The sequence below is a fragment of the Glutamicibacter ardleyensis genome, from assembly GCF_014644555.1.
Lineage (GTDB): Bacteria > Actinomycetota > Actinomycetes > Actinomycetales > Micrococcaceae > Glutamicibacter > Glutamicibacter bergerei.
The window spans coordinates 952321-1004628 of sequence record NZ_BMKX01000001.1; the positions used below are offsets into that span (position 1 = coordinate 952321).

The following is a 52308-nucleotide window of genomic DNA, read 5'->3' on the forward strand; positions in this document are numbered from 1 at the left end:
GACTATTTTGACTTGCTCGACGGCAGACCGCGCTATGAAGGAGTCAGCGCGGTGCTCGCCTCCAGAAATATTGTGCTGCCTTACGGAGACCCGGAGGATCACGCCGGAACCGATTCGGTCTGTGCTCTGGGTAATCTGAAAAATTCGGTGTTCACCACCGTGCTGGAACGAGATGGCATCGCCCCATATCCGGGCTCCAGCGAGTACCTGCAGCAAGCCTTGGACGTCGGCTTAGACGTAGCCGTGGTCTCCTCCTCGCGTAATGCTCATGCGGTACTCCAAGCCGCCGGGCTTTCGACGCACTTCACTACCGTCATGGGCGGGCGCGAGGCTGAAGCGCGCCAGCTTCCCGGCAAGCCTAACCCGGACACCTTCGTGGCCACCGCCAAAGACCTTGGCTGGCGCCCCGAAGAGTGCGTGGTGATCGAAGATGCCAGCAGCGGGGTAAAAGCCGCCCGGGCTGGGGGTTTCATGGTGGTCGGTGTGGCCCGCGAGGATAATGCAGATCAGCTCCTGGCCGCCGGCGCCGACTTTGTCGTAGAGGATCTGAGCGAACTGGTGTCCTCCTCGGCGATTCGAGCCTGGAATTTTGATCCCTGGTCCATCACGCGGGACAGCGAACGTGACCATACGGGAGCTCAAGATACCGTTTTCTCCCTTGGCAATGGGTTCCTTGGAACCCGTTCCGCGCAGGTGGGACTCGGTGAACAGGTGGCTGGCACCTTCATCAACGGGCTGCATGAAACCTGGCAGATCCGCCACGCCGAAAGCGCTTTTGGGCTGGCCGAAACCGGGCAGACGATGATTAGCGCCCCGGATTTTCGCACCTTGCGTGTGTTCATCAACGATGAGGCCCTCGAGGTGGGCCGTACCGAGATGCTGCGCGATGACCTGCGCCTCGATTTCCGTGAAGGTACCCTGATATCCCAGACCCTCTGGCGCACCGCAGAAGGCCATCGGGTGGCGGTGACCGCTCGAACCATGATTTCCTTCAGCGATCGCCACTTGGCGCTGCAGGACCTGCACGTGCGCCTGCTCGATGCCCCGGGGCATGTGTTGGTTCAATCCTCGGTGATCGGCTATCGCTCCGAACCTGAAGTTTCTTCCCCGGCCGAGATGGATTCAGGCAAGGATCCGCGCAAATCCGATGAAGCTTCCGAGAATCCCTTGCACCCCGCGGGGCATATCGCCAGCGGCGCCCGACTCGGGCTAGCCTACAACGTGGCAGGTTCCAAGATGTCGGTTTCGGCGGTTATGGAACATCTGGTGGACACCACCGGCGGTGCTACCGCCCAAGTGCATACGGAGCGTTCGGCACAACCGGACCGGGCCGACGAGGTATCCAGCGCAAACCTCGAGGCGGGTCAAGGGCTGCGTGTGGCAAAGTTCGCGGTTTACCACTCCTCACGCCGCCACCCGGCCCAGGAAATGCTGCTGCGTTCCACCCGTGCCCTGGATCGTCTAGTGCCTCGAGGCATCGATGAGCATTTCCGCACCCAGCGCGCCTTTATGAAGTCCTACTGGCAGCGCAGCGACGTGCTGGTGGACAGCGATGACCCGAGTCTGCAGCGCAAGATCCGCTGGAATCTCTTCCAGCTGGCTCAGGCCTCGGCGCGTGCCGACGGCATGGGCATCAGCGCCAAGGGGGTCAGCGGCAACGGATATTCCGGGCACTACTTTTGGGACACCGAAATCTACGTGCTGCCGTTTTTGACCTATACCAATCAGCAGTGGGCGCGTAATACCCTCCGGGCCCGCATTTCAATGATCCCGGCAGCCACCAGACGCGCGCGCATCATGAACGAAGAGGGCATGCTCTTCCCGTGGCGCACCATCAACGGCGAGGAAGCCAGCGCCTACTATCCGGCGGGCACCGCGCAGTATCATATCAACGCCGACGTAGTGTATTCGCTGGACCGCTATCTCAACGCTGCCTGCGATGACGAATTCCTCGAGGCGGGTGCGGCGGAAATTCTGGTGGGCACCGCTCGCATGTGGGCCTCCTTGGGATTCTGGCGTGGTTCCGGAGCACAACGCAGCTTTCACATTCACGGGGTGACCGGCCCGGATGAGTACACCGCGGTGGTCAACGACAACACCTACACGAACGTGATGGCACGCTTTAACCTGCGCCGCTCGGCCCAGCTGCTGCGCGAGCTGGCCTCCCGGAACCCGAAGTTCTATGCCCTGCTGGCCGAAAAGCTCGCACTTGAATCCGCGGAGATCGACACCTGGCAGCTGGCGGCCGATCGGATCCACATCCCCTATTCGGATACGGTGGGGATCCACCTGCAGGACGACCATTTCCTGAATCGCGAGGTCTGGGATCTGGAGGCCAGCGGGCCAGAAAAGCGTCCGTTGCTGCTGCACTACCACCCGTTGGTGATCTACCGCTTCCAGGTCATCAAGCAGGCCGACACGGTACTCGCCCTGTGGCTTCGCTCCAGCGACTTCACCGCCGAACAGAAATTGGCAGACTTCAACTACTACGATCCGTTGACCACCGGGGACTCGACGCTTTCGGCGACGGTCCAAGCGATTCTCGCAGCCGAGGTTGGCTACCGCGAGCTTGCGTTCAACTACTTCGAACATGCGCTGAATGTGGATCTGGAGAACCTTCACGGCAATACTGCCGACGGAGTGCATGTGGCCTCTACCGGCGGAGTGTGGGCCGCGCTGGTCAACGGCTTCGCAGGACTGCGCGACGACGACCAGTGTTTGCGCTTCGATCCGCGGCTGCCGCAGAGCTTTCGATCCATGCGGTTCAAGCTGGCCTTCAACGGTTCGGTGATCGGGGTGCGCCTCGATGCTACGGGTATCGAATTTAACCTCGCAGGGCAAGGACCACAAAGCGTCTGGGTGCGTGGGGAAGAGATTGTGCTGGAGCCTGAGCAGCGCCAGCGGGTATCGCTTGCCGATCAAGGACCGCAGCTTTCCGGGCGTCCCAGCTTAGAACACGTGCTCTCGTTGCAGCTTGACGCCGGGGCCGAGGTGCCTAATAACCCCTGGAAATAAAAAATTGGCGGACCGTTTGGTCCGCCAATTTTTTTATGAACTTTTTACAGGGTCATTTCCTCGAGCTGGCGTCCCTTGGTTTCGCGCACCATGAAGATCACGAAGATCAGCGAAAGCAAGGCGAAGAACGCGTAGATACCGTAGGCCAGCGCCAGACCGGTCTCGGCCAGCGAGGGGAAGGTGGTGGAAACGGCAAAGTTGGCGATCCACTGAGCGGAGGCAGCCACACCGAGGGCCAGCGCGCGAATGGAATTCGGGAAGATCTCACCAAGCAGTACCCACACCGCAGGACCCCAGGTCGCGCCGAAGCCAACCACAAACAGGTTCGCGGAGACCAGCGCCACGATGCCCCAGTTGCCCGGCAGGGATACGGCGCCGTCGATGGTGACCGATTGGGCGAAGGAAACTGCCATCATGCCCAGAGACAGGGTCATGATGGTGGAACCGATCATCAGCAGCAGCTTGCGTCCCAGTACGTCAATCAGCAGCACCGCAACGATCGTGGCGACCACGTTGGTGATCGAGGTAATCAGCGAGATGGTGAACGAGTCGGATTCGGCGAAGCCGACAGACTTCCACAGGGTGGTGGAGTAGTAGAAGATCACGTTGATGCCGACAAATTGCTGGAACACGGAGAGCAGGATGCCTACCCAGACCAGTGGGTGGAAACCGAAACGGCCGAGCAGGTCCTTGAACACCTGACGGCGTTCAACGTGCACGGTGTTGCGGATTTCCTCGATTTTGGCTTCGGTGGCAGCCCCGGGAACCATGCCCATATCGCGGGTCAGCACGGTAGCGGCCTCAACGTAGCGTCCGCGTTCGACAAGGTAGCGCGGGGATTCTGGCAGGCGCAGGGCTAGTACCCCGTAAATGATTGCCGGGATTGCCAAGGACAGGTACATCCAGCGCCACGCGGCCAGGCCGAACCATCCGATAGCGTCCGCCGATCCCATGACGAATACCAGCAGTGCGCTGACCAGGAAGGCCACAAAGATGCCCAATACGATGGCCATCTGCTGCATGGATCCTAAGCGTCCGCGGTGCTGTGCCGGGGAGACCTCGGCAATGTAGGCCGGGGCGATCACCGAGGCGAAGCCGACGCCGATGCCGCCGACGATGCGCCAGATGATCAGGTCAACCTCGCTGAAGCACAGTCCGCAGCCCAGTGCGGAAACCAGGAGCATCGCCGAGGCGAGCACCATGGTGCGAACGCGGCCGACGCGTTCGGAGACCATGCCGGCGATCCACGCACCGATGGCCGCGCCGAGCAGGGCGCAGGACACGGTGAAACCAATGGTCACGGCGTTGAGCCCAAACTCGTGTTCGACAGCGTCCACGGTGCCGTTAACAATTGAAGAGTCATAGCCGAAAACAAAGCCGCCAAGGGCGGCGCCGAGGGCTATGAAAATGAGTCGCGCGGAGATCTTTCCGTCAGATGTAGTCGCAGTCACAAGGATTCATGCTATCGCCATTAGGGTCCGTCGCAAATACCCTTTGGGGCTTTTTCATCACAGTTGGCCGCCGTGGAATGCGACGCTCGTCATAAATAGGAAAGAATCCTTACAATTTGATTTTGGGCTCCGCGGAATCGACGCAAACCAACCCCGGGTTCATGCGAAATTCTGAAGCGCCAGCAGTGATCCGTGACGGGTTGAAGATTAAACAAAAACCGGCACTATGAACATCGTCACAATGCCGGTCCGTTGATCGGTTCAAAAGCTACGCATCAACCTGTGTCAGGTCGGTTCCGCGAAGTTTTGCCACGGTAGTCATCAGATGGAAAACGACCAGGGTAGCGATAGTACCCAGCGCGATACCGCCCATCTGGAACTGGCCAAAGACTAAGTCTTGGGTCACTGCGATCGCAATGATCAGGCCGGTGCCGGCGGTCATCAAGTTGATCGGGTTACCAAAATCAACCTTCGCCTCGATCCACAAGCGGGCACCAACGATACCGATCATGCCGTACAGCACGATCCCCAGTCCGCCGATGACTCCCACCGGAACGGTATTGATCAGTGCGCCGAACTTCGGCAAGAAGGCCAACGCCATGGCCGCAATTGCGGCCACCCAATAAGCGGCGGTGGAATATACCCGCGAGGCAGCCATGACGCCGATGTTTTCCGCATAGGTAGTCGTCGCGGAACCGCCACCAACGCCTGCCACCACGGTGCCGATGCCGTCGGCCATCAAGGCGCGGCCGTTAAACTTCGATAAATCCTTGCCGGTCATCAGACCCACCGTGCGCACGTGACCGATGTTCTCCGCAATCAATACGAAGACCGCCGGTAGGAACATCAGTGCCACATTAAAGTCGAAACTCGGAGTGTGGAATGCGGGCAGGCCCAGCCAAGCTGCCTGACCTACCGGGGTGAAATCCACCTGGCCCTGAACCAACGCAATTAAGTACCCGATAACCAGGCCCACCAAAATAGACAAGCGGCCCAGCAAACCTTTAAACGCAACGGTGGACAGCACCACCGCGAGCACCGTCAAGAAGGTAGTGGCGGGGAAATCGCGCATCGGCGCGAGGGTAGCGCTAGCCAGGTTCAGGCCGATCAGCGCGACGATGGTACCCATGACCACCGGGGGCATGAGCGCATGAATCCAGCGAGTACCGGTCTTGGCCACGATCAACCCGACGATAAACAGCGCTGCGCCGGTCATCACGATGCCGCCCAGCGCCGCAGAGAAATCGTCACCGACGGTAGAGGCAGTCACCGGGGCAATGAGCGCAAAAGAGGAACCCAAATAGCTGGGCACCTTATTCTTGGTCATCAGCAAGAAGATGATGGTCGCGACACCGGTAAACAGCAAGGTCGTAGTGACCGGGAAACCGGTCAATGTTGGTACCAAAATGCTAGCGCCAAACATCGCCAGAATGTGCTGGACTCCGATGGAAATGGTCTGCGGCCAATGCAGCCGCTCATCCGGGGCAACAACCTCACCTTCGGTGATGGTCTTCCCGTTGCCGTGAATGCTCCACTTCATGCGTTCCTCCAGAATTCGTAGCCCCGCGTTTAGGCCGTAGAGAAGTCTACGCCCTGGGCATGGGACTGCGCGAAGAATGACAGCTCATGTTCGGCCGAACGCCTGAACGCATCCCACATTCTGCTCCGGGTGGTCGGGTCGGCAAGCTGCCAGGCTTCGGTCACCATGTTGATCGCCTGCGCGGTGGCCTCATCAAATTCGACCGAACTATAGGTGGATAGCCAGCTCTCATAACGGTGACCAGGATGGTTTGCGGCGCTCAGCCGGTTGCCGATGTCCTGATAGATCCAATAACACGGCAGGATCGCGGCGATCAGTTCCGCATAGTTTCCCGCGCAGGAGCTCAGATGGTTGACGTAGTTCAGCGTGGTGTCGCTCGGTTCGGGAGATAAATTACGCAATTCACTGCGGTGCAGCTGCAATTCACCTTCCAAGATCCCCTGCGCGCCCTTAGCCCAGAACCGTTGTGCCTCGATTTGCGGGGCCAGCGTGCTGGCTTGCGTGAGCACCTGCGCGTAACGCTGCAGATAGAGGGCATCTTGGGCCAGATAATATTCGAATCTCTCGCGTTCCAAGGTTCCCGCGGAGAGCTCGATAATAAACTGCAGCTCATCGATGCCTGCACGTAGCTGACCAATGTCTCGCCACCACTGGGCCATCGGGTCGCTGGACACTGGCGGCAGCAACGCGGCGAAGTGATTCACCGGGCCGTGTCCACTGCCCACCTTGAGCTCATCGGCCGCGGCAATCGCCGTATGAAGGTAGTTTTTGGCTGCTCCCAGTGCGGCGGCCCAGTCGCCGAGCAGCGCATACTGTGTGGCCAGTGCGCTAGATAGCGTACAACCGGTACCGTGGGTGTTTTTTGTGGACAGCCGTTGACTATCAAAACTGGCGATCAACCCCTCGGGGCCAACCAGTGCATCGGGGCACCTGTCGCTGGGAAGATGCCCGCCTTTGGCCACCACCAGCACCGAGTATTTAGCAGCCAGACGTCCAGACTGTGCCACCAATTCTTCCCAGTTGCTGACCTGTTCCTCGCCGAGCAACGCGGCAAGTTCCGCGGTATTCGGGGTGAGCACATCTGCCCGGGTTAACAACGCGTCCAAGGCCGAATCAGTCTCCAGCAGCCGGTCCCCGCTCGTGGCGATCATTACCGGATCCAATACCACCGGAGCACTGAGCGTTTCTAACCAGGCAGCAACCGCCGCGACAATCTGCGAATTTGCCAGCATCCCGATCTTGACCGCATCGATGTGTACGTCCTGGGATACCGAGGTGAGTTGTTTAGCCACGAACTGCGCATCGATGGGCAGCACTGCGTCCACGCCGTGGGTATTTTGCGCGGTGAGTGCGGTAATCACACACATGCCGTATCCGCCATTGGCTCCGATGGTCTTCAGATCTGCTTGGATCCCCGCGCCCCCGGATGGGTCGGATCCGGCGATGGAAAGAATGTTTGGACTCATTTGGCTGCCTCCCAAATGCTGAGCAGTTCGGCGCTCGCCGAATGCGGATCCTCGGCGGAGCAGATGGCGCGCACTACGGCCATACCGGCTGCCGCGCCGGTTCGTAATGCTGGCGCATCGGCTGCGGTGAGCGAGCCGATTGCCACGCAGGGCAGTGTGGTCAGTGCTGCGGCTCGGGCAAAACCAGCTAAACCTAATGGGGTCGGATGGTCTTTTTTCGTGGGAGTAGCGCGAATCGCGCCGACCCCCAAATAATCTAGGTACTGCGCCTGGTCATTGGCGTGAGCAAGCTGTTCATCGGTGGAGGCACTCAGACCGATGATTCCCTCACCAATGATCTTCCGGGCGTAGGAAACCGGAATATCCTTCTGGCCGATGTGAATTCCTGTGACCGCGGCGCCGGCGGCGCGAGCTGCCAAAAACACGTCGATCCGATCGTTGACCAGTAATTCTGCCTTGCCGGCGGTGAGCCGTGCTGCGGCACAAGTCAGTTCGAAAAATTCGCGAGCACTTTCATCTTTGGCGCGCAACTGCACCCATTGAACGCCAGCGGCTACCGCTGACTCAATAACTTCTAGGGTGCTGCGTGGCTGGCAGCTTTGGGTGTTGGCCACGAGGTAAATTCCGAGATCACGCATGGTTTGCCTCCTGAAGGCGCAGATTGAGCAGTTCTTCCGGGGCGAATAATGAGAGTTCGTCGAGGAAAGCCGAGGCAAAACTTCCCGGACCGCGGCTGAGCGCCAACGCATTCTCGGCGGCCAGGCCATACATGCCGTGAGCTGCAATAGTTGCCTCAAACGGGTCATCGGTGATCGCCAGCATGCCGGCACACACCGCGCCCAGCGCGCACCCACCCCCGGTTATCCCGGTCAGGCCGATGCCATTGCTATGCACCAAGGTGGTGCGCGTGGCATCAATAATCGCGTCGGCTGCCCCAGAAATTGCCACCACGCTCCCGTAATTCTGGGCCAGTTCGCGTCCTGCGGAGATCGCTGCGGATACGGTGTCCTGCGCGTCTACTCCGCGCCCGGTGGACTGATACCCAGCCAGTGCGAGGATTTCTGAGGCATTGCCGCGGATTAGCGTGGGGTGTTGGGCAAGGATCTTTCGGGCGAATTCGGTGCGCACCGGCAAGGCGCCCACTGCCACAGGATCCAATACCCAAGGTGTTCCCGCTTTGGTCGCACCGCGCACCGCTTCGTCCATTGCGCGTAGTTGTTCGGTGCTCGGCGTGCCTAGATTCACCAATACCGCGGACGCTACGGCTGCGAAAGGACCGGCCTCTCCCGGAAGGTTTGTCATCGCCGGGGCCGCACCGGAAGCTAGTAGTACATTGGCGGTGAAATTTGTGACCACAGTGTTGGTCAGGCAAAACACCAAGGGTGATTGTTGCCGATACTTTTGGGCAACGGTCACTAGAGTCATGCGACATCCCTCCGCTAGTTTGAACTAGTTCAGGTTCGACGGGTCTCATCTCAGTCGGTGAATCCGACACCCCGTGTCACTGGGTCGAGCGTACTCAGGTTAGTGCTCGAACATCAAGTTCATCCCCGCGTCCGGCGTTGCACGAGCGCTTTGACCGTCAGTTCGTCGATGCCTTGTTCGCGGGCTAAGCGCCACACTTTATCCACCGCTTCAATCAGCTCATTGCTAATCTCTTCCGTAGCGGGCACGGAGTTAACCACGGTTCCGGCACGCCGGCGGGAGGTCACCAGCCCGGCAGCTTCAAGTTCTTTATAGGCACGTGCCACGGTCCCCGAAGCTACCCCTAAATCGGTTGCCAACGCGCGCACGGTGGGTAACTTACTGCCCGTAGGTAACTCGCCGAGCGAAATGAGGGAAGAAATTTGCGTGCGGATCTGCGCATAAGGTGGCAATGCAGCATTCAGATCCACAAAAATATGTTGGCTCATACCAGCTGACGTACCTTCGCCGCTGGCCGAGCCAGGAAGATGACCGCCGGGCAACAAAACACGATTACCGCAGCGGCCCACAGGTACGGGGCTGGCGCATAGCCCCAGCCCGGCATCATTATGATGGCAGCGGTCACGGTGCGCAGCGCTCGAAATTCCAGCACCCGACGGTACCAAATTTCTTGCTCAGCACTGACCTGCCAGGGTAGGGACACCCGTCGAGCCCACCAGATGTAGCCGGCGGTCAGCACAAGGACCGCGAGGACCATGAGCAGTGCAAAAGTCGGACCGACTTTGACCAGCCCCCAGAAATATTTTAATGGGGGGTTGATCAGTAGATAGCCACTGACGATGATCAAAATCCCGGCAAGTATATATACATAGCGTGGAAGGTTCCGGATATTTCGTGCCTGGTGGTGAACGGATTTGGAGCTGTGGTGCACATATCCCAAGTACCCGGCGTTTAACGCGAGGTACAGGGCGACAAAGCCGGCCAGTAGCAGCATCACCTGTGGGGCATCCTCCCCGGGGCGTGTGTCGAAGCTAATTTCGGCCTGCCTGGACCATGGCATCAGGGCCATCCCCACCAGGCTGAGTGCGGTGGTGATGAAGCCTAGGGAGAAGAGATTTTCGCGCATGCGCGAAAATGCGCTGCTCGGCACGGTGTCCGCATTCTTAACAAAGTTTGCGGGAGGTGCCCACGCGGCCACAAGAATGAAAATGAGCAACATCGCAAAATTTCCGACGTTCTGCCATATCCGATAATCATCTGCCTCGGGGTACAGGTTGAGTAACCAGGAAGACTTGTACTGCAGTGCCGCCACGCCCACGGTGGCGAAGCCAAGGATTGCGGTGCGTAAGAGTCGATTCAGCCAGACCGCACGGATTACCTGATTGTCGTGGGGAGTCAGCGATCCCAATGGTTTGCGGAACAGAATCAAGGCCGTGGCGATAAGCAGCGCAAGACCTAACGAAGCCAGGCTCAGAGAATATAACGGAATGAGTGTTGCGGCCTCAGCCAACCCTTCCTGCGCGCTTTGCAGAGTCCCGCCGCCGCCCGTGGAATCGAAGGTCTCCACGGCAAATTGTGCCGGATATCCTGCGACATCACGGATGAAGAATAGTGCGGTTGCGGAGCCAAAAAATACTAGCACTGCAATCAGGCTCAGCGCCCGGGGCAACGGGGTGAACACCGAGCGAGGTTCCAATGAGGCGGCACGCACGGCGGTGACCGACTTCGGCCACGAATAAAGTCCCAGCAGGTAGATCAGCAGTAACCAGAGGCCCGGGTTGATGGCGTCAATAACCTCCGCGACACCAATGTCCGTTCCTGTGACGGTATTTTTGAGATCTCCGGCCGAGCCAGAAGTGCAGACGAAGAAAGCGATCAGCGCGCACCAGAAGGAATGCGAGCGTGCTCGGGTGAGCGCCGGGCGATTGTCTTGCTGGGCTACTAAGCGTAGCCACAGGTAGATCAAGGCGGCACCGATTGCGATTCCGAATGTGGCGGAGGAGAGCTGATCCATAATTTCCTTCGTTGGCTGAAAACTAATGTAGCAACTACTTGATACAAACGGAAGGTCTTGGCAGCTAATGAAGTAGCATCAACCCATGGGTCTCTTCACCTCTAATCCTTTGCCCGATCCCGTCAGCGACTCTGCGCCACCGGTCGATGAACATCCCTTGCGTATTGCAGCGGTCTTAGAACATCTGCGTCATTCCGCGGACACACGCATCACTCACCCGCGGCGTTTTCGCGCCGGGCAGCTACGCGCCCTAGAAAAAATGCTGGCAGAACGTACCGGGGAGTTCGTTGATGCGCTAAATCAGGATCTGGGGAAGGGGGCCACGGAAGCAAAGTTCAGCGAGATTGACGTGGTCCGAGCGGAAATTGACCATGCCCAGAAGCACCTCGCAGAGTGGATGGACTCCACTAGCGTGAAGGTGCCACTCGCACTGCAACCGGCCATCGCAAAGGTCGAGCCGCGCCCGTTAGGCGTAGTACTAATTATTGGGCCGTGGAACTATCCACTGCAGTTGATGCTCGCCCCGTTAGTTGCTGCCATCGCCGCTGGTAACGCCGCGCTACTGAAACCCTCCGAGCTCGCCCCGGTTACCTCCGGGGTGTTGGCCAAACTCCTACCGATGTATCTGGATTCCCGGGTTTATGCGGTAGTCGAGGGCGGTGTGGATACCGCCACGGAGCTCCTTGCAGCGCGCTGGGATCACATTTTTTACACCGGCGGAGAAAAGGTCGCCCGCATCGTGGCGCAGGCCGCGGCGACACATCTGACCCCCACCACGCTGGAGCTAGGTGGCAAGAGCCCAGCCGTGGTTGATAACCACCTCTTGCCAACCGCCAAGCGTCTGGCCTATGCGAAGTTCATGAATGCAGGCCAAACCTGTGTCGCTCCGGACTACGTGCTGTCCTTCGCAGATACCGATGCACTGATTAACCGTCTGGGCCAGGCAATCACCAGTTTTTACGGCAAGGATCCAATCAACCATCAGGATTTTGGGCGCATCATCAGCCGCAACCACTTTGACCGACTTGTGAGCATGCTCGACTCGGGCGATGTTTCCCACGGTGGTGACTACGACGAGCAAACGCTGCGCATCGCACCGACCATCATGCGCAACGTTGATCTGGACTCGCCGTTGATGACAGAAGAAATCTTCGGTCCCATTCTGCCGGTCATCGAGGTGTCCTCATTTGATGAGGCGCTCGAATTTATCGCCGCGCGCCCTTCCCCGTTGGCTGCCTATCTGATGAGTGAGTCCCCGCGGCTGCAGTCAATCTTTTCCGATCGGGTGCGCGCGGGCGCCATCGTGCACAATGCGCCACTGGCTCAAATGGTTATTCCGTCATTGCCCTTTGGTGGGGTGGGCGCTAGCGGAATGGGCTCGTATCACGGCAAGTTTGGCTTCGATCGTCTTTCGCAAATTCGTTCTGAACTGAGCAAAACGACGGTCATTGACACTCTGAGCGCAATATATCCTCCATATACCTGGGCTAAGCGAAAGATTATCGATCGCTTACTGTAGCGCGGTTCATAGCTGTTGAGTCGTCCGAGGTGGAATGCTTGTTAAGGCCCAAAAACCTTAATTCAGGAGCATTCGCATGACCAAGCCCGCAGCCCCCACCGATGGCTTAAAGCGCGGTCTCAAAGCCCGCCATATGCAGATGATCGCCATTGGCGGGTCTATCGGCACCGGGCTCTTTGTAGCCTCCGGTGGCACTATCGCTCAAGCTGGACCCGGCGGATCGCTGCTGGCCTATGCGCTCATCGGCGCGATGGTGTTGCTCTTGATGCAATCACTGGGTGAAATGAGCGCACGGCTTCCGGTCTCCGGTTCCTTCCAGACCTACGCCTCGGTCTTCGTCAACCGCCACTTTGGCTTCGCGATCGGCTGGAACTACTGGTTCAACTGGGCCATTACCGTAGCCGCGGAGCTGGTGGCGGCAGGCATCATCATGTCTTACTGGCTGCCAGATGTTCCGGGATGGATCTGGGCGGGTGTCTTCTTGCTGCTACTCACCGGGCTGAACGCGCTGTCCACCAAGGCCTTCGGCGAAAGTGAATACTGGCTCGCGATGATCAAGGTCATCACCGTCATCGTCTTTCTGGCCTGCGGTATCGCGATGATCTTGGGCATTATGGGTGATAGCACCCCGGGCTTCAGCAACTGGTCAAACGGAGACGCGCCCTTCGTGGGCGGCTGGCTTTCGGTGGTATCGGTGTTCATGATCGCCGGCTTCTCCTTCCAGGGCACCGAGCTAGTTGGTGTGGCCGCAGGTGAAGCGGAGAATCCGCAGCGCGATATTCCCAAGGCCATCAAGGCGATCTTCTGGCGCATCATGCTCTTCTACGTGGGCGCAATCTTCATTATTGGCACGCTGCTTCCATACGCCGATCCGAGCCTGCTTTCCAGCGGGGAAGCTGACATTGCCAGCTCTCCGTTCACTATGGTCTTCGAGCGGGCGGGTATCGCCTTTGCTGCCGCGTTGATGAACGCGGTGATCCTGTCTGCGATTCTCTCGGCGGGCAACTCTGGGCTATATGCCTCAGCTCGCATGCTTTACTCGATGGCCCTTGATGGCAAGGCCCCGAAGATCTTTGCTCGCCTAAACCGTCGTGGTGTTCCGGTCCCCGCGATGTTATTGACTGCTTCGGTAGGACTTTTCGGGTTCCTCACCGCAATTATTGGCCAGGGCTCTGCCTATACTTGGTTGCTCAATGTCTCCGGACTCTCCGGGTTTATCGCCTGGGTGGGTATTGCGGTAAGTCATTACAAGTTCCGCAAGGCATACATAGCCAGTGGTCAGGACCTGGCAAAACTGCCCTATAAGGCACCACTATTCCCGTTGGGGCCTATCCTTGCTTTTGTCATCTTGATCGTGGTGATCGCCGGACAGAACTACGAGGCAGTCGTTCAAGGCCGCGTGCTAGAGGTGCTCTCCAGCTACATCGGTCTACCGCTCTTCCTGCTACTCTGGGCGGGCCACTGGTGGGTGACCCGCAAACAACCAGAGGTTAAGATCGATCCGTGGACCCTGCGCTAAGCGCAGCATTTACGATGACCTGCGCCTCGCGCAAAACCTGCGCGAGGTGCTCTGCAGAACGCGTGGACTCCGCATAAATCTTGTAGATATCTTCGGTTCCCGAGGGGCGTGCGGCAAACCAAGCGTGCTCGCTGGAGACCTTCAGCCCGCCGATGGCAAAACCCGAGGCCTCGGTGCGCTTTGTGGTGATCTGGTCCCCGGCGAGTTCGGTTGCCGTGACAGCTTGCGGGTTTAGCTTGCCCAGAACCGATTTCTGTTCACGGTTAGCCGGCGCGTCAAACCGGTCGTAGAAGCTTGCGCCATGCTCGGCTACTAGCTCGGCATGGCGCTGGCTTGGGCTTTGGCCCGTGACCGCACGAATCTCGCTGGCCAGGAGCGCCAACATGAGCCCGTCCTTGTCAGTGCTGAATGCCTGACCGGTGAAATCCAAGAAGCTGGCTCCAGCGGATTCCTCTCCGCAGAACGCCACCTTGCCTGAGGCCAGCGGTTCGACGAAGTATTTGAAACCTACTGGCACCTCGCGCAGTACACGGCTGTGTGCGGCAACTACCTTGTCGATCAGCACCGAGGAGACCAGCGTCTTGCCGATTTGTGCATCTGCGGGCCACTGAGGGCGGTGGGTCAGTAGGTAATCGATCGCTACCGCCAAAAAGTGGTTCGGGTTCATCAGCCCGGCATCCGGGGTGACAATACCGTGGCGGTCGGCATCCGCATCATTGCCCGTGGAGATGTCGAATTTGTCGCGGTTGGCTACCAGCGAAGCCATCGCATGTGCCGAGGAACAGTCCATCCGGATCTTGCCATCTTTATCTAAGGTCATGAATCCAAAGCGCGGATCCACCTGTTCGTTGACCACGGTCAAGTTCAACCCGTAGCGCCGGCCAATCTCGGCCCAGTAATGTACCGAGGCGCCACCTAGCGGATCGGCGCCAATCGAAATACCAGAATCGGCAATCGCTTTAAAGTCGATCACCGTAGCCAAATCGGTGATGTACAGTTCACGGAAATCAAAATCTTGGGCATGAGCGGTTCCGCGAAGAATTTCCCCGGTGACCATGAGTTCATTGGCGCGCGCTGCGATTGGTGCGGTGATTTCGGATTCTGCTGGACCGCCGTGTGGTGGGTTGTATTTGATACCACCGTCCGCAGGAGGGTTGTGCGAAGGCGTGATAATCAGCCCATCGGCTTGGTCTCCACCACCCGCATTGTGCACCAAGATGGCGTGGCTGACCGCAGGAGTTGGCGTCAGGCCTGAGTCGGCAAACACCGCTACATCATTGCCGGATAAGACCTCTAGGACGGTCCGGTAGGCCGGCTCGGATAGCGCATGGCTGTCCTTGCCCACGTACATTGGCCCGGTGATTCCCGCACCCTTGCGGTAATCCACCACGGCTTGGGTAATGGCCGCGATATGAAGTTCGTTGAAGGTTCCGTTCAGCGAGCTGCCGCGGTGACCGGAGGTGCCGAAAATAACTGCCTGGTCTGGGTTGTCGGCCGCTGGGCGGATCGATGAGTAAGATTCAAGGACAGCATCTAGGTCGATGAGATCTGCTTCGCGGGCAGGTGTCCCGGCGCGTTCGTGGGCCATGTTCTCTCTTATCTTTGTGCTTCTGCCCGGGTTCATAGAATAATCAAAAGTGATGACTTACTACCCGAGCAATCCGTATCAGCAGCCACGTCAGCCAGTAGGGCTTTCGACGGCGTCGCTTGTGCTGGGCATCTTATCGATGCTCGGCCTATGTCTACTTATCTTAGTTCCCTTGGCCGGTGTTATTACCGGCCATATGGGGTATCGGCGCGAACCGACCGTCCGGGGGCTGAGTCTGGCGGGCTTGATTACCTCGTGGGTAGGGCTAGCTATTGGTGTCCTGTTCTATGCGTTTATCATCTGGGCCATCTGGTTTTCGGTTGGATATGCTGAAAACTTCGACTATTCCGGGCTCAACGATTTCGCGTAATCGTGTAGTTTTTCCTGACATTTGGGACTAGCATAACGATTATCGTTAATAACGACTATCGTTAGGTTTGTGATGTCTGGCTTCTCCTTTGGAATAAGCGCCGTGCTTGTCATCGTGGTTTTGGCTTTAGTGCTTTACGCAGTCTTTGGCTCCGGACGAGTGCAGGCCGTCGTAGACTTCACGCGTCGCATCGCGATCGTTGCACTTGTGAGCGTTGGTTTCGCCATCATTGCTCAGGTGGTGTCGGCGCTGTCGGATCCGCAGGTGCAACTCGAAGTTCCTGTCGAGCCTTACTGGCCGGAATATCCGCACGTCACCGACGTCTCTCCAGATCATGGCGGGAATGTCACCGCGCAGATCAACGAGGTACTGATTACCAGCGGTTCGCTCAGCGCCGGAACCAGAGTTCTGCTCGCAACCGGTGCACTCTGCGAAGGTCTGGCGGTATGCGCGGTGATTCTCTCGGTGATCTTGTTATGCAACAAGTTGCGCGTAGGCAAACCCTTCACCGCGAGCCTGCGTAAAACCGCACGGGTCGTAGCGACAATACTTGGTTTCGGCACCACGTTGGGACAGATCCTCAATGGATTCGGCGCCAGCTTCGCCGGCGAGGAGTCGTTACATATCGATAGTTTTGTCAGCACCGCACAGAGTTTCGAGGCATCCTCTCCGTGGCCCGAACCCACCTTCGCGATTTACTTCGAATTTAATTCGCTGTTCATCGCCTTGGGGATCTTTGTGGTCGCCGAGCTGGTGACCGCCGGGCTGCGACTAACCGAGCAAAACAATCGACTCACGGCCGATACCGAGGGACTGGTCTAGCGATGGAGCACGTACATTGCAGGCTTGGGGATTTGTTGGCCGAACGTGACATGACCCTAGTGCACCTAAGCGAACTTGTTGATGTCTCGGTGGTCAATCTTTCGATCTTGAAAAATGACCGCGCAAAGGCAATCCGCTTTTCCACGTTGGTAGCCATATGCCAGGCGCTTGATTGCGAAATCGGCGAGCTACTAGTACTTAAATAAAAAAACAGGCCCCACCCGAGGGTGAAGCCTGCCTTTGAAGCTTTGAGCCCTTAGAGCACGGAGCCCATGAGCTTCTTCAAAGCCGGGGTAGCTGCAATCATTGCCAGACCCAGCACGATGGCGGTACCGCCCATCGCGATGAAGTAAGGGATTTCATTGCCTGCAACGTAGTAACCGGCCAACACGCCAGACAGCGTGGTGCCCAGCGATACGGACAGGAAGAACAGTGCGATCATCTGCGTACCGAAAGCCGCCGGAGCCAGCTTGGTGGCCACCGCCTGGCCGATCGGGGAAAGTAGCAACTCGGCGATGGTGCACAGCAACAAGATGCCAACTAGCGCCAACAGCGGTGTCATTTCCAGCGATTCGAGCGGAATGAAGCACAAGAATGCCGCACCCACGACTACCAAAGCCAAGCCGAACTTCACCGAGGTGCGCGGCTGGCGGTTGCCCAACTTGGTCCACAATCCTGCGAAAACACTGGCCAACAAGATAATGAAGACCGGGTTAATCGACTGGACCCAGCTGGCAGGCATTTCCCAGCCACCGAGGTGACGATCCAAACGGGTGTCGGAGTAGGCCGCGATGAAGGTGAACTGTTGCTGGAACAATGCCCAGAAGGCTGCCGAGCCGATGTAGAACGGGATAAAAGCCCAGACATGCTTCCGCTCGGTGGCATCAATTTTCTTGCTGCGCAAGATCAATACGAAGTACACCACCGAGGCGGCGATGACTACGTAGGCGATGGTGCTTGCAAGGTTTGCCGGGGTGACGATCTTCAGCGCGAAGACCAATACGATCAGAACCACGATGGCTGCGAAGATCCCGATGTAGCGTTTGCGTTCGCCGACAGGCAGTGGGTTTGCTATTAGTCCCGCGGTCTCCGGAAGATTTTTGCGACCCTTGGAGTAGATCAACAGGCCAATGGCCATACCTACGGCAGCGGCGCCGAAGCCCACATGGAAGCCGAACTGCTTGTGCAACAGGCCGGTCAGTAGCGGGCCGAGTAGACCGCCAACGTTCACGCCCATGTAGAACAGTGAGAAGCCCGCGTCAATGCGTGAGTCTTCCTTGGAGTACAGCGAACCGACCAAGGCCACTGCGTTGGCTTTCAGGCCACCGGAGCCGATGGCCACCAGGATCAGACCAATGGTGAGTCCAACGTAGCCCGGCAATAATGCCAGCGCGACGTGGCCGGCCATGATGCCGATCGCGGAGAAGAAGAGTACTCGTTCGGAACCGAAGAGTCGGTCCGAGAGCCAAGCGCCCAAAATGGTGGACAGGTATACGGCGCCGCCGTAGGCGCCGACCAGTGACAGTGCTAAGCCCTGATCCATCCCGAGGCCACCGGCGGTGACTTCGTAGTACATGTAATAGGCCAGTAGGGCCTGCATGCCGTAGAAGGAGAAACGCTCCCACATCTCGACACTAAAGAGGTTTGCGAGCGCGCGCGGGTGACCGAAGAAGGTTTTATCCGTGCCCGTGGTGCTCGAAGTAACAGTAGACATACGTTACATTTTTCGCGCTTTTAGGAGCAAGTGCCTACTTTAGCGATCTATTTCACATGTTTCATATACCGCTGGTATCGGCTAAATTCCCGGTTCACTTGCCCAATTGTTTGGCCAACGCCAAAAGCAGCCCCTCATCGGCACGTGGCGAAATGAGTTGCACGCTCATCGGCATCCCGGAGCTGGAATTGCTGATTGGAACGGTGATGGCGGCTACCGAAGAAACGTTCACCATCGAGGTGTAGGGGGTGTACTGACACTGTCGCATGTAATCGGTATCCGCATCCGAGTCAGTAAAGTAGCCGACCTCAGGTGGCGTCGAGGCCATTGCCGGAGTGAGGATCACGTCATGAGCGGACCATTGTCGCACAAAGTCTGCCGAAATTTGTTTGAGCCTAGCGGCCGCCTGCAGGCTGACCTCCATGCTGCGCGCTGCGGAGCGTTGCCGGAAATCCCTTGCCAAGTCACCGAGCAGCCCCTCGTCTTCGAGCTGAATATGGCGCAGCCCATTGCTCCACACCCGGAGAAAGGACTCGGGGTAGTCGCTGGCGTAGCGCAGATCCGCTGGCTCCACCCGGTGGCGCTCAGACAATAGCTGCTTGGCGCGCTCAAAAGCCTGCAGCGCAGCGGGCTGCAAGGAAATCGAATAGGCGCTTTCGAAAGGAGAATGCGTGCTGTAACCGATCCGCAACCCCTTGAGCCGCTCCGGATAGCTGCCACGCAGCAGTGGTAGGTAATGGTCGGAGCCGCGCATCGCGTCGAGCAACATCGCGGCGTCCAAGGAATCGTGGGCCAGCGGGCCGGAAACCGTCAATTTCGGCGCACCAAAGCTATCTAGGTAACCATCAACCACATCACTGGGGATCCGACCCAGGGAGGGCTTGAGTCCCACCAGGCCACAAGACGCGGCAGGTATGCGCACCGAACCGCCCCCATCGGATCCTGGCCCAACGGGAATCATCCCCGCGGCGATCGCCGCCGCCTGTCCACCCGAGGAACCCCCCGAGGTCAATCGTGGGTCAAGCGGGTTGCGCGACGGTGGGGCGACAAGGTTCTCTGAATAACTGCTCAAACCAAATTCCGGAACCTGCGTTTTGCCGGTAATCACCACACCTTCGGACCGTAAGCGTGCCACCAGCGGATGATCTGCTCGCGCCACATGATGCTTCATTGCCGCGGTCCCATAGGTGGTGGGCATGCCGGTGACCTCATTGAGGTCCTTGAATGCCGTGGGAAGACCATGTAAGCGCCCGATCTGCCCGCGCACCTGCCGCTCGTCTGCCGCAGCCGCGGCATCCATCGCATCGGGGGATACGTACACAAAGGCGCCCAGCGAGCTCAGCTCGTCGATGCGACGCAGATAGTGTTCGGTGACCTCGCGGCTAGAACGTTCTCCACTGGCCAGCTCATCACGCAATTTCAGGGCGCTTCTTGTCTTCATGTCGGCTTTCGAGGCGGGGAATGGATAGTCTTATAAGCAAACACCCAACCAGAGAGGAAAGCCAACCATGAGCAACTTTGAGACTGTTCAGGTCACCGACGTACCTAAGGACGCATTGATTCTTGACGTCCGTGAGGACTTCGAATGGGAAGCGGGCCGCGCGACCGGAGCCAAGCACATCGTGCTCGGTGAACTGCCTACCCGTGTCGAGGAACTGGACCCCGACGTTGATACCTACGTTATCTGCCGCACCGGTGGCCGTTCGGCACAGGCTGCCGCGTGGTTGACCGGCCTAGGCTATACCGCGTTTAATATCGCCGGTGGTTCCGATGCCTGGCTGGAAGCCAAGCTTCCGATGGATGCCGACAACGGTGCGGAACCTACCGTTCGATGAAATATGCCTATCTAGGCCCGGCGGGCACCTTCACCGAGGCGGCTTTGCTGCAGGTCCCCGGAGCCGGGGATTGTGAGCGAATTGCTGCCAGCAGCGTTAATAGCGCACTGGAGATGGTCCGCTTAGGACAGGCAGATGCCGCGATGGTCCCGATCGAAAACTCGGTAGAGGGCGGAGTCTCGGCCACATTGGATGCCATTGCTGCCGGGGAATCGTTACAGATTGTCGCCGAAGTGCTGGTCCCGATTAGTTTTGTGTTGGCGGTGCGCGAGGGAATTACTTCACTCGAACAGATCCGGGAGATTTCCACTCACGGACACGCTTGGGCACAGTGCCGGCATTGGGCGGAAACCAACATACCCGCTGCCAGCTTCACCCCGGCCTCATCCACTGCTTCCGGTGCGTTGGGTCTATTGGACCCAGAGACCCACCACGACGCCGCGATTTGCTCACCCTTGGTGGCGAAGGAGAAAAACCTCAAGGTGTTGGTGCGCGAGGTGGAAGATCACGCCGGGGCGGTAACTCGCTTTATCCTTGTCACCCGGCCCGGAGCCATTCCGGCGCCAAGCGGTGTGGATAAGTCAACGCTGATCCTGCCGTTGTCCGAGGACCGGCCCGGAGCGTTGATGGAATTTCTGGAGCAGTTCACCGCTCGTGCGGTGAACCTTTCACGGATTGAGTCACGCCCTACCGGCGCGGGGCTCGGGCACTACTTCTTCTCCGTAGACGTTGAAGGTCATATTGCTGAAGAACGTGTCTCCGCGGCGCTCGCCGGATTACACAGATTGTGCCCGGAACTGCGCTTCTTGGGATCTTACCCGGCGGCGCAGGGCACCCGCCCGTTCATCGATACGCACAATTCAGATAGTGCGTTTGTCGAATCCCGGGCGTGGGTGCAGTCGCTCAAATCGCGCCTCTAAGGGGTGCGAATACGCAACGCCGAAGGGCTGATGGTAACTTTCAGCTCGTTGACCTGACCTGTTGGGTCGCCGTCGATCTGTGTATTCATAGGTTCCGCGCAGCGCAATGAGACCTCGGTGGTTTGGTAGAAACTCATCACCGGGATCTTGTTGCGCGAGCGGAAAGCGGTCTTCAACAAGATCCAACCCCAGCCGGCCGCCGACCGCGGGGAGAGCACTACCGCATCGAGAATTCCGTCGTCGATCTTCGCGTCCGGGACAAAGTCCACGCCCTGCAACTTGCCACAGTTGGCGAAAAGCACGGAGCGAACCTTACGAGTCTGCCAGGCCTCATCGTCGGAAAGCTTAAATTCGACCTTTTTGCGTTGTCCGGGAAGCTGGCGCAACCCGGCCTCCGAATATGCCAACCAGCCCACCTTGGATTTCAACTCTTCATCGGTATCGTCAAAGAGGTCCGCGTCGGTGCCGACGCCGGCGATCACCAGGAACGCATGATCCGCCTTCGTGCCATCGAGCAGGTTCAGTTTCATATGGCCCACATCAATGCGTCGCACCATGCCCCGCACGGCGACTAACGCGGCGGTGTGCAAGTCATCAAGCGGCACCTCAATATTGCGCGCCAGCAGGTTGCCGGTGCCTAAGGGAAGCAGTCCCAGGGTGCAATCGGTGCCTTCGAGCACTTCTCCGACGGCGCGAATCGTGCCGTCGCCACCGGCCGCGATAATTGTGTCGCATCCGGCATCGATCGCCTTTTGAGCAGCTTCTTGGCCCGCGTTATCGGGGGTGGTTTCAAAAACCAGTGGCTCTTCCAGCCCCGCTTCTGCGCATACGTGTTTGACCGCGTCACGTGCCTTGTCGGCACCTGACTTGGACGGATTAATGACTAGTCCGACCTTCTTAGACTCGGATTGCTCCTTGATCGAAGGCTCTTTGCTGATCGGTTTGCTCGTGTGCGAAAGCTTACGCACGGAGTACCCAGTAACGCCCGCAAGCACTGCCGCGGCGCCGGCTACAGAAATTAAGATCACGCGGTTTGTCTGCATAGTGCTCTCATCGTACTCAAGATTGCTACGCTTAAGATGTGATCGACCTGAAAATGCTCACCGATAATCCGGAAATGTACCGCGCCTCGCAACGCGCGCGCGGTGCCGACGAAGCGCTAATCGACCAGCTTATTGAGGCTGATTCGGCGCGTCGCGAGACCATAAGCACCTACGAGCGCCTGCGCGCGGAGCAGAATGCCTTCTCCAAGAAGGTTGGCGCCGCTAAGGGCGAGGAACGTGCAGCACTGCTGGCGGAGGTCAAGGAACTGGCGGCTTCCGTGAAGGCTGCCCAAGCAGCTTCCGACGAAGCGGCTGCTAAGTGCACCTCGTTGCAGCGCTCCATCCCGAACCTGATCGCCGATGGCATCCCGTCCGGCGGTGAAGACGACTTCGCGCTGGTGAAGACCGTCGGCACCCCGCGCGACTTTGCCGCCGAGGGTTTTGAACCGCTGGACCACCTGCAGATCGCCGAGAAACTCGGCGCGATCGACATGGAACGCGGCGCAAAGGTCTCCGGTTCACGCTTTTACTTCCTCAAGGGCATCGGTGCCCGCCTGGAAATAGCGATGATGAACATGGCGCTGGATCTTGCGGTCGAGCGTGGCTTCATTCCGATGATCACTCCGACATTGGTCCGACCAGAAACTATGCAGGGCACCGGTTTCGACGTTGAACACGACGACGAGATCTACAAGCTGGAGCGCGACGACCTTTACCTGGTCGGCACCTCCGAGGTGGCGTTGGCCGGTTACCACGCCAACGAGATCATGGACCTAACTGATGGCCCGATCCGCTATGCCGGGTGGTCCTCCTGCTACCGCCGTGAGGCTGGCTCCGCGGGTAAGGATACTCGGGGCATTATTCGCGTGCACCAGTTCAACAAGCTCGAAATGTTCATCTACACCACGGTCGAAGAGGCCGCCGGAGAACACGAACGCTTGCTGGCTATGGAAGAAGAAATGCTTGGACGCATGGAACTTCCTTACCGGGTCATCGATACCGCCGCGGGTGACCTCGGCATGAGTGCCGCACGCAAGTTCGACTGCGAGGCTTGGGTGCCAACACAGGAAACCTTCCGCGAACTGACCTCGACCTCGAACTGCACGACCTTCCAGTCGCGTCGACTTAACATTCGTGAACGTGAAGTTGTTGACGGCAAGCCGGGCAAAACGCGCGCGGTAGCTACCTTGAACGGAACGCTTGCCACCACCCGCTGGATCGTTGCGATTCTGGAAAACCACCAGAACGCGGACGGCACGGTCAACGTGCCCAAGGCGCTGCAGCCTTATCTTGGTGGACTCAAAATCATGAAGTAAAGCGAACGTCGACCGGCCCCACAAGGGCCGGTCGATTTTCTTTTAACCAGCCGTTCACCTGCCGTTGTGCTGTGGCTCATCGTAATATTTACGTAGCAGTGGTTCACTGGAACTATGACAATTTTGACTAAGACCGGCAACGACGACCGGCTAGATGACGAAAAGTTGATGATTTGCCTAGATGTTGACGGGACGATCGTCAATCATCAGGGACTGATGAGTGCACGTGTGCGTGAAGTTGCCCGCGCGGTAGTGAAGGCCGGGCATGAGGTAGTGATTTCTACTGGCCGCTCGCTCGGTGCGGCTGTGCCGCTGATGACCGAACTAGGTATCGACCACGGTTATGTGGTGGCAAGTAACGGTGGCGTGCTGGCCCGAATGCGCGGCGAAGATATTGAGATTTTGCATCGTGAAGTTTTTGATCCCTCGTTGGCCCTAGCTGCCTTGATGCGTCAGCTTCCTAATGCTAAATATGCAGTGGAAAATGAACGCGGCGAGTTCCTCTCCAGTGATGTATTTACCGATGCGAGCTTTGGTGCCACCTCCAAGGTTGTCGAATTTGACGAGTTACTGCGTAGCAAGGCGGTGCGTGTGGTGGTCTTCTCCACCGATGCCACCGCCGAAGACTTTGGTCAAGCAGTGCATGGGCTGGGGCTTTCTGGGGTGACCTACTCAGTGGGTTGGACCGCATGGTTGGATATTGCTGCCGAAGGTATTACCAAGGCCAGCGGACTGGAGCGTTTGCGCACCGAATTAGAGTTCGAATCGGCGCAGACCCTTGCCGTGGGTGATGGACGAAACGATATTGAGATGTTGCAGTGGGCCGGGCGTGGTGTCGCCATGGGCCAAGCTCCCGAAGAGGTCAAGGTTGTTGCTGATGAGGTGACTGCTTCGGTGGATGAGGACGGTCTGGCGATCGTCCTAGAAGGACTCTTGCAGGGCTAACTAGGGCCCTGGGCTGTTTGAATCTTGCTGGGTATGCAGTCTGCGCTTCACGCCGCGTATCCATTGTGAATCACAGATCAACTGCGGAAATGGTTGATGTGCGTATCCCGTTGCCGGTGGTGCGGTGGAGCGATAGGTCATCGACGAGCCGGGGTTCACACGCATAGTGTGAGGTCCTTTGAGCGCCACGATTTCAATCCAACCCGGACTTTCCTTGGCCTTATTGCACGATGAACATCGACCATCTGCATTGTCTACATCTGTGGGTCCGCCCAAATGATGCTGCAATACGTGGTCAATTTCTGTGATCTTGCCATCGCAAAATGGGGTACGGCAATGCCGGTCGCGAATTTTTACGAAGCGGCGAAGCTTTTCCGGGAAGATGCGAGCCTTGGAGTCCATGGCGACTAATTCTTTATCGCCGGGTGCCGTATAGAGCCGAATCAGATCGGGTAGCGTCTCCAGCCGATCCAAGTGTTCGTCGGCCTGACCAGCTTCCATTTGGGCGAAACTTAGCTCGTTTGCGATAGGGGTTCCGGCTATGAGCTCCCGCGCGTACTGCGGCGGAACGTATCCATAACCTTCCATATAAGCTGGTTCCCGGTCGCCGAGGAATAGCGTTTTGTCGGTCATGATCAGGCCAACATGCAACTGTATCGGTAGTTTTTCCGGACGACCTGCGAGTAGGTAAGTGCATAGAAGGTCCGCTTTGATCTGGTCCCTAGTGCGGGGATCTCCCAGTTGCTTCAAGCGGTAAGATTCCTGCTGCAGGTGCATCTGTAACGCTGTGCCGGAGACAACGGGCAGGCTACCGTTGATGAGAACGCAGTCTTTGCCCCTTTTGAGGTGAACGTAGCGCTTGGAATCTTGCTGTTTCATTTGTAGACATTGCTCATCGGAGGCGAAGTCTAAGGTGAAACGCTTTACGGTTTCGCCAATCTGCTTTGGCCCCTGAGATTCGAACATCTCCGGGTTGTCCCGGAAAATAGCATCGAATTCGGCGCGACGTTCGGCTTTGACTTTTTGCAGTGGCGTGAGGATCGCCAATATTTGCTGCTCGGTGAATTCACCTTGTGCAAACTGCTGTTGGAGGTAAGGAGTGTCTTCAGCCAAGATTCGACAGTTGACCAAGTAGTTTCGAAATCCGTTGGGTGCCTGATGCCGGGCTAAAGCCACGGCGCTTGCTGCGCCGCGGGTGAGGTCGTTGCAGGAGGTTCCAAGGTACTCGTTCTCGCGCACGATTTCTTTTTCGGCCTGATAGCTTTCCGCTGCTTGTTTGCTACGAAGGCGAGCGATTTCCTTTTCGTAGTTCGCAATTTTCTGGAAATGTTTTGCGGCCGCACGCTGCGCGTTGCTTTGAGTTGGCTCGCGTCGCGTTGAAGTTACCAGGTCATCTGCGACCTGGTAAAACTCTGCTTGGGGCGGGCGATGTCTTGGCGCCATTGCTTCGGACATACCTCTATTATACGCCTCTTGTTCGAAAATGTCTTCGAATCCTTGAGGCTTTAAGGCTGGTCGGCTAGCTCCAGCAGTCGTGCGATTCCGCCACGGGCGTCGATCTCATCGTGATATCCGGAGCGTACGATGGCGGCCGAGACCGCTTGGGGAGTGACGTCTAGAACCTGCGCAATGGCCTTCTGCTGGCCGCGCACCCCGGGGGTCAGCAGATCCACTACGGCCCATTCGGCGGCGCTACGCGTGCGCACGGACTGGCCGAGCAGGCGCAGTAAGCCTTCGAGCTCAAGATCGAGGTCTGGATCCCCGCAGGACACGGAGATGGGTACGCGCTCTCCGCGGTGTGTAGCCGCTTCTAAGGCACCCAGAGCACGGCGTTGCGCCCTGCCCTCGACCAGGTCTGCCTGCGCCGGTACGGGCTCGTAGAGCGTGCCTACGCCGAGCCCGATGTGGCAGAAGTTGAGCCTGGCGCACCGCATGATCGCATCGATGGCGCCGTGAGCATCGTGCGGGACTCCGAGCAGTAACTGACCGCTGAGTGCCATAAATGGCGCGTGGGTGTGCACCTGATCTAGCTGGTCCCACAAAAGTTCGGCGGCCGCCTGCACGTCGGTGACGGAGCGCGGCTTCGGGCTGAGCGCGAGGACAAACATGGTTTAAGTATTGCCCGAGGTGCCCGTTTTGTCTTGCAATCTCGCAACATACCGTGTTCTCTTTCGCGCACAAGGCATCGGGCATATATTGAGAACTGTCTGCTGAAAGGGAACTGTATGGAAACCGCACGCAAGGTTCTGACCGGACTTGATACCGAACTTGAGTGGATTCATGAAACGTATCGGGAGCTACATCAATATCCGGAACTCAGTCTGCAAGAGACCCGGACCGGCGCGCTGGTGGCCGGCAAGCTCGAAGAATTTGGCTACCAGGTGCAACGTTTAGGCGGCACTGGGGTGGTTGGTGTGCTGGGCAATGGCCCCGGGCGCACGGTACTGGCTCGTGCGGATATGGACGGGCTGCCGGTGCGCGAGGCCACCGGACTGGACTACAGCTCTCAAAATGACGGGGTGATGCACGCCTGCGGGCATGACGTACATGTGGCTGCGTTGCTCGGCGCGGCAAAACTGATGGCCGATCATCGCGGCGAGTGGTCCGGAACATATATAACGCTCTTTCAGCCAGCCGAAGAAACAGCGCAGGGTTCGGCGGCGATGGTTGCCGACGGCCTGGCCGCGAAGATCCCCGCACCCGACGTGGCTTTTGCGCAGCATGTGATGCAGCTACCGGCCGGAGAGCTGCAAACGGTCACCGGCCCGGTACTTTCGGCCGGAGACTCGATCCGCATTACCGTCCATGGTGCCGGCTCCCACGGGTCGACGCCGCACTTGTCGGTGGATCCGGTGGTGCTGGCGGCCTCGATCGTGATTCGCTTGCAGGCGGTGGTCTCCCGCGAGGTAGCTCCGGGCCAGTTCGCGGTGCTGACCATCGGTTCGCTTCAGGTGGGTACGAAGTCCAATATCATCGCCGACCGGGCCACGCTGCTGCTGAACTTGCGCACCTATGACAACGCGGTACGCAATACGCTGATTGACGCGGTTGAAAGGATCGTGCGTGGTGAATGTGCGGCCGCCGGATCGCCGAAGGAGCCCGAATTTGAATACTACGACCAGTTCCCGCTGACCACCAACGATCACGCGGTGACCGCACGGGTGAGTCAGGCGTTTGAAAAGTACTTCGGGCAGGTGGGCGCCGCCAGCAGGCAAAGCGCCTCGGAAGATTTCAGCAGAATCCCGAATGCCTTGGGGATTCCGTATACCTTCTGGCTGTTAGGCGGCGGGACGACGGTGGGAAACCACTCGCCGTTGTTCGCCCCGGTACTTGAACCGACCCTGTCCCGCGGTGTGCAGGCGATGGTGCTCGCCGCGCTGAGCGAGCTGTCAGTTAACTCGCTCTAGCTTGCTTGGGGCCAACTTGATGATGGTGAAACGGAAGAAGTACTGCGTGGAAGGGCCGATCAGCAGCGCATAAGCCACGGTGCCCAGGCCCACCGGACCGCCGAGCAGCCAGCCGATGCCCAACACCAGCAGTTCGATACTGGTGCGCACCAACCGGATGCTCAGCCCGGTGCGCAGGTGCAACCCGGTCATCAGCCCGTCGCGCGGGCCGGCGCCGAAGTGGCTACCGATGTACATGGCGCCGCCCAGACCATTGATCAAGATCGCGGCGATGAGGCACAGGATTTGCCAACCTAGCCCGGAAAACTCGGGCAGCACCAGCAGGAAAACGTCCAGCGCCGCACCAATGACAAAGACGTTGGCGATGGTGCCGACCCCGGGCCACTGCTTCATCGGGATCCAGGTCAGCAACATGATCACCCCGACGATGATCACGATGCTGCCCAAGGACAGTGGCACGTGGTGGCTGATGCCCAGGTGGAACACGTTCCACGGGTCAACACCTAGATTCGCCCGCACCATCAACGCCATCGCCAACGCAAAGAGCAGTAGCCCGGTAAACAAACTAGCTAAACGCAGTGGGACTCGGCCGGCGGCAAATTGCTGGCGCGGGGAAAGGTTGGTCAGGCTCATGGGTTAACCGTAACTAGCGACGGGGCCCGTGGTGAAAACAAATGTCCTGAAGATACTTGGTTAGCGAAGCCGCCAGCTGGGCCACGGTCAGTTCGCTGGACACCGGGGGGCTGGCATCGGTCTCCGCGCCAACTAGTGCGCGCTGTTTCTCCGGGCGCACCGCGGGAACATGGATGAACTGCGCGGGGATGGACAAGCCGTAGGCATAGTAGGCGATGCGGTTGCAGACGAACCTTCCGGCATCCTCACTGACCGTTAGCTCGCTGGGTACCACCACGGTGGCCTCGCGCCGGGCCGGGCCATCGGGTTCGATGCGCTCGCCGACCGGTTGCGCCCCGTCGTTGTCGGCGATACGCGCGTGAATTTGATTCACCGCAAAGCGCTCCAAATTAATCTGGGTGCGCCCCCCGGCCTCGCCGAGCAGCACCAGCACATCGGGGACGTGCACGGCGATCAGCTCATCCAAAACCCAGGCGCTGCGGCCAAAAGAGACCGGCAGCATCCCGGTCAGGATCTGGTGTTCACCCAAGGACTGCGGCAGCAGCTCCAGCGTCTGCGCGCTGGCATTAATGGTGTCGGCACCGAAGGGCTCAAAACCGGTGACCAGAATGCGCATCACTGCCCGGCGTCCGCATAGGAACACCAGCGTTCGCGCACCTCGGCGGGCAGTTCATCCCACCGCGGAGCGTCGGGCATCAGCAAGCCGTGCAGGTTTTTCAGCCGGCTTTCATACAATGCCTTGCCGGCGAGCTCGCGTTCAGTGTCCACGGCATTGAGTATCGCCTAGAGACCGCCGTAGTGCAATCTTCGGTGCGCAACATTAGCCCTTACGGACCAGCGCCCGACCTTTGGCCTTGCCAGCCAGCGCGGAAGTGACATGTTCCAGGGGCCCCTGAGCGAGTCCCGAAATGTTTCGCCACAAGACCGCCAGCAACAGTGAACCCAAGATCTGCAGCCAGAAGGAGGCCATCGGATGTTCGACGCCCACCCCGGTGGCTAGGAACAGCAGATGCAGGGTGTAGATGCTCAGCGTCATCGAACCCACGATAGCCAGTGGCCGCAGCAGCCAGGGCACACGTTGGCCGATCAGCAAGGCGATCGACAGTACCAGCAGGGCCACGCCGAGGGTGTTCAGAAGTTCGAAGACCAGATCCGAATGCGGGGAAAGGGTCACCAGCCACCACAGCGAATCCAGCGGGACCTCGTCCGGCAGTCCGAAGACCAGCGCCTCATTCAGCTCCTCGGAGTCCAACACGCGGGCGGTGGAATAGATCAGCGCCGCCTTGCCGCCCAGCGGGCCAAGCAATAGCGCGGAGAGCGCCCAGCTGCCTAGCCAGAGCACCAGTCCGGTCAGTCCCATCCGCAACTGCAGGTCTCGTGAACGAAGATCCAATTTGCCCAGGGCCATGCCGGCACAGACGAAGCTCATCCACGGCACCGCCGGGTAGGCGCCGGTGAAGAGCAGGGAGCTGAGTGTGGCTCCGGGCTCGGCGAACAGGGTGCTCAGCGACGGATCGATCCCATCCAAGCCGGGCAGGGAGGGGGAAATGAGCCAGGTGAAGATCGAGCCTACGGTGGCGAAGCCCAGGGATGCGAACGCCAAACTTGTTGACTTTAAATGCAGCAACGGTATGGCCAGCGCAAACATCACCGCGTAGTAGGAGAGGATGACAAATGCGGGAATATCGATCAGGCCCAGAACCAGTCCCAGCCCCAGGATGAAGCCGGCGCGAGCCGCCAGTGAGGCTCGTGCACCAGCGAGCTGAGCCGCGGACTGCGTGGCCGACTTGGATCCTAGGCTCAGCCCGACACCGGCCAGCAGGGCAAAGAGCGCGGCGGAGGTTCCGGAGGCAACCTGCCACACCAGCGTGGGTTCAAAATCGTCGTTGAACTGAGGCATCACGTGGATCGCGAGCATGCCCATCAGGGCGATGCCGCGGGCCGCATCAATTCCGGTGATGCGACGTTGAAGGTCTTGACTCATCGGATACCCGCCGCCGTTTGAAGTTGTGCTCCCAGATCAACGCGGACCAGGTCCGCGCGTAGCAAGGCCGCCAAATCGGCGTCCAGTTCCACCATCGGGGAACGCACAGTGCTAGCGCCGCGACCCATGGAAGCCAGCGCGGACTTAACCGAGCAGGCCGCCGGGGCGCGGAACATTCCGCGGTAGATCGGCAGCAGCCGCTGGTGAAGTGCGCGGGCTTGGGCATTTTGTCCCGCATCGTGGTGCTCAAGTAGTTGGCGCAGGCTGTCGCCGACGACGTGGCCGACCACCGAGACGAAGCCCACCGCGCCGATGGACAGCAACGGCAGGTTTAGCGCGTCGTCCCCCGAGTAATAGGCCAGCGAGGTTTCCGCGATGACCTGTGAGCTGGACTCCAGGTCACCCTTGGCATCCTTGACCGCGATGATCTGCGGATGCGCGGCCAACCGGGCGAAGGTTCCAGGTTCGATAGCGACCCCGGTGCGCCCGGGAATGTCATAGAGCATGATGGGCAGCTCGGTACGTTCGGCGATGGATTCGAAGTGCTTGATCAGGCCCTGCTGGGTGGGGCGTGAATAGTACGGTGCCACCACCAGCAGGCCGTCGGCGCCGGCGCGTTCCGCGTCGTTCGCCATGCGGATGCTGCTCGCGGTATCCGCGGCTCCCACCCCGGCGATGACTCTTGCGGTTCCGGGGACCGCTTCCTTCGCCGCCGTGATGATCGCCAATTTTTCGGCCTCGGTGGTGGAAATCGATTCGCCCGTCGTGCCGTTGACCACCACGGCGTCGTTAAATCCGGGGGCGGTTAACTGCGCGGCAAGGTGCCGCACGGCAACCAGGTCTACCTGCCCGGTGCTATCAAAGTGGGTAATCATTGCCGTGATCACGCGACCGAAGGACTCGGTGGCGTATTTGAGCTGTTCGTTCATTGTGCTGCTCTCCAAGACTAAGACCAGTTACGGATCGGGTTGCCGCGCCAGCGGCTATTGGCCGGCACTTCTTCGGAGCGCATGACCAGCGAGCAAGGGCCAATGCTGGTTCCTTCGCCGATCCGGCTGCCGGGCAGGATGACCCCGTTGGGGGCAAGACTTGCGTGTGCGCCGACGTGTACCGGTTCCAAACGCATGATGCGATCGTGGAAGAGGTGGGTTTGCAGCACGGTGCCGCGGTTGATGCTTGCCCCGTCGCCGATGCTGATCAGATCCTGTTCGGGCAGCCACCAGGTTTCGCACCAGACCCGGCGGCCAATGCGCGCGCCGAGCAGCCGCAGCCAGAAGTTCAGCATCGGGGTGCCCAGGCTCATGCGCACCACGCCCGCCACCGCGAGGGATTCGCTAAACACGTCGGCTAATTCATTGCGCCAGATAAACGAGGTCCACAGCGGGTGTTCCTCGGCCCGGAAGCGTCCGACCAGGGCCCACTTGGCGATCAGCGCAAGCAGTGCCGAAACGCTCGCCGAGGCCAGCAGCACCGGACCGGAAAGCAGCAGCGTCAGGCCCAGCGAGGACTGATCGTAAATTGCGGACAGCACCCACACGGTGCCCAGCGCCAGCCAGATGGTGAGCAGCAACGGCAGGATGCGGCAGGCTTCAACCAGCGCGCGGGCAACCTTCAGGCGCCGCGCTGGATTGTAGGTCAGCGTGGACTCGGCGGTATCTACCGGACGTGGTAATTCCATCGCCGGACGGCCAAACCAGTTGGAAACCGCCGGCATGTTCTGCGGAGCCGAGGAGAGCACCGCGATCAGCGAATCGTTGGGAACATGGGTGTCCGGGCCGACGATCCCGGAGTTGCCAACAAATGACTTCTCCCCGATGCTCGTCTCACCCAGGTGCAGCCATGGTCCTCGCACTCGCGGGTGGGAGGCCAGACAGTGGTCGGCCATGAAGGAACGCTGCCCGATATGTGTCAGGTGCGGAATGGTTTCCATGGTCGAAATTTCGGCGCCCGCCTCCACCTTGGCACCGAGCAGGCGCATCCATACCGGGGTGATGATACTGGCATAAATCGGATACACGGACATCAGCGACTTGGCCAGCAGCAGGTTTGTCAGCCACGCGGCCCAGGCCGCGGTTCCGTGCGAGGGGTGGAAGCCCGGCGGCAGGAAGCGGGCCAAGAAGCGCACGCTTCCTGCCGTGAGCCCCAGGAAGACCAGGATCGTGAGCACCGCGAAGAGCGGAGAGAGCAGCGCAAGCGCCCAGAGCACCTCGCCAATTTCTGCCGACCCGTCAACCAGGGAGAAGAGCAGCAGCGAACCGGGGAGCACCGAGACCACCGGCAGCAGGCCAAGCGCGCCCAAGGAGAGCGCATAGCGTATCGCGCGAAGCAATCCACCGGATCGCGCAGCGTGGTGCGCCCGGGTATCGGGCCAGCTCGCTCCGGCCGCACCGAGATGTTCCAGCGCCGAACCGGAGTACAGCCCATTGGCCGCAACCGTGGTATCCACGCAGCTTCCCGGCTCAATTTCAGCACCATTTTCGATGATGGATCCGCCGACGATGGTGGAGCGGGTGCCCACACGAACGCCGCTGCCGATGGTGATCCGGCCGATGACCAAGGTGTCGCCGTCCAGCCAGTGTCCGGCCATGTCTACCTCGTATTCGATGGCGGTATCCGCCCCGATGCTAGTTAATCCGGTCACCGCAGGCATGGCATCTAAGTGCACCCGAGCCCCGACCTTGTTTCCCAGCGCGCGGGCATACCAAATTCCCAGCGGCGTGCCCATAATTGGTTCGATCTTCGCAAAGGTCACGATGCGGTCCACGGCCCAGAGCCGCAGGTGGACACCGCCGCCGCGTTGATAGGTGCCCGGTTGCACCCCGGCAAGCAGGACCCGGGCCGAAACAACCGCCAGGAGCACGCGGAAGGGCAAGGTGTAGAGCACCACCCAGGCCGCCAGCACGGGGAGCAACGGCGGGTTGGGAACCCATCTGGCATCCATGAAATTAAAGAGCACCCAGCACACCAGCGCCATGCCGGTGACGTAGCGCAGCCCGATGATCGAGTACAGGGCGCCGATGACCGGGGCCTGCACCAAGGCCGTCCACCACGGGGTGGGCGCCGACTCGTGCACCTGAACTTCGCTCAGTTGTTGGGCATCCAGATGAGCGGCGAGTCCGCCAAGGGTCGGCATGTCGTAGATATCGGCGATCGACACCAAAGCGTGCCGGGTGCGTAGCACGCCGACCAGTTGCGCGGCGGCGACGCTGGCCCCGCCGAGGGCGAAAAAGTCGCTGTCGCCATCAAGTGCCATCGGTCCGAGCAGATCCGTCCAAATATCGGCAATCCAGCCTTCGGTGCCGGTCAGGTTGTGCCCGGTGCCCGAGTCGGAGGCCGCCTGCAGTGGCCAAGGAAGCCCCTTGCGGTCCACCTTGCCCGAGGTTTTCATCGGCAGCGTCTCGACCAGGCCCAGCGCCGGAATCAGCTGCGCGGGCAAGACCTCGGCCAGCAGGGCACGGCAGTGTGCCAGATCCAGCTGCGTGCCGGGTTCGGTGACCAGGTAGCCGGCCAGAACCTTGTTGCCGCTCGGCGTAGACTGGACCGCCGCGGCGGCCTGGGATACGCCGGGCAGGGCGGCGAGGGCTTCGTCGATTTCACCGAGTTCTACGCGGCGTCCGCCGAGCTTGACCTGCTCGTCGGCGCGGCCCACGAAGAGCAGTCCGTCGCGTTCGGCGCGCACCATATCGCCGCTGCGGTAGGCGCGCTTCCAGCCAAGAGTTGGCATGGGCGCATACTTTTCGGCATCCTTTTGCGGGTCAAGATAGCGTCCGAGGCCCACCCCGCCGATGATCAATTCTCCTTCGCCGCCCCACGGGACCGGGTAACCCTGCGCGTCAACCACCGCCAGGTCCCAGCCACGCAACGGCGTCCCGATGGATACCGGACCGTGGCCGTCAACTGCGGCACCGCAGGCGATCACCGTGGCTTCGGTGGGTCCGTAGGTGTTCCAGACCTCGCGGGTTGGCTCGGCGAGGCGTTGGACGAGTTCCGGAGGTAAGGCTTCGCCACCAAAAATTAGCAGGCGGATATTTTCCAGGGTTTCCGACGGCCACATGGCGGCCAGGGTCGGAACGGTGGAAACTACCGTGATTTTGCGTTCGGTGAGCCAATCGCCCAGGTCAGCGCCGGAACGCACAATGGAGCGTGGGGCCGGAACCAGGCAGGCGCCGTGACGCCAGGCCAACCACATTTCCTCACAGGAGGCGTCAAAAGCGACCGATAGCCCCGCCATGACACGGTCCCCGCGGGTTAATGGGTCGTTGGGCAGAAACATCTCGGCTTCGGCGTCGACCCAGGCGGCGGCGGAGCGGTGGGTGATGGCCACTCCCTTGGGCTTGCCGGTGGAACCGGAGGTGAAGATGATCCACGCGTCGTCGTCCGGGCTGGGATCCGGACTGTTGCCTTTGGTGCGCACTGCCTCGCGGTGGGTGATGCTCAGGTTGCTGCCGATGACCACGCAGACCCCGGCTTCTTCCCAGACGGTGTTCGCACGTTCTTCGGGCTCGTCGGCGTCTACCGGAACATAGGCGGCGCCGGCGAAAAGTGCACCGAGGATGGCGATGTAAAGATTTTTGGATCCCGAGGGCACACGTACTCCGACGCGGTCGCCGGCTCCGACATCCATGGCCCACAAGCGCTTAGCCAATTCGTCGACTTCTTCACGAAGCTGTTCGTAGGTGAGCTTGTGGCTGCCGTCATCAATGGCCAACGCGGAGGGATAAACATCCATTGTGGTGCTGATGACATCGACCAAGGTGCGTTCACGGGCCGGCGTGGTGCTAGGAAAGAGCGCCTTTTCATCATCAAAATTGATGGCGGCGGTGGCGAGATCCGCAAAGTTTATGTTTACCGACGAGTTGAGTATTTCTTGCGTCGCGGTGGTGCCCGACATGTCGTCAGAGCGCGCAGAGTAGTCCCTATCGCTCAATTTTCCCCCAAGGATCATTGTTAGTTGTGGACCGGAATGGTTCCGGCCAATTGCTCCCCAGCAATCGTGAATCACAGGATTAAGTGCCCTGTGATTCCAACTCGCGCCATACTTGAGCGATACCTTCCATCCCCATGGCGGTAGCCGTCGCAGGCGAGAGCTGCTAATTCAAATCATGGCAATTATTATTTCGGTGGGCAAGCCCGGCGCCAAAAATATGGTGTGGATCACCTCATCCCCGGATGCTTGCGCCAGTTTCTGCTCGAATACTGCGTGATGGTCACTAGTCGGCTCGGTGTTTTCGATTGTTACGTGAAAAACCCAGGTATTTCGTATAATTTGTGTACCGGCAAGACCCGAAAAAACGCTTACTGACCAGTAGGTAAAGGCAAGGTTAAAGGTCTGCGAAGATGAGGGGCATGAAGGTATTGCATCGACTGCTGGGGGCCGCGCTGTCGGGCGTGCTGTTGCTGACCGCTTGCGCTCCAGGGCAGCGGTCGGCGCAAGGTGAGAACCCGTCCGGACCCTGCGAATCGGCGAATCAGGTGAAGCCCGAATATGAGTTGAGCCAGCGGGTGACCTTCGTGCTCGCCGCCGGTTACGGGGAAAATTCGGTGGACATCACCCACTGCCTGCTATCGGAGGGCGGGTACAGCGAACAATGGCGGGCCAAGGGGTTTTCCGGAAGCACCGGTTTTGCCAAACCCGGGCCGGTGTACGTCAATTCGCTGCTCAGCCCCACCGGTTCCTATTCGGTGACCGAAGCCTTTGGCCGAACAAATCCCGGCACCAACCTGCCCTATGAAAAATTGCGGCAGGATTCATACTGGGGTGGCCGCCATAGTGCGCACTTCAACAATTATTTTGAGGGTGCGGGCCAGTTCCCCGACGAGCCGCTGTGGAAATACATGCAGGCCGGGGACTACGAACAGGCTGCCGTCATTAACTACAACAGGCCCCCGGAGGGGCAACCGGTACCAGGGCAGAGCTTCGCCATTTTTCTGCATGCGGGCATGCGGGCCACCTGGGGATGCATCTCCACCGACTTGGGCACCGTCGAGAAATATTTGCGTCAGACACAGCCCGGAGACCGGATCGTGATGGGCGTGAAGTCAGAAATCTTCGGACCCACAACGAGCCCAGCCTAAGCAACCTGCAGCTATTGTGTCCCAGGGCGCTGCTAGTAATGGGTACATGAATGTTGTGCTGCTGGTGTTGTTAATAATTAATATCCTTTTGGTGCTCTGCGCGATGGCGCTGCTGGTTCGCCGCACCGGATCCGTGGATCCGGACTCGATCGCCGCCAGCGTGCGCGCCACCCACGGTGAGTTGCGTCAGGATCTGGGGGCGCAGCGTGGAGAACTGCGTGAATCCTTGGGCGAGGTCCGCCGCGATAATGAGGCGCGCTTGGAGATGATCCGCGCCACCGTGGATGGCAAGATCAGTTCGCTGAGCCAGTCCAATCGGCAGATGCACAGCCAGCTGCAGGCGGCATTGCGCGAAGAACTGGAATTGCTGCGCGTCGGCAACGAGGCAAAGCTGGAAAAAATGCGTGAAACCGTCGACGAGAAACTGCAGGGCACCTTGGAGAAACGGCTCGGTGAAAGCTTCGAACTAGTGAGCAAACGGCTCGAAATGGTGCAGCAGGGTCTGGGCGAAATGCAGAACCTCGCAGCCGATGTCGGCGGGCTTAAGCGGGTGCTGACCAACGTGAAGAGCCGTGGCACCTGGGGCGAGGTACAGCTGGCACGCCAGCTCGAAGATATTCTCACCGCGGAGCAGTATGCGCAGAACGTGGTGATCAAACCCGAGACCAGGGATAGCGTCGAATTTGCGGTGAAGATGCCTGGGCATGATGAAACGCCGGTGTACCTGCCGATCGACTCGAAGCTGCCGCAAGAAGACTATGAGCGGCTCTTGGACGCCCAGGAATCGGGTGACAAGGAAGCCATCGTAAAGGCCAGCAAGGCGCTGGATCGGGCAATTATCGAGCAGGCCAAATTGATCTCGGCCAAGTACATCGCCCCGCCGTACAGCACAGATTTTGCGATCATGTATCTGCCCACCGAGGGGCTCTTTGCCGAGGTGGTGCGTCGCCCGGGGCTGGCCAGTAAACTGCAGACCGAACACCGGGTGCTGGTCACCGGACCCACCACGCTGATGAGTCTGCTCAACTCGCTGCAGATGGGTTTCAGAACCCTGGCAATCGAAGCGCGCAGCAGCGAGGTATGGCAGGTGCTTGCTGCGGCCAAAGCGGAATTCCGCAAGTATGGAGATGTGTGGGACAAGCTGGGCAAGCAGCTATCTGCGGCGCAAAATACCGTGCAAAGCGCTGGGACGCGCACCCGCGCGGTGGAGCGGACGCTGCGCGAAGTCGAAAATTTGCCAGATGAGACGGTGCTGGAAACCGCGCTTGGCCGCTAGCGGCGTAGCTTATATCCCACGTGCGAGGCGGTGAACCCCAGCCGCTCATAAAAACGATGTGCGTCGGCCCGCGAGTTATCCGAGGTCAGTTGGATCAGGTCGGCGTCGCAGGCAGGTGCGGCCTGATCGATGACCCAGCGCAGCAGTGCCTTGCCAAGTCCGCGCGAGCGATGCTCCGCGCGCACGCGCACCGCCTCAACATTGAGCCGGGTGGAGCCGCCCCGAGAAATTCCGGGAATGCGAGTCAGCTGAAGCATGGCGATGATTTGGGTACCTTGCACACCAACAATGAGCTCATTTCCACCATCCGCGATGATCTGTGCCAGTGCGCGCGCATGGCCGGCATCGCGCGAATAGGGCGCCTCCCGGCTAGCGCTGAGCGGATCATCGCTGAGTAGTTCCAGCAGCTGAGCCAGGTCGCCCGGTGCGGCGCGGCGCAGCTGCACCAGCGCGTTAAGGGGTGCGGGCAATGTGAGTGCGTCGAGCATCAGCAACCTTTCGTGGGGGACAGCAAAGGGCGGGCACCATAATGGTCCCCGCCCTCTGATCGTACTTAAGCCTTAAAACGCTCGATGGAGCGTGCCAGCTCGGCCTCGGCGGCCTCGCGACCTTCCCAGCCCTCAGCCTTAACCCACTTGCCCGGTTCCAGGTCCTTGTAACGGGTGAAGAAGTGCTCGATCTCCTTGATCAACCACTCATCCATGTCTTCAAGTTCCTTGATGTGATCAAAGCGCTTGTCGGTCGGGACGCACAGCAGCTTCGCGTCTCCACCGCCATCATCGGTCATGTTGAAGACGCCGATAGGGCGCGACTCAACGATGACACCAGGGATCAAATCGACGCCCGGGATGAAGACCATGGCATCCAAAGGATCGCCATCTTCGCCGAGGGTTTCGTCGAAGTAACCGTAGTGGGTTGGGTACTGCATGGCAGTAAAGAGCACACGATCCAGGCGCAAGCGGTGGGTCTCGTGGTCGATTTCGTACTTGACGCGTGATCCCGTTGGGATCTCGATGGTCACGTCGTGGCGCATAAAAAGCACACTCCTAAACTAGTCTTAGGGATATCCGCTAATAAGCGTAGCGCCCCCAAGGGATTAAGTAGCTAAACTTTCGAGAGGAACCTGCTCACATGAACATTGCCTTCCGACGCGTCATGACGCTTGGAGTGGCACTGTTAGCAGTGCTGGGCATGGCGACGGCGATGTTCCTCTCGCCGCGCACCTTCACCGGTGAGCCCGCCGCACATTACCTGAGCGCGAGTGCCACGACCCCCGAGGCCGCACCGGTCACCGTGAAGGATCTGAACCCCGAAGCGCCAATGCCGGACCAGGCCAAACTCACCGCGCAACTGGACGCGATCCTTGCTACCAAGCCCGATAAAACCTCGTTTAACGCACAAGTGGTCGACGTTGCTAGCGGCCAGGTGCTCTACGACAAGAATTCGCAGACCCCCGGAACTCCGGCCTCAAGCCTGAAGGTTGCCACCGCGGTGGCGGCCTTGGATACCTTCGGCGGGGATCATCGGTTAGCGACCAGCGTCTGGTTAGACGGGGACACCTTGGTGCTGCGCGGCGGTGGCGACGTGCTGCTCGGCGATGGTCAATCGAATCCGGCACATCCCAAAGGCTATGCGGGGCTGGCAACCTTGGCGGAGCAGACCGCTAAGGAGCTCAAAGCGCGTGGGGTAAGCGAGGTAAAACTTTGGTTAGACGATTCACTGTTCGGCGACGCGCAGGTTAATCCGGCCTGGGACAAGTCCTTGTTCACCTCGAACAATATTGGTGACGTGTACCCGATCGCGCACTATGCTGGCCGCGCCACCGAGAGTACCCGCTCGGCGTACCAATCAGATGCTGCCCAGCAGGTGCGCAAGGTGTTTAGCGCCGCACTGAGCAAAGAGGTTGGGGTCAGCGAGGGCGGCCGGGGAGCCTATGGCGGCGGGGAGCAAATCACGCAAGTTCTCTCCGCACCGCTACGTGATCAGACCAAGCACATGCTGCTGGTTTCGGATAATTACCTCACCGAAACCATGGGCCGACTTGTTGCGGTGAAAAAAGGGCTAGACCCGAAGCAGGCCGGCTTGGCGGTGCAACAGGTCGCCGAGGCATATGGCGCAACCGGCATATCTTTGGTGGATGCCAGCGGGCTAGCGGCCAGCAACAAAATTTCACCGGCAGCGTTGACCACCTTATTGCGTGCAGCGGCCACCAGTGGCAAGGCCGAACTGCGTGAATTGGTGTACTCCTTACCGGTAGCCGGCTACAACGGAACGCTGATGACCCGGCTGGCTTCGGATCAAACTCTAGGTCTGGTCCGTGCCAAAACCGGATCCCTATCTGGAGTTGCCACACTGACCGGAATGACACTCACCGAGGACGGGCGGCTCATCGCCTTTAGCATTTTTGCCGCGCAACCTGACGGAGCGTTGGCACCACATAAGCAAACTATCGACCAGGCAGTCACCGCCCTGCGCGGATGCGGTTGCCGGTAGGAGAAAATCATGAGCCAGTTCATCGATTGGGACCTTGCGGTCGGCACGGCTAAAACCTTGATGCCCGCCGGACCAGCGCTCAGTGCTAAGCAAGCGGCGCGCATCGTCGAGGAGCTGCGTATCGCAGCCGGGCAGGGGTTGCGCGAGGCGGAGAAAATCTCGAAGCTGACCAGCACCGCGCCCTCACAAACCCTGGTGGTAGACCGTGGCGGTTGGGCTAAGGCGGTCAGCCAGAACTTCGCAGCGATGCTTCCCGAGCTGCCGCACACCCCCAGCGCGTTACCGCTGATCGCCGGCGCCGAGCTTGGCGCGGTGCTCTCAATTCTGGGCACCCGGGTGCTTGGCCAGTTTGATCCTTTCGCTGGCCCGAGATTGCTGCTCAACGCCCCAACGATCACACAAATCCGCGGCGAACTGAACCTTAATGCACGCGATTTTTACCTCTGGATCGCCACCCACGAACAGACTCACCGACTGCAGTTTGAACACGCCCCGTGGATTCCCGTAGTCATGAAGCAGATCCTCGCCGAGGTTTTTGAACCCCTGGGTGAGAAAACCAACTCAATGAATGACATCGGTGCACGGGTGAAATCCATGCGTAGCGAGGTCGGGGAACTGACCAGCATCATGTCGGTGCTTGAGGGCCATGCCATGGTCGTGATGAATGATGTCTCCAGCATCGCAAGCATCAAGACCATTCAAAATCGTTTTACCGCCCGCGGTAAAAATCGTTCACCGTGGGCCACCTGGATTGGCAAGCTGCTGGGCATGGACGCCAAGGCGCGCCAGTATGAGCGCGGCGCGAAGTTCGTGCGCCATCTGGTCGATGAGATCGGGTACGCGGAATTTAACACTATTTTCAGCGCCCGGGAACTTTTCCCCAGCTCCGAGGAGCTCGATAACCCGGCGCTCTGGCTGGCCCGTACTCGATGAGTCGACCCATCGATCTGGCCCGCAACCAGATCATCCGACTCGCGGCGCCGCATACGTTGCTGGGCATCTCCGGTGGTGCCGACTCGATGGCCCTGGCGATTGCCGCTAGTCAACTACTGCGCGATACCCGCTTCGGGGTGGTGATCGTGGATCACGGCCTGCAAGCCGGCAGCGATCGGGTAGCGCAGCATGCCGCGAGCCAATGCGCCGAACTGGGTTTTACGCAGGTACAGATCAAAACCGTGAGTACCAGCGGTGACGAGGCCTCGGCGCGAACTGCGCGTTATGCCGCCTTCGAACAAGCCCTGAGCGAATCCGGGGCGCAACGCTTACTGCTGGCACACACCAAGGACGACCAAGCCGAACAGGTGCTCTTAGGAATTCTGCGCGGATCCGGTACTCGGACTCTGGCCGGTATTCCGCCGATCCGCGGCCGGTACGCCAGGCCGCTACTGGAACTGACCCGAGCCGACACCGAATCGATCTGTCAGCGGGCTGGAGTCGATTATTGGGAAGATCCAAGTAATACAGACACCGCCTATCGACGTAATCACATCCGCCACAAAGTGCTCCCATTTCTGCGTGAGCAGCTTGGTGGGCAGCTGACCGAATCACTGGCTCGCACCGCGCGGCTGGCGGCCGCGGATGCCGAGGCGCTGGAGGCGTGGGCGCATCAAGCCTGGGAACAGTCCCGCGGAACACAGGGTATAAACCTGCAGGTTCTTCAGAGTTTTCCGCCGGCTATTGGCTCGCGGGTACTGCGCCTGGCGGCTGCCGAGGCCGGGGCGCGGAACCTGAGCAGCGAACGAACTTCGGCTCTCTGCGCGCTGGCCGGGGTGGGTACGAATAAGTCACGTTCCGCCGGTCCGGTGCAGTTGGACGGGAAAATTAGTGCGTTTCGGCGCTCGTCGGTGATAGTTTTCACCACCACCAGATGAACAACACTAAACTAAATGTGGCACTCTAGTTGAGTACCCCACCTTTCAAGAATCAGGAGAACCCTCGTGGATTCGAACACTGTCAAGGCCGATCTGGCGCATGTCCTTTATACCAAGGAAGAAATCCAGGCTCGTATCGAAGAGCTGGCAGCACAGATTGATACGGATTACGAGGGACGCGACATCCTCGTGGTCGGCGTGCTTAAGGGTGCGGTGATGGTCATGGCTGACCTCGTCCGCGCGCTGAAGTCCCACCTGTCCATGGACTGGATGGCGGTCTCCTCCTACGGTTCGGGCACCCAGTCCTCCGGCGTAGTTCGCATCCTTAAGGATCTGGACACCGACCTGATGGGTAAGCACGTGCTGATCGTTGAAGACATCATCGACTCGGGTCTGACCCTGTCGTGGTTGAAGGCGAACCTGGAATCCCGTGGCCCAGCCTCGGTAGAAATTTGCACCCTGCTTCGTAAGCCGGAAGCCGCAAAGGTAGAAATCGACGTGAAGTACGTCGGCATGAACATCCCGAACGAATTTGTGGTTGGTTACGGTCTGGACTACGCGGAAAAGTACCGCAACCTTGACTGCGTGGGCACCTTGGCTCCGCACATCTACGAGTAGGGAACTTTTAACGCCACTTGGGCGTTGAACTGTATCGAAGGTGGCGTTGCCCGGACGCCGGCAGAACGCGTGAGGGGGATGCGGAAGGTACGGGACCTTTCGGATCGATGAAAACTAAGAAGATTTTTAACAGCTGGATCATTTGGGTCCTGGTCGGTGTGACCGCAATGGTGTTGTTCCTGCCGATGGTATTTGGCAACGGTTCGGCAAGCGTGGATACCTCGGTAGGGCTGAACCAACTTACCAGCGGTAACGCCACCGAAGCGAAGATCTTCGACGGAGATCAGCGAGTAGACCTGACCCTGCGCGACGCGCTAAACGTCGACGGGGTGGACAAGGGAAAGAAAGTTTCCTTCTACTACTCCATTCCCCGCGCCGATCAAGTGGTCGACGCGATGAACGAAGCCAAGCTTGCCAAGTTCACCGATCAGCCGGTAGAAAACAACTGGCTGCTGTCGATGCTCGGCATTATCATCCCCTTTATCCTGATCGCAGGCATCTTCTGGTTCATTCTGGCGCGTAGCCAGGGTGGCGGCTCGAAGGTGATGCAGTTCGGCAAGTCCAAGGCGAAACTCATCACCAAGGACATGCCACAGGTGACCTTCGTGGACGTGGCCGGCGCGGACGAGGCGGTGGAAGAACTTCACGAAATTAAGGAGTTCCTCCAAGAGCCTGCGAAGTTCCTGGCCCTGGGCGCGAAGATCCCTAAGGGCGTGCTGCTCTACGGTCCTCCGGGTACCGGTAAAACCCTGCTCGCCAAGGCTGTAGCCGGCGAAGCGCAGGTCCCGTTCTACTCAATTTCGGGTTCCGACTTTGTTGAAATGTTCGTCGGCGTTGGCGCCTCACGCGTGCGTGACCTGTTTGAACAGGCTAAGACCAACTCTCCGGCAATTATCTTCGTCGATGAGATCGACGCCGTGGGTCGGCACCGTGGTGCTGGCATCGGCGGCGGCAACGACGAACGCGAACAGACGCTGAACCAGCTGCTGGTCGAGATGGACGGCTTTGATGCCTCCACCAACGTCATCCTGATCGCCGCGACCAACCGTCCGGACGTGCTTGATCCGGCGCTGCTGCGCCCGGGACGTTTTGACCGTCAGATCCCGGTGGAAGCACCTGACTTGGCCGGCCGTGAGCAGATTCTGAAGGTTCACTCGGCGGGCAAGCCAATGGATGAGACCGTGGACATGCATGCGGTAGCGAAGAAGACCCCGGGCTACACCGGTGCCGACTTGGCCAACGTACTGAACGAAGCGGCGCTGTTGACCGCCCGTTCGAACGCAAACTTGATTGATGACCGTGCGCTGGACGAAGCGATCGACCGCGTCATGGCCGGACCGCAGAAGCGTACCCGCCTGATGGACGAGCACGAACGTAAGGTCACCGCCTATCACGAGGGTGGCCACGCGCTCGTCGCCGCGGCGATGAACCAGACCGCACCGGTCACCAAGATCACCATCTTGCCGCGTGGCCGCGCACTGGGTTACACCATGGTGGTTCCGGAATCCGATAAGTATTCGGTGACCCGTAACGAACTGCTGGACCAGATGGCTTACGCCATGGGTGGCCGCGTCGCCGAGGAGATCGTCTTCCACGATCCATCCACCGGCGCGTCCAACGATATCGAGAAGGCTACCGATACCGCCCGCAAGATGGTCACCGAGTACGGCATGAGCGAGAAGGTTGGCGCGGTGCGCTTGGCTTCCTCGGCGGCCGCACAGGGCATGGGTACGGCCACCCGCGAGTTCTCCGACGAGATGGCCCACCTGGTGGACGAGGAGGTGCGTGCGCTCATCGAGCAGGCGCACGACGACGCATACGCGGCGTTGACCGCCAACCGTCACGTGCTGGACCGTTTGGCCTTGGCTTTGCTGGAGCGCGAAACGCTGAACCAGAAAGAAATCGCGGATCTGTTCGTCGACCTGGTTAAGCGCGATAAGCGTGAGGTTTGGTTGAGCAATGATGCGCGTCCGGTCCACGAAGAAGGACCGATATTAAGCCCAAAGGAGCGCGCGGCGCAGTCAACCGACTAGTATCGAAGTCGTGATTGAAGAGACGAAGATCGACCAGCCGCGTATCGCCGCCGCGGTCCGCGAAATCCTTGAAGCCATTGGCGAAGATCCGGACCGTGACGGTTTGCTCGATACCCCCAAGCGGGTAGCGAAGGCCTACGCAGAATTTTTTGCCGGTTTGCATCAGGACGCCGCCGAGCACCTGTCCACCACCTTTGACATCGAACATGATGAGATGGTGTTGGTGAAGGACATCGCGTTCTACTCCACCTGCGAGCACCACCTGGTGCCGTTTTACGGGACCGCGCATATTGGTTACATTCCGGGCAAGGGTGGCAAGGTCACCGGGCTCAGTAAGTTGGCGCGCCTGGTCGAGGTCTTCGCCCGCCGCCCACAGGTCCAAGAACGTTTGACCACACAAATCGTTGACGCGCTGGTAGAACATCTGGAACCCTCCGGCGCGATCGTCGTGATCGAATGTGAGCATATGTGCATGTCGATGCGCGGGGTACGCAAGCCCGGTGCGAAGACGGTCACCAGTGCGGTGCGCGGCCAGCTGCGTGAAACCGCGACGCGTGCCGAAGCCATGAGCCTAATCCTCGGAAGGTAAAACCTATGTCACTTGGAGCTATCCCGGGCACCGGCCCGAACACCAGCCCGTTGTCCGTGGTCCGTAAGTCGAAGCGCAAAACCTTCGCCGAGCTGCCCACCGGGCGTACCTTGGTGATGGGAATCTTAAATGTCACCGAGGATTCTTTCTCCGATGGCGGGCAGTATCTGGCCATCGACAAGGCGCTGGATCACGGTCTGAAGCTGCTCTACGCCGGAGCGGACATTATCGACGTCGGCGGTGAATCCACCCGCCCCGGAGCCAAGGATGTTGATCCAGCTCTGGAGCAGGCGCGGATCATTCCGGTCATCGAGGCGTTGGCCAAAGCCGGTGCGGTGATTTCCGTGGACACCATGCACGTATCTACCGCCCGCGCGGCAATTACGGCCGGCGCACACCTGATTAACGACGTTTCCGGGCTGACCTATGAAGCGGGTATGGCCGAACTGATCGCAGAAACCGGTGTCCCCTACGTACTCATGCACCGTCGCGGTACCGCCGCGGATATGGTGCGCCAGGCGAACTACACCGACGTGGTCACCGAGGTGGTGGCCGAACTACGTACCCTGCGCGACGAATTTGTGGCCAAGGGCGTCAAGCCAGAACAGCTGATCATCGATCCCGGACTGGGCTTCGCCAAGGATGCGGCGCATAACTGGGCGTTGCTGGCGAATCTGGCGGCGGTCGAAGAACTAGGTCACCGCGTGCTGGTGGGCACCAGCCGCAAGCGTTTCCTCGGCGAACTGCTGGCCGACGGTGGCACCCCGCGCGAACCACTAGGACGCGATGGAGCCACCGCGGCTACCACCGCACTGGCAGCCCGCGACGGCGTCTGGGCGGTGCGCGTGCACGATGTGGCGGGCAGCCGCGACGCGCTGGAAGTCGTGAAGGCTTATGGATCGAATTAGTATCGACGGAATTTGCGCCACCGGCTATCACGGAGTCTTCGACTTCGAGAAGCGCGAGGGTCAAGAATTCCGCATCGACGTCGTGCTCCACGTGGACATCACCCGCGCCGCGCTCAGCGACAATGTTGTTGACACCGTGGACTACGGGGCGGTGAGCCAGCTGGTTGTCGAGCAGATTAAGGCCGGGCCCTGGGATCTCATTGAAAAGCTCGGATTGCAGATAGCAGATGCAATTTTGGGCACCTGGCCCACGGTGGCAACCGTGGATGTGGTGGTGCACAAACCACAAGCGCCGATCCCGGTGCCTTTCTCAGACGTGTCCATCGCCTTGACTCGCCACCAGCAGTTGCACACCGCGATTATTGCGCTGGGCGCTAACCTCGGCGATAGCCAAGGCACCCTGCGCGCGGCGATCGCCGAACTTGCCGAGCATGTTCAGGTGTTGCAAACCTCCCCGGTGGCGATCACCAAACCCGTGGGTGGACCACCGGATCAGCCCGATTACACCAATCAGGTCATCAAGGTGCGCACCACCCTGGGGCCTCACGAACTACTGGATTTAGCTCAGCGTATCGAAGCGAATCATCACCGTACCCGCCAGGTGCGCTGGGAAGCGCGCACCTTGGATTTGGACTTGATCACCTACGATCAGCTTGAACTAGATGATGAGCGCTTGACCTTACCTCACCCGCGGGCGCATATTCGCGGATTTGTGCTGGCCCCGTGGAGCTGGATGGACGCCGATGCGGTACTGCACGGACAGCTGGTTTCCCGGCTCGCGCAGTCAGCCGCTGATACCAAGGACATCATCAGGCTATGAACCGGCTTAAGTTGCGCACGCTGATCTGGTGCATGCTGCTTGGCGGCGTGCTGGGCTGGGTAACGTTACGCCTGCTCACGGCCGCGGGCAGATTCTCCCCGGTGCTGGACTACACGGCACTGTTTTCCCTCGGGGCGGTGTGCGCGGTCATTCTTTTTCTGGGTATTCGGGTCAAACGCTCAACGCTGGGCCGATCACATATTGATCCGATAGCCGCCGCACGTACCCTAGTGCTCGCACAGGCCGCAGCCTATGCCGGCGCATTAATAACAGGCTGGCACCTGGCCCCGCTGATTACCTTAGTATTCGTTTCCGGACCTAGCCCCACGCTGACTCGTGCGCTGGTGCTCGCCGGATCGGGGATACTGATGGTGATCATCGGCTACATCGTTCAGCACCTTTGCAAACTACCGCCCGAGGACACCGATGAAAACACCGATGGAATCGTTACCGAATAATTTCACTGCGGTAGACCCCGACTACTTTAAGGTCAAGCTGGTCAACTGGTCGATCCAGAGCAGCTGCTACCTGTTGGTCGCGCTACTGCCGCTAATCCTGCGACTGTTCGGCCTCCCAGCGCCCTGGTGGCTGGTGATCGTGCCCCCGGTACTCGTCATCGGAATTGCCCTGCTGGTTTTGCGCATCCTGCGCCGTCAGGTTCGCGCCCTCGGTTACCAAGAACGAACCGAGGATCTAGTGGTGCGCTCCGGAGTGCTGTGGCGCAAACAACTGGTCATTCCCTATGGGCGGATGCAATATGTGGAAGTGACCTCTGGCCCGGTGGAACGCCGTTACGGTCTGTGTAAGCTGACGCTGAATACCGCAGCCGGCGCGGCCACCGCGGTTATCCCGGGGCTGCGGGCGGAAACCGGTGAAGAGCTTCGTGAACGATTGGTCGCGGCCGGCGAGGCGAACCAGCTATGAATCAGTGGCAGCGAGTACACCCGGCAAGTCCCTTCGTGCACGGCTGGCTGGCCATCGTCGGGCTGTTGTGGGTGTACTGGCAAAATACCGATGAACTGTCCTGGGCGGACCGGTTCTCTGGTAGCCGGCTGACCTGGACCGTGGCCATCGGCTCGGCAGCGCTGCTATTGGTGCTCATTTTTTATGCGCTGTCGTGGTATTTCACCCGCTATAAGATCAGCGAAACTCATGTCTACGTGAATTCCGGAATGATCTTCCGCAGTCAAAAACAGGCACGCATCGACAAGGTGCAGGGTATCGATATCGCCCAACCTTTGGTGGCGCGCCTGCTGGGATTAGCCGAGCTGCGCTTTGATGTGGCCGACGGTTCAGCCTCGGTGATGCGCCTGTCGTTTTTACGCAAGGCCCACGCGCACCAGTTGCGTACCGAAATCCTGGCCTTGGCCCAGGGAGAAGTAGCCGCGCCTAGCGAAGATGTGGAACAGCCTCCGGCCGCGGAACCAGTTCCGCTGATGGCCAAGGTGCCGGCCGGGCGCCTGCTTGCTTCCTTGCTGTTGCGCGTGCCGACAATCATCGGGTTACTCGGAGCGCTAAGCGTGGGGATCGTGAGCATCACCGGCAACGGTGCATTTGTTGCCGGTTTGCTGCCGATTCTGCTCGGCTTCGGCGGTTGGTTCTACAAAGAACTGAACAACTCCTGGAATTTCAGCGCCAGCGCCACAGATACCGGATTGCGGATCAGTCATGGGCTGGCCGATACCAAACAACAGTCATTGCCCGCCGGGCGCGTGCAGTCGATCCAGGTCAGCTCGCCGGCCTTCTGGCGTCTACTTGGTTGGTACCGGGTAGAGGTCAATGCGCTGGGCGTGGGTGATGAGGAATTTTCAAACCTCTTGGTGCTTCCGGTCGGCGACTTTAACGCCGTCACCCAGGTGATGGGGATCTTGTTGCCGGACCTCAGCGCGGAGAATCAGCGTGAGGTCCTGTTGACTGCCATCACCACCGGCACCACACACGGTTTTATCAATTCACCGGTGCGAGCTAAAACGCTCTCCCCGGGAGCTTGGAAACATCAGGCATTTCTTGCAACACAAAATTGTGTCATCACCCGCTTCGGCTGGCTTTCGCGCAGTGCAGCCTTTGTGCCGCACAACAGAATCCAAGGGATGGGTTGGCAACAGGGTCCGTGGGAGCGTCGCCACGATCTTGCCGGGGTGAGGCTTTATAGCGCCGGTGGCACGATTATTGGATACCTGCATCAGCTAGACGCGTCGGTAGCCAGCGAATTTTTTGCGGTGCAAGCGAAGCGCCAGGTTGAAAGGTAACACCATGGACGCACCACGCTTAGGTATTGGAATCATCTCCGCCGGGAAGGTGGGAGTTGTTCTTGGAGCCGCACTGGCGGCCTCTGGGCACCGAATCACCGGGGTCCACGCGGTCTCCGAAACCTCACGCGAGCGTGCTGATGCACTGCTTCCGGGCGTTCAAATCCTCGATCCGGCCGAAATCTTGCGACGCAGCGAGCTGGTGATCTTTGCGGTCCCAGATGACGTGCTGGGCGAACTCGTCCAGGGGCTAGCCGCAGGTGGCCACTTTGTCACCGGGCAGCTGGTGGCGCACACCGCGGGACGCTATGGCATTGGGATTCTGGAACCTGCAATAGCCGCCGGTGCCTTCGGCCTGGCGATCCACCCGGCGATGACCTTCACCGGGATGTCTATGGACCTGCACCGACTGACCGACTGTGTTTTTGCGGTCACCGCAGATGAAATCATGCTCCCGGTCGCGCAGGCGCTGGTAGTGGAGATGCGTGGGGAGCCGGTGGTGATTGCCGAGCAAGATCGCGTTAGCTACCATGCGGCGCTGGCGCATGCGGCAAATCATCTAAATACTATTACCGCGCAATCGGCGGATATGCTGCGCCGCATTGGCGTGGAAGATCCCTCAGCCACCTTGCGTGCTCTGATGAGTGCGAGCCTGGACAACGCCTTACGCTCCGGGGCTTTAGCGTTGACCGGACCTGTGGCCCGAGGCGATGTGGGTACCGTGCAGGCGCATCTGACGTCGATGGCTAAAGACCAACAAGATACCCAAGACAGCTACCGTAGTTTGTCCCGGGCTACCGCCATGCGGGCCGCGGCGCTTGGCCGAATTTCTCAGGCGACTCTTCAAGAATTGTTGCAGGTTCTAGAATAGAGTCCGTGATGACCCCGATGATTGTTCATACTCGCGAAGAGCTGAAGTCTGCGATTGCGCACGCCAACCCGAAGTCCTTGGGCTTTGTTCCAACGATGGGGGCGTTGCACGAAGGCCACGAGCGTCTTTTTGACAAGGCGCGTGCCGAAAACGAGCTGGTTGTCATCTCGATTTTTGTTAACGAGCTGCAGTTTAATGATGCGCAGGATTACGCCAACTATCCGCGAGACCTGGATACCGATCTTGTCATGGCCACGCGTGCCGGGGTTGACATTGTCTTTGCGCCACCGGCCGAGGAAATCTACCATGCTGGCAAACCGCTCATTCAGTTACACAGCGGCATATTGGGTGAAATGTATGAAGGTGCCTCACGCCCCGGACATTTTGATGGCATGCTCGCCGTCGTTGCAAAACTTTTACATCTAGCGGACCCTCGGCAGGGCGAATATCGCGCTTACTTTGGGCAGAAGGACGCACAGCAACTGGCGCTGATTCGGCGGATGGTGGCAGACCTGGATTACCCAGTGGAATTATGTTCGGTGCCAATCGTGCGTAGCGCTAGGGGGCTGGCTCTCTCTAGCCGCAACGCATTGCTTAACGCCGAACAGTTGGAAGCAGCATTAGTACTGCATCGCGCGATCGAACTAATTGCTTCACGCGCGGCACGCCATGAACCGCTCAATATCGACGATGCTTTGGGCCTATTCCAAATGGAACCGTCTGTAGAGCTCGACTACTTTGTAGTGGTGGATCCCAATACCCTCCAAGAGCTGGCATTCATCTGCCAAGACACGCCCTTTACCGGTGAAGCCCTAATTTTGGTGGCGGCAAAGGTTGGCGGCGTGCGGTTGATCGACAACCAGCCGATCTAATTAGCCGAAGCGCCGGGCGGTCTGTGCCAAGATCTGCCGGAATTGCGCTAGTTCCTCTATGATCTGTGCAGCGCTTTGCTCGCCGTGGACGAACGCCACCGCTTCGCCGGCATACACGGGGGCCATGGAAACCTGCGCCTGCGCGCGGGCAGTCAGCATCTGCTCACGCAGGGGATCACCGGCAGCGGCTTGAAGCCCAGCGATATCCCCGGCCCAGCGTTGACTGAAGTCGTTGTCTAATGCCCGACCGCCAAATTCCTCTGCCCAAGGCAGTTGCTGGGCGATATCAAATGCTCGGGTGTAGACGGTGTCATCTAGCCCGGCTGCCAGTACCGCAGCCTTGACGTTCTGATGCCCGGTGGATTCCGTACATGCCAAAAAGCGTGTCCCTATCCAAGCTGCCTCAGCTCCTGCCGATAGGCCAGCGGCAACACCCCGCGCGGTTCCGATGCCACCAGCTGCAATGACGGGCTTACGATTCTGCGCGGTAGCTAGCTGAAGTAGTGAAAGTGTTCCTGCTTCGTTTCGGCCATGTCCGCCTCCCTCACCGCCGCGGGCGATGACAATATCGATATCATCGTGCATCGCGCGAGCTAAATCCGTGGCGTTTCCAACCTGCATGGCGGTCAGTACCCCAGCTTCATGGGCTAGCGCGGCACTTCTCGTGGGATCTCCGAAACTCAGCACGACCAACGAGGGGTCGTAGTTAAGGAACGCTTCTAATGGACTTAGATCGTTTTCTAATGACCAAGCCATGAAACCAACACCCCAGGGAGAATCAGTTGAGGCAAGATGTGCTGCCTGAGTAGAGATCCATTCTTCGGTAGGTGAAGCAGGGCAGCCGATCATCCCAACCCCGCCGGCTGCGCTCACTGAGGCGGCAAGCTTACCGCCAGCGGCTCCGGCCATCGATGCGTTAAAGATTGGTTCACGGTATCCAAGGAGTGTTTGAAGGTCGCTCATAAGCCCAGATTAGAACAGGGATCTGAATGTGACCTAGAACGTGGCCACCCGATTTGTGCGAACCTGAAAACCTATGTATAGTTATTCTCTGTTGCCGAAACGAAAACAACGTGGAATACACGAAGAATTCATTCGGTAGCAAAG

At 59.4% G+C, this 52308-nt stretch carries 48 protein-coding genes and 1 riboswitch (1 of these 49 only partly in view); of the genes, 26 read left to right on the forward strand and 22 right to left on the reverse strand.

The genetic code is table 11. The features are described from left to right. Positions 1-3015, forward strand: partial view of an HAD-IA family hydrolase gene (locus IEX04_RS04300; RefSeq protein ID WP_188683940.1) — the 3' portion only. 168 nt of this gene lie to the left of the window's left edge; only the last 3015 of its 3183 coding nucleotides appear in the window; the start codon falls outside the window, past its left edge; the stop codon is at positions 3013-3015. A 44-nt stretch (positions 3016-3059) separates the two neighbouring features. Here IEX04_RS04300 and IEX04_RS04305 read toward each other — a convergent pair whose 3' ends face one another. From IEX04_RS04305 to IEX04_RS04335, 7 genes are all read right to left on the reverse strand, one after another. Further along, the gene (locus tag IEX04_RS04305; RefSeq protein ID WP_188683942.1) at positions 3060-4466 is read right to left on the reverse strand and encodes a sugar porter family MFS transporter; all 1407 of its coding nucleotides are present in this window, start codon (positions 4464-4466) and stop codon (positions 3060-3062) included. Between the two features lie 268 nt (positions 4467-4734). After that, the gene (locus tag IEX04_RS04310) at positions 4735-6006 is read right to left on the reverse strand and encodes a uracil-xanthine permease family protein (RefSeq protein WP_188683944.1); all 1272 of its coding nucleotides are present in this window, start codon (positions 6004-6006) and stop codon (positions 4735-4737) included. Positions 6007-6035: 29 nt separating this feature from the next. Continuing rightward, complete coding sequence (gene thiD / locus IEX04_RS04315) at positions 6036-7472, reverse strand: bifunctional hydroxymethylpyrimidine kinase/phosphomethylpyrimidine kinase (protein WP_188683946.1); 1437 nt, start codon at positions 7470-7472, stop codon at positions 6036-6038. Next, positions 7469-8110: a thiamine phosphate synthase gene (gene thiE / locus IEX04_RS04320; protein WP_188683948.1), complete on the reverse strand. Its 642-nt coding sequence runs from the start codon at positions 8108-8110 to the stop codon at positions 7469-7471. The genes thiD and thiE overlap by 4 nt, the downstream gene beginning before the upstream one ends. Then, complete coding sequence (thiM, locus tag IEX04_RS04325) at positions 8103-8897, reverse strand: hydroxyethylthiazole kinase (RefSeq protein ID WP_188683949.1); 795 nt, start codon at positions 8895-8897, stop codon at positions 8103-8105. The genes thiE and thiM overlap by 8 nt, the downstream gene beginning before the upstream one ends. Further along, a riboswitch (TPP riboswitch) is annotated at positions 8887-8981 on the reverse strand. Its footprint overlaps the gene before it by 11 nt. Before the next feature lie 35 nt (positions 8982-9016). After that, entirely contained in the window at positions 9017-9385 is a 369-nt protein-coding gene (locus IEX04_RS04330; RefSeq protein WP_096257268.1) for a GntR family transcriptional regulator, read from the reverse strand. Then, the gene (locus IEX04_RS04335) at positions 9382-10911 is read right to left on the reverse strand and encodes a hypothetical protein (RefSeq protein WP_188683951.1); all 1530 of its coding nucleotides are present in this window, start codon (positions 10909-10911) and stop codon (positions 9382-9384) included. Before IEX04_RS04335 ends, IEX04_RS04330 begins: the two co-directional genes overlap by 4 nt. 85 nt (positions 10912-10996) lie before the next feature. On the opposite strand from IEX04_RS04335, the gene IEX04_RS04340 reads away from it, so the two are divergent. Then, positions 10997-12430 (forward strand): aldehyde dehydrogenase family protein, encoded by a 1434-nt coding sequence (locus IEX04_RS04340; RefSeq protein ID WP_188683953.1) that lies wholly within the window; start codon positions 10997-10999, stop codon positions 12428-12430. A 76-nt stretch (positions 12431-12506) separates the two neighbouring features. Beyond that, positions 12507-13949: an amino acid permease gene (locus IEX04_RS04345; RefSeq protein WP_096257274.1), complete on the forward strand. Its 1443-nt coding sequence runs from the start codon at positions 12507-12509 to the stop codon at positions 13947-13949. On the opposite strand, the gene pgm is transcribed toward IEX04_RS04345, so the two are convergent. Then, a complete protein-coding gene (gene pgm / locus IEX04_RS04350) occupies positions 13921-15537 on the reverse strand; it encodes a phosphoglucomutase (alpha-D-glucose-1,6-bisphosphate-dependent) (RefSeq protein ID WP_188683955.1) in 1617 nt (538 codons plus the stop codon). The two genes, IEX04_RS04345 and pgm, sit on opposite strands and share 29 nt — an antisense overlap. Before the next feature lie 52 nt (positions 15538-15589). On the opposite strand from pgm, the gene IEX04_RS04355 reads away from it, so the two are divergent. From IEX04_RS04355 to IEX04_RS04365, 3 genes are all read left to right on the forward strand, one after another. Further along, positions 15590-15907 (forward strand): DUF4190 domain-containing protein, encoded by a 318-nt coding sequence (locus IEX04_RS04355; protein ID WP_096257277.1) that lies wholly within the window; start codon positions 15590-15592, stop codon positions 15905-15907. 72 nt (positions 15908-15979) lie between these two features. Next, positions 15980-16729 carry a hypothetical protein gene (locus IEX04_RS04360; RefSeq protein WP_141392976.1) on the forward strand — a complete coding sequence of 250 codons (750 nt, stop codon included), beginning with the start codon at positions 15980-15982 and terminating at the stop codon, positions 16727-16729. A 2-nt stretch (positions 16730-16731) separates the two neighbouring features. Continuing rightward, on the forward strand, positions 16732-16935 hold the full coding sequence (locus tag IEX04_RS04365) for a helix-turn-helix domain-containing protein (protein ID WP_096257281.1): 204 nt from the start codon (positions 16732-16734) through the stop codon (positions 16933-16935). Positions 16936-16985: 50 nt separating this feature from the next. Here the strand turns inward: IEX04_RS04365 and IEX04_RS04370 are convergent, their stop codons facing one another. Both IEX04_RS04370 and IEX04_RS04375 read right to left on the reverse strand, forming a co-directional pair. Then, positions 16986-18443: a peptide MFS transporter gene (locus tag IEX04_RS04370; RefSeq protein WP_188683957.1), complete on the reverse strand. Its 1458-nt coding sequence runs from the start codon at positions 18441-18443 to the stop codon at positions 16986-16988. A gap of 94 nt (positions 18444-18537) precedes the next feature. Continuing rightward, entirely contained in the window at positions 18538-19884 is a 1347-nt protein-coding gene (locus IEX04_RS04375; protein ID WP_096257285.1) for an amidase, read from the reverse strand. Between the two features lie 67 nt (positions 19885-19951). Here IEX04_RS04375 and IEX04_RS04380 point away from each other — a divergent pair, with 67 nt between their 5' ends. Further along, positions 19952-20278, forward strand: a complete 327-nt coding sequence (locus IEX04_RS04380) for a rhodanese-like domain-containing protein (protein WP_096257286.1) — start codon at positions 19952-19954, stop codon at positions 20276-20278. Beyond that, positions 20275-21198, forward strand: coding sequence for a prephenate dehydratase (pheA, locus tag IEX04_RS04385; RefSeq protein ID WP_096257288.1), 924 nt, complete (start codon positions 20275-20277; stop codon positions 21196-21198). The genes IEX04_RS04380 and pheA overlap by 4 nt, the downstream gene beginning before the upstream one ends. Here the strand turns inward: pheA and IEX04_RS04390 are convergent. After that, positions 21195-22241 carry a diacylglycerol/lipid kinase family protein gene (locus IEX04_RS04390; RefSeq protein ID WP_188683959.1) on the reverse strand — a complete coding sequence of 349 codons (1047 nt, stop codon included), beginning with the start codon at positions 22239-22241 and terminating at the stop codon, positions 21195-21197. The two genes, pheA and IEX04_RS04390, sit on opposite strands and share 4 nt — an antisense overlap. A 38-nt stretch (positions 22242-22279) precedes the next feature. Between IEX04_RS04390 and serS the strand changes: the two genes are divergently transcribed. Continuing rightward, positions 22280-23557, forward strand: a complete 1278-nt coding sequence (serS, locus tag IEX04_RS04395) for a serine--tRNA ligase (protein WP_188683961.1) — start codon at positions 22280-22282, stop codon at positions 23555-23557. A 114-nt stretch (positions 23558-23671) separates the two neighbouring features. Continuing rightward, the gene (locus IEX04_RS04400) at positions 23672-24502 is read left to right on the forward strand and encodes an HAD family hydrolase (RefSeq protein WP_188683963.1); all 831 of its coding nucleotides are present in this window, start codon (positions 23672-23674) and stop codon (positions 24500-24502) included. On the opposite strand, the gene IEX04_RS04405 is transcribed toward IEX04_RS04400, so the two are convergent. Together IEX04_RS04405 and IEX04_RS04410 are read right to left on the reverse strand one after the other, a co-directional pair. Continuing rightward, positions 24503-25957, reverse strand: coding sequence for an HNH endonuclease family protein (locus tag IEX04_RS04405; protein ID WP_188683965.1), 1455 nt, complete (start codon positions 25955-25957; stop codon positions 24503-24505). A gap of 50 nt (positions 25958-26007) precedes the next feature. Next, on the reverse strand, positions 26008-26610 hold the full coding sequence (locus tag IEX04_RS04410) for a hypothetical protein (RefSeq protein ID WP_188683967.1): 603 nt from the start codon (positions 26608-26610) through the stop codon (positions 26008-26010). Between the two features lie 117 nt (positions 26611-26727). On the opposite strand from IEX04_RS04410, the gene IEX04_RS04415 reads away from it, so the two are divergent. Then, positions 26728-27909: an amidohydrolase gene (locus IEX04_RS04415; protein ID WP_188683969.1), complete on the forward strand. Its 1182-nt coding sequence runs from the start codon at positions 26728-26730 to the stop codon at positions 27907-27909. On the opposite strand, the gene yczE is transcribed toward IEX04_RS04415, so the two are convergent. The 6 genes from yczE to IEX04_RS04445 are packed head-to-tail and all read right to left on the reverse strand — an operon-like array spanning position 27892 to position 35453. Then, positions 27892-28542: a membrane protein YczE gene (yczE, locus tag IEX04_RS04420; protein WP_188683971.1), complete on the reverse strand. Its 651-nt coding sequence runs from the start codon at positions 28540-28542 to the stop codon at positions 27892-27894. The two genes, IEX04_RS04415 and yczE, sit on opposite strands and share 18 nt — an antisense overlap. Positions 28543-28555: 13 nt before the next feature. Then, positions 28556-29185, reverse strand: a complete 630-nt coding sequence (locus IEX04_RS04425) for a pyroglutamyl-peptidase I (protein ID WP_188683973.1) — start codon at positions 29183-29185, stop codon at positions 28556-28558. Then, positions 29158-29310: a hypothetical protein gene (locus IEX04_RS04430; RefSeq protein WP_170947715.1), complete on the reverse strand. Its 153-nt coding sequence runs from the start codon at positions 29308-29310 to the stop codon at positions 29158-29160. The genes IEX04_RS04425 and IEX04_RS04430 overlap by 28 nt, the downstream gene beginning before the upstream one ends. A 52-nt stretch (positions 29311-29362) precedes the next feature. Next, entirely contained in the window at positions 29363-30526 is a 1164-nt protein-coding gene (locus IEX04_RS04435) for a heparan-alpha-glucosaminide N-acetyltransferase domain-containing protein (RefSeq protein ID WP_188683975.1), read from the reverse strand. Then, complete coding sequence (dapA, locus tag IEX04_RS04440) at positions 30523-31455, reverse strand: 4-hydroxy-tetrahydrodipicolinate synthase (RefSeq protein ID WP_096254313.1); 933 nt, start codon at positions 31453-31455, stop codon at positions 30523-30525. Before dapA ends, IEX04_RS04435 begins: the two co-directional genes overlap by 4 nt. A 17-nt stretch (positions 31456-31472) precedes the next feature. Continuing rightward, the gene (locus IEX04_RS04445; RefSeq protein ID WP_229676989.1) at positions 31473-35453 is read right to left on the reverse strand and encodes a Pls/PosA family non-ribosomal peptide synthetase; all 3981 of its coding nucleotides are present in this window, start codon (positions 35451-35453) and stop codon (positions 31473-31475) included. A gap of 419 nt (positions 35454-35872) precedes the next feature. On the opposite strand from IEX04_RS04445, the gene IEX04_RS04450 reads away from it, so the two are divergent. Both IEX04_RS04450 and IEX04_RS04455 read left to right on the forward strand, forming a co-directional pair. Continuing rightward, positions 35873-36601, forward strand: coding sequence for a hypothetical protein (locus IEX04_RS04450; protein ID WP_096254311.1), 729 nt, complete (start codon positions 35873-35875; stop codon positions 36599-36601). Between the two features lie 46 nt (positions 36602-36647). After that, positions 36648-37877 carry a DNA recombination protein RmuC gene (locus IEX04_RS04455; RefSeq protein ID WP_188683979.1) on the forward strand — a complete coding sequence of 410 codons (1230 nt, stop codon included), beginning with the start codon at positions 36648-36650 and terminating at the stop codon, positions 37875-37877. Here the strand turns inward: IEX04_RS04455 and IEX04_RS04460 are convergent. Beyond that, positions 37874-38365: a GNAT family N-acetyltransferase gene (locus IEX04_RS04460; protein ID WP_188683981.1), complete on the reverse strand. Its 492-nt coding sequence runs from the start codon at positions 38363-38365 to the stop codon at positions 37874-37876. The two genes, IEX04_RS04455 and IEX04_RS04460, sit on opposite strands and share 4 nt — an antisense overlap. Before the next feature lie 65 nt (positions 38366-38430). Then, positions 38431-38910, reverse strand: coding sequence for an inorganic diphosphatase (locus IEX04_RS04465; RefSeq protein WP_096254308.1), 480 nt, complete (start codon positions 38908-38910; stop codon positions 38431-38433). 98 nt (positions 38911-39008) lie between these two features. On the opposite strand from IEX04_RS04465, the gene IEX04_RS04470 reads away from it, so the two are divergent. From IEX04_RS04470 to panC, 13 genes are all read left to right on the forward strand, one after another. Beyond that, complete coding sequence (locus IEX04_RS04470) at positions 39009-40370, forward strand: D-alanyl-D-alanine carboxypeptidase/D-alanyl-D-alanine-endopeptidase (protein ID WP_188683983.1); 1362 nt, start codon at positions 39009-39011, stop codon at positions 40368-40370. Positions 40371-40379: 9 nt separating this feature from the next. Beyond that, positions 40380-41303 (forward strand): Rv3626c family coenzyme F420 biosynthesis-associated protein, encoded by a 924-nt coding sequence (locus IEX04_RS04475; protein WP_096254306.1) that lies wholly within the window; start codon positions 40380-40382, stop codon positions 41301-41303. After that, positions 41300-42241, forward strand: a complete 942-nt coding sequence (tilS, locus tag IEX04_RS04480; protein WP_188683990.1) for a tRNA lysidine(34) synthetase TilS — start codon at positions 41300-41302, stop codon at positions 42239-42241. The genes IEX04_RS04475 and tilS overlap by 4 nt, the downstream gene beginning before the upstream one ends. A gap of 66 nt (positions 42242-42307) precedes the next feature. Next, positions 42308-42859 carry a hypoxanthine phosphoribosyltransferase gene (gene hpt, locus IEX04_RS04485; protein WP_096254304.1) on the forward strand — a complete coding sequence of 184 codons (552 nt, stop codon included), beginning with the start codon at positions 42308-42310 and terminating at the stop codon, positions 42857-42859. A gap of 107 nt (positions 42860-42966) precedes the next feature. Next, complete coding sequence (ftsH, locus tag IEX04_RS04490) at positions 42967-44892, forward strand: ATP-dependent zinc metalloprotease FtsH (protein ID WP_096254303.1); 1926 nt, start codon at positions 42967-42969, stop codon at positions 44890-44892. A 10-nt stretch (positions 44893-44902) separates the two neighbouring features. Further along, the gene (folE, locus tag IEX04_RS04495; RefSeq protein WP_096254302.1) at positions 44903-45481 is read left to right on the forward strand and encodes a GTP cyclohydrolase I FolE; all 579 of its coding nucleotides are present in this window, start codon (positions 44903-44905) and stop codon (positions 45479-45481) included. 5 nt (positions 45482-45486) lie between these two features. Continuing rightward, positions 45487-46389, forward strand: a complete 903-nt coding sequence (gene folP / locus IEX04_RS04500; RefSeq protein WP_188683992.1) for a dihydropteroate synthase — start codon at positions 45487-45489, stop codon at positions 46387-46389. After that, the gene (gene folK / locus IEX04_RS04505; RefSeq protein ID WP_096254300.1) at positions 46376-47209 is read left to right on the forward strand and encodes a 2-amino-4-hydroxy-6-hydroxymethyldihydropteridine diphosphokinase; all 834 of its coding nucleotides are present in this window, start codon (positions 46376-46378) and stop codon (positions 47207-47209) included. Before folP ends, folK begins: the two co-directional genes overlap by 14 nt. After that, complete coding sequence (locus IEX04_RS04510; protein WP_096254299.1) at positions 47206-47667, forward strand: DUF3180 domain-containing protein; 462 nt, start codon at positions 47206-47208, stop codon at positions 47665-47667. Before folK ends, IEX04_RS04510 begins: the two co-directional genes overlap by 4 nt. After that, complete coding sequence (locus IEX04_RS04515) at positions 47648-48133, forward strand: PH domain-containing protein (protein WP_229676990.1); 486 nt, start codon at positions 47648-47650, stop codon at positions 48131-48133. Before IEX04_RS04510 ends, IEX04_RS04515 begins: the two co-directional genes overlap by 20 nt. Next, positions 48130-49458, forward strand: coding sequence for a PH domain-containing protein (locus IEX04_RS04520; RefSeq protein WP_188684001.1), 1329 nt, complete (start codon positions 48130-48132; stop codon positions 49456-49458). Before IEX04_RS04515 ends, IEX04_RS04520 begins: the two co-directional genes overlap by 4 nt. A gap of 4 nt (positions 49459-49462) precedes the next feature. Beyond that, positions 49463-50329 (forward strand): Rossmann-like and DUF2520 domain-containing protein, encoded by an 867-nt coding sequence (locus tag IEX04_RS04525; RefSeq protein WP_096254296.1) that lies wholly within the window; start codon positions 49463-49465, stop codon positions 50327-50329. 8 nt (positions 50330-50337) lie between these two features. Continuing rightward, positions 50338-51201: a pantoate--beta-alanine ligase gene (panC, locus tag IEX04_RS04530; protein ID WP_188684003.1), complete on the forward strand. Its 864-nt coding sequence runs from the start codon at positions 50338-50340 to the stop codon at positions 51199-51201. On the opposite strand, the gene IEX04_RS04535 is transcribed toward panC, so the two are convergent. Beyond that, positions 51202-52164, reverse strand: coding sequence for an NAD(P)H-dependent flavin oxidoreductase (locus IEX04_RS04535; RefSeq protein ID WP_188684005.1), 963 nt, complete (start codon positions 52162-52164; stop codon positions 51202-51204). Positions 52165-52308: the final 144 nt, after the last annotated feature.

Excerpts from the sequence above, each read along its gene's own strand:
- IEX04_RS04310 (WP_188683944.1), bottom strand. The coding sequence starts at position 6,006 with ATGAAGTGGAGCATTCACGGCAACGGGAAGACCATCACCGAAGGTGAG.
- thiD (WP_188683946.1), bottom strand. The coding sequence starts at position 7,472 with ATGAGTCCAAACATTCTTTCCATCGCCGGATCCGACCCATCCGGGGGC.
- thiE (WP_188683948.1), bottom strand. The coding sequence starts at position 8,110 with ATGCGTGATCTCGGAATTTACCTCGTGGCCAACACCCAAAGCTGCCAG.
- thiM (WP_188683949.1), bottom strand. The coding sequence starts at position 8,897 with ATGACTCTAGTGACCGTTGCCCAAAAGTATCGGCAACAATCACCCTTG.
- IEX04_RS04330 (WP_096257268.1), bottom strand. The coding sequence starts at position 9,385 with ATGAGCCAACATATTTTTGTGGATCTGAATGCTGCATTGCCACCTTAT.
- IEX04_RS04335 (WP_188683951.1), bottom strand. The coding sequence starts at position 10,911 with ATGGATCAGCTCTCCTCCGCCACATTCGGAATCGCAATCGGTGCCGCC.
- IEX04_RS04340 (WP_188683953.1), top strand. The coding sequence starts at position 10,997 with ATGGGTCTCTTCACCTCTAATCCTTTGCCCGATCCCGTCAGCGACTCT.
- IEX04_RS04345 (WP_096257274.1), top strand. The coding sequence starts at position 12,507 with ATGACCAAGCCCGCAGCCCCCACCGATGGCTTAAAGCGCGGTCTCAAA.
- pgm (WP_188683955.1), bottom strand. The coding sequence starts at position 15,537 with ATGGCCCACGAACGCGCCGGGACACCTGCCCGCGAAGCAGATCTCATC.
- IEX04_RS04355 (WP_096257277.1), top strand. The coding sequence starts at position 15,590 with ATGACTTACTACCCGAGCAATCCGTATCAGCAGCCACGTCAGCCAGTA.
- IEX04_RS04360 (WP_141392976.1), top strand. The coding sequence starts at position 15,980 with ATGTCTGGCTTCTCCTTTGGAATAAGCGCCGTGCTTGTCATCGTGGTT.
- IEX04_RS04365 (WP_096257281.1), top strand. The coding sequence starts at position 16,732 with ATGGAGCACGTACATTGCAGGCTTGGGGATTTGTTGGCCGAACGTGAC.
- IEX04_RS04370 (WP_188683957.1), bottom strand. The coding sequence starts at position 18,443 with ATGTCTACTGTTACTTCGAGCACCACGGGCACGGATAAAACCTTCTTC.
- IEX04_RS04375 (WP_096257285.1), bottom strand. The coding sequence starts at position 19,884 with ATGAAGACAAGAAGCGCCCTGAAATTGCGTGATGAGCTGGCCAGTGGA.
- IEX04_RS04380 (WP_096257286.1), top strand. The coding sequence starts at position 19,952 with ATGAGCAACTTTGAGACTGTTCAGGTCACCGACGTACCTAAGGACGCA.
- pheA (WP_096257288.1), top strand. The coding sequence starts at position 20,275 with ATGAAATATGCCTATCTAGGCCCGGCGGGCACCTTCACCGAGGCGGCT.
- IEX04_RS04390 (WP_188683959.1), bottom strand. The coding sequence starts at position 22,241 with ATGCAGACAAACCGCGTGATCTTAATTTCTGTAGCCGGCGCCGCGGCA.
- IEX04_RS04400 (WP_188683963.1), top strand. The coding sequence starts at position 23,672 with ATGACAATTTTGACTAAGACCGGCAACGACGACCGGCTAGATGACGAA.
- IEX04_RS04405 (WP_188683965.1), bottom strand. The coding sequence starts at position 25,957 with ATGTCCGAAGCAATGGCGCCAAGACATCGCCCGCCCCAAGCAGAGTTT.
- IEX04_RS04410 (WP_188683967.1), bottom strand. The coding sequence starts at position 26,610 with ATGTTTGTCCTCGCGCTCAGCCCGAAGCCGCGCTCCGTCACCGACGTG.
- IEX04_RS04415 (WP_188683969.1), top strand. The coding sequence starts at position 26,728 with ATGGAAACCGCACGCAAGGTTCTGACCGGACTTGATACCGAACTTGAG.
- yczE (WP_188683971.1), bottom strand. The coding sequence starts at position 28,542 with ATGAGCCTGACCAACCTTTCCCCGCGCCAGCAATTTGCCGCCGGCCGA.
- IEX04_RS04435 (WP_188683975.1), bottom strand. The coding sequence starts at position 30,526 with ATGAGTCAAGACCTTCAACGTCGCATCACCGGAATTGATGCGGCCCGC.
- dapA (WP_096254313.1), bottom strand. The coding sequence starts at position 31,455 with ATGAACGAACAGCTCAAATACGCCACCGAGTCCTTCGGTCGCGTGATC.
- IEX04_RS04450 (WP_096254311.1), top strand. The coding sequence starts at position 35,873 with ATGAAGGTATTGCATCGACTGCTGGGGGCCGCGCTGTCGGGCGTGCTG.
- IEX04_RS04455 (WP_188683979.1), top strand. The coding sequence starts at position 36,648 with ATGAATGTTGTGCTGCTGGTGTTGTTAATAATTAATATCCTTTTGGTG.
- IEX04_RS04460 (WP_188683981.1), bottom strand. The coding sequence starts at position 38,365 with ATGCTCGACGCACTCACATTGCCCGCACCCCTTAACGCGCTGGTGCAG.
- IEX04_RS04465 (WP_096254308.1), bottom strand. The coding sequence starts at position 38,910 with ATGCGCCACGACGTGACCATCGAGATCCCAACGGGATCACGCGTCAAG.
- IEX04_RS04470 (WP_188683983.1), top strand. The coding sequence starts at position 39,009 with ATGAACATTGCCTTCCGACGCGTCATGACGCTTGGAGTGGCACTGTTA.
- IEX04_RS04475 (WP_096254306.1), top strand. The coding sequence starts at position 40,380 with ATGAGCCAGTTCATCGATTGGGACCTTGCGGTCGGCACGGCTAAAACC.
- tilS (WP_188683990.1), top strand. The coding sequence starts at position 41,300 with ATGAGTCGACCCATCGATCTGGCCCGCAACCAGATCATCCGACTCGCG.
- ftsH (WP_096254303.1), top strand. The coding sequence starts at position 42,967 with ATGAAAACTAAGAAGATTTTTAACAGCTGGATCATTTGGGTCCTGGTC.
- folP (WP_188683992.1), top strand. The coding sequence starts at position 45,487 with ATGTCACTTGGAGCTATCCCGGGCACCGGCCCGAACACCAGCCCGTTG.
- folK (WP_096254300.1), top strand. The coding sequence starts at position 46,376 with ATGGATCGAATTAGTATCGACGGAATTTGCGCCACCGGCTATCACGGA.
- IEX04_RS04510 (WP_096254299.1), top strand. The coding sequence starts at position 47,206 with ATGAACCGGCTTAAGTTGCGCACGCTGATCTGGTGCATGCTGCTTGGC.
- IEX04_RS04515 (WP_229676990.1), top strand. The coding sequence starts at position 47,648 with ATGGAATCGTTACCGAATAATTTCACTGCGGTAGACCCCGACTACTTT.
- IEX04_RS04520 (WP_188684001.1), top strand. The coding sequence starts at position 48,130 with ATGAATCAGTGGCAGCGAGTACACCCGGCAAGTCCCTTCGTGCACGGC.
- IEX04_RS04525 (WP_096254296.1), top strand. The coding sequence starts at position 49,463 with ATGGACGCACCACGCTTAGGTATTGGAATCATCTCCGCCGGGAAGGTG.
- panC (WP_188684003.1), top strand. The coding sequence starts at position 50,338 with ATGACCCCGATGATTGTTCATACTCGCGAAGAGCTGAAGTCTGCGATT.
- IEX04_RS04535 (WP_188684005.1), bottom strand. The coding sequence starts at position 52,164 with ATGAGCGACCTTCAAACACTCCTTGGATACCGTGAACCAATCTTTAAC.